The sequence below is a fragment of the Pseudomonas sp. S150 genome, assembly GCF_004526365.1.
GTDB lineage: Bacteria > Pseudomonadota > Gammaproteobacteria > Pseudomonadales > Pseudomonadaceae > Aquipseudomonas > Aquipseudomonas putida_A.
In genome coordinates this window covers 3,904,082-3,959,813 of the sequence record NZ_CP038207.1, presented here as the reverse complement: position 1 = coordinate 3,959,813, position 55,732 = coordinate 3,904,082, and the positions used below count along the sequence as shown (strand labels likewise).

At 59.8% G+C, this 55,732-nt stretch carries 53 protein-coding genes, 3 tRNA genes and 6 pseudogenes (2 of these 62 cut by a window edge); 23 read left to right on the top strand and 39 right to left on the bottom strand.

What is annotated here, in order from left to right:
* Positions 1 to 1,951: the 5' portion of a PAS domain-containing protein gene (locus E3Z29_RS18130; protein WP_134786512.1), read on the bottom strand. 599 nt of this gene lie to the left of the window's left edge; the window shows 1,951 of its 2,550 coding nt (coding positions 1-1,951); its start codon is at positions 1,949 to 1,951; the stop codon falls past the left edge of the window.
* Between the two features lie 133 nt (positions 1,952 to 2,084).
* On the opposite strand from E3Z29_RS18130, the gene E3Z29_RS18125 reads away from it, so the two are divergent.
* Positions 2,085 to 3,197 (top strand): PilT/PilU family type 4a pilus ATPase, encoded by a 1,113-nt coding sequence (locus E3Z29_RS18125; protein WP_134787593.1) that lies wholly within the window; start codon positions 2,085 to 2,087, stop codon positions 3,195 to 3,197.
* Between the two features lie 302 nt (positions 3,198 to 3,499).
* On the opposite strand, the gene E3Z29_RS18120 is transcribed toward E3Z29_RS18125, so the two are convergent.
* From E3Z29_RS18120 to E3Z29_RS18070, 10 genes and pseudogenes are all read right to left on the bottom strand, one after another.
* The gene (locus E3Z29_RS18120; protein WP_134786511.1) at positions 3,500 to 5,455 is read right to left on the bottom strand and encodes an acetoacetate--CoA ligase; all 1,956 of its coding nucleotides are present in this window, start codon (positions 5,453 to 5,455) and stop codon (positions 3,500 to 3,502) included.
* Positions 5,456 to 5,594: 139 nt separating this feature from the next.
* The gene (gene hbdH / locus E3Z29_RS18110; RefSeq protein ID WP_047294787.1) at positions 5,595 to 6,368 is read right to left on the bottom strand and encodes a 3-hydroxybutyrate dehydrogenase; all 774 of its coding nucleotides are present in this window, start codon (positions 6,366 to 6,368) and stop codon (positions 5,595 to 5,597) included.
* A gap of 7 nt (positions 6,369 to 6,375) precedes the next feature.
* Positions 6,376 to 7,769, bottom strand: a pseudogene (locus E3Z29_RS18105) (GntP family permease).
* Positions 7,770 to 8,046: 277 nt separating this feature from the next.
* Positions 8,047 to 9,462, bottom strand: coding sequence for a sigma-54-dependent Fis family transcriptional regulator (locus tag E3Z29_RS18100; RefSeq protein WP_098964177.1), 1,416 nt, complete (start codon positions 9,460 to 9,462; stop codon positions 8,047 to 8,049).
* Between the two features lie 169 nt (positions 9,463 to 9,631).
* Positions 9,632 to 11,206 (bottom strand): ABC transporter ATP-binding protein, encoded by a 1,575-nt coding sequence (locus E3Z29_RS18095; RefSeq protein ID WP_134786510.1) that lies wholly within the window; start codon positions 11,204 to 11,206, stop codon positions 9,632 to 9,634.
* 9 nt (positions 11,207 to 11,215) lie between these two features.
* Positions 11,216 to 12,238, bottom strand: coding sequence for an ABC transporter permease (locus tag E3Z29_RS18090; RefSeq protein WP_134786509.1), 1,023 nt, complete (start codon positions 12,236 to 12,238; stop codon positions 11,216 to 11,218).
* A complete protein-coding gene (locus E3Z29_RS18085; protein ID WP_027612667.1) occupies positions 12,238 to 13,299 on the bottom strand; it encodes a microcin C ABC transporter permease YejB in 1,062 nt (353 codons plus the stop codon). Before E3Z29_RS18085 ends, E3Z29_RS18090 begins: the two co-directional genes overlap by 1 nt.
* Positions 13,299 to 15,167, bottom strand: coding sequence for an extracellular solute-binding protein (locus tag E3Z29_RS18080; RefSeq protein WP_134786508.1), 1,869 nt, complete (start codon positions 15,165 to 15,167; stop codon positions 13,299 to 13,301). The genes E3Z29_RS18085 and E3Z29_RS18080 overlap by 1 nt, the downstream gene beginning before the upstream one ends.
* 135 nt (positions 15,168 to 15,302) lie before the next feature.
* Positions 15,303 to 15,584: a peptidylprolyl isomerase gene (locus E3Z29_RS18075; RefSeq protein ID WP_016774509.1), complete on the bottom strand. Its 282-nt coding sequence runs from the start codon at positions 15,582 to 15,584 to the stop codon at positions 15,303 to 15,305.
* A gap of 96 nt (positions 15,585 to 15,680) precedes the next feature.
* Positions 15,681 to 16,550 carry a triacylglycerol lipase gene (locus E3Z29_RS18070; protein ID WP_027612669.1) on the bottom strand — a complete coding sequence of 290 codons (870 nt, stop codon included), beginning with the start codon at positions 16,548 to 16,550 and terminating at the stop codon, positions 15,681 to 15,683.
* A gap of 337 nt (positions 16,551 to 16,887) precedes the next feature.
* On the opposite strand from E3Z29_RS18070, the gene E3Z29_RS18065 reads away from it, so the two are divergent.
* Positions 16,888 to 18,066, top strand: a complete 1,179-nt coding sequence (locus E3Z29_RS18065) for a hypothetical protein (protein ID WP_134786507.1) — start codon at positions 16,888 to 16,890, stop codon at positions 18,064 to 18,066.
* Positions 18,067 to 18,139: 73 nt separating this feature from the next.
* On the opposite strand, the gene E3Z29_RS18060 is transcribed toward E3Z29_RS18065, so the two are convergent.
* Positions 18,140 to 19,204 (bottom strand): 3-deoxy-7-phosphoheptulonate synthase, encoded by a 1,065-nt coding sequence (locus tag E3Z29_RS18060; RefSeq protein WP_134786506.1) that lies wholly within the window; start codon positions 19,202 to 19,204, stop codon positions 18,140 to 18,142.
* Positions 19,205 to 19,818: 614 nt separating this feature from the next.
* On the opposite strand from E3Z29_RS18060, the gene E3Z29_RS18055 reads away from it, so the two are divergent.
* The 8 genes from E3Z29_RS18055 (at position 19,819) to E3Z29_RS18020 (ending at position 24,745) form a co-directional block, all read left to right on the top strand.
* Positions 19,819 to 20,580, top strand: coding sequence for a carbon-nitrogen hydrolase family protein (locus tag E3Z29_RS18055; RefSeq protein ID WP_134786505.1), 762 nt, complete (start codon positions 19,819 to 19,821; stop codon positions 20,578 to 20,580).
* Positions 20,577 to 21,020, top strand: a complete 444-nt coding sequence (locus tag E3Z29_RS18050; RefSeq protein ID WP_177416194.1) for an N-acetyltransferase — start codon at positions 20,577 to 20,579, stop codon at positions 21,018 to 21,020. Before E3Z29_RS18055 ends, E3Z29_RS18050 begins: the two co-directional genes overlap by 4 nt.
* 127 nt (positions 21,021 to 21,147) lie before the next feature.
* Entirely contained in the window at positions 21,148 to 21,789 is a 642-nt protein-coding gene (gene uvrY / locus E3Z29_RS18045; protein WP_024012761.1) for a UvrY/SirA/GacA family response regulator transcription factor, read from the top strand.
* A 2-nt stretch (positions 21,790 to 21,791) separates the two neighbouring features.
* Complete coding sequence (gene uvrC / locus E3Z29_RS18040) at positions 21,792 to 23,615, top strand: excinuclease ABC subunit UvrC (protein WP_027612674.1); 1,824 nt, start codon at positions 21,792 to 21,794, stop codon at positions 23,613 to 23,615.
* A 32-nt stretch (positions 23,616 to 23,647) separates the two neighbouring features.
* Positions 23,648 to 24,208 (top strand): CDP-diacylglycerol--glycerol-3-phosphate 3-phosphatidyltransferase, encoded by a 561-nt coding sequence (pgsA, locus tag E3Z29_RS18035; protein ID WP_003225417.1) that lies wholly within the window; start codon positions 23,648 to 23,650, stop codon positions 24,206 to 24,208.
* Between the two features lie 60 nt (positions 24,209 to 24,268).
* A tRNA-Gly gene (locus tag E3Z29_RS18030) sits at positions 24,269 to 24,344 on the top strand.
* A gap of 46 nt (positions 24,345 to 24,390) precedes the next feature.
* Positions 24,391 to 24,464: transfer RNA gene (locus tag E3Z29_RS18025), tRNA-Cys, on the top strand.
* A 194-nt stretch (positions 24,465 to 24,658) separates the two neighbouring features.
* Positions 24,659 to 24,745, top strand: a tRNA-Leu gene (locus E3Z29_RS18020).
* 82 nt (positions 24,746 to 24,827) lie between these two features.
* Here the strand turns inward: E3Z29_RS18020 and E3Z29_RS18015 are convergent.
* Positions 24,828 to 25,304, bottom strand: a pseudogene (locus E3Z29_RS18015) (tyrosine-type recombinase/integrase); the annotation flags it as partial.
* A gap of 241 nt (positions 25,305 to 25,545) precedes the next feature.
* Between E3Z29_RS18015 and E3Z29_RS18010 the strand changes: the two are divergent.
* Positions 25,546 to 25,893 (top strand): hypothetical protein, encoded by a 348-nt coding sequence (locus E3Z29_RS18010; protein ID WP_098964167.1) that lies wholly within the window; start codon positions 25,546 to 25,548, stop codon positions 25,891 to 25,893.
* A gap of 246 nt (positions 25,894 to 26,139) precedes the next feature.
* Complete coding sequence (locus E3Z29_RS18005) at positions 26,140 to 26,553, top strand: hypothetical protein (protein WP_134786504.1); 414 nt, start codon at positions 26,140 to 26,142, stop codon at positions 26,551 to 26,553.
* 43 nt (positions 26,554 to 26,596) lie between these two features.
* Here the strand turns inward: E3Z29_RS18005 and E3Z29_RS18000 are convergent.
* A pseudogene (locus E3Z29_RS18000) lies at positions 26,597 to 26,782 on the bottom strand (IS4 family transposase); the annotation flags it as partial.
* A 28-nt stretch (positions 26,783 to 26,810) separates the two neighbouring features.
* Between E3Z29_RS18000 and E3Z29_RS17995 the strand changes: the two are divergent.
* Together E3Z29_RS17995 and E3Z29_RS17990 are read left to right on the top strand one after the other, a co-directional pair.
* Positions 26,811 to 27,149, top strand: a pseudogene (locus E3Z29_RS17995) (MFS transporter).
* Positions 27,146 to 27,493 (top strand): annotated as a pseudogene (locus E3Z29_RS17990) (hypothetical protein). Before E3Z29_RS17995 ends, E3Z29_RS17990 begins: the two co-directional pseudogenes overlap by 4 nt.
* A gap of 38 nt (positions 27,494 to 27,531) precedes the next feature.
* Here E3Z29_RS17990 and E3Z29_RS17985 read toward each other — a convergent pair.
* On the bottom strand, positions 27,532 to 27,846 hold the full coding sequence (locus tag E3Z29_RS17985; protein WP_225138924.1) for a YceK/YidQ family lipoprotein: 315 nt from the start codon (positions 27,844 to 27,846) through the stop codon (positions 27,532 to 27,534).
* A gap of 370 nt (positions 27,847 to 28,216) precedes the next feature.
* Entirely contained in the window at positions 28,217 to 28,567 is a 351-nt protein-coding gene (locus tag E3Z29_RS17975; RefSeq protein ID WP_098964163.1) for a hypothetical protein, read from the bottom strand.
* Positions 28,568 to 28,578: 11 nt separating this feature from the next.
* Between E3Z29_RS17975 and E3Z29_RS29955 the strand changes: the two are divergent.
* Positions 28,579 to 28,779 (top strand): annotated as a pseudogene (locus tag E3Z29_RS29955) (terminase); the annotation flags it as partial.
* A gap of 74 nt (positions 28,780 to 28,853) precedes the next feature.
* Here E3Z29_RS29955 and E3Z29_RS29450 read toward each other — a convergent pair.
* The 12 genes from E3Z29_RS29450 to E3Z29_RS17920 all read right to left on the bottom strand — a co-directional run bounded on the left by E3Z29_RS29450 (position 28,854) and on the right by E3Z29_RS17920 (position 40,174).
* Positions 28,854 to 29,015: a hypothetical protein gene (locus tag E3Z29_RS29450; RefSeq protein ID WP_166495875.1), complete on the bottom strand. Its 162-nt coding sequence runs from the start codon at positions 29,013 to 29,015 to the stop codon at positions 28,854 to 28,856.
* A gap of 198 nt (positions 29,016 to 29,213) precedes the next feature.
* On the bottom strand, positions 29,214 to 29,723 hold the full coding sequence (gene msrA / locus E3Z29_RS17970; protein WP_134786502.1) for a peptide-methionine (S)-S-oxide reductase MsrA: 510 nt from the start codon (positions 29,721 to 29,723) through the stop codon (positions 29,214 to 29,216).
* Between the two features lie 207 nt (positions 29,724 to 29,930).
* Positions 29,931 to 30,215, bottom strand: coding sequence for a hypothetical protein (locus E3Z29_RS17965; RefSeq protein WP_098964161.1), 285 nt, complete (start codon positions 30,213 to 30,215; stop codon positions 29,931 to 29,933).
* Between the two features lie 107 nt (positions 30,216 to 30,322).
* Positions 30,323 to 30,553, bottom strand: coding sequence for a hypothetical protein (locus E3Z29_RS17960; protein ID WP_007964939.1), 231 nt, complete (start codon positions 30,551 to 30,553; stop codon positions 30,323 to 30,325).
* 122 nt (positions 30,554 to 30,675) lie between these two features.
* A complete protein-coding gene (locus tag E3Z29_RS17955; RefSeq protein ID WP_007964938.1) occupies positions 30,676 to 30,906 on the bottom strand; it encodes a hypothetical protein in 231 nt (76 codons plus the stop codon).
* Positions 30,907 to 30,976: 70 nt separating this feature from the next.
* Complete coding sequence (locus E3Z29_RS17950; protein ID WP_134786501.1) at positions 30,977 to 32,602, bottom strand: ABC-F family ATP-binding cassette domain-containing protein; 1,626 nt, start codon at positions 32,600 to 32,602, stop codon at positions 30,977 to 30,979.
* Positions 32,603 to 32,747: 145 nt separating this feature from the next.
* On the bottom strand, positions 32,748 to 33,776 hold the full coding sequence (locus tag E3Z29_RS17945; protein WP_096796534.1) for a DNA topoisomerase IB: 1,029 nt from the start codon (positions 33,774 to 33,776) through the stop codon (positions 32,748 to 32,750).
* 69 nt (positions 33,777 to 33,845) lie between these two features.
* Positions 33,846 to 34,925 (bottom strand): molybdenum ABC transporter ATP-binding protein, encoded by a 1,080-nt coding sequence (gene modC, locus E3Z29_RS17940; RefSeq protein ID WP_098964158.1) that lies wholly within the window; start codon positions 34,923 to 34,925, stop codon positions 33,846 to 33,848.
* A gap of 3 nt (positions 34,926 to 34,928) precedes the next feature.
* Positions 34,929 to 35,609, bottom strand: coding sequence for a molybdate ABC transporter permease subunit (modB, locus tag E3Z29_RS17935; RefSeq protein WP_003225407.1), 681 nt, complete (start codon positions 35,607 to 35,609; stop codon positions 34,929 to 34,931).
* The gene (gene modA / locus E3Z29_RS17930) at positions 35,610 to 36,377 is read right to left on the bottom strand and encodes a molybdate ABC transporter substrate-binding protein (protein ID WP_134786500.1); all 768 of its coding nucleotides are present in this window, start codon (positions 36,375 to 36,377) and stop codon (positions 35,610 to 35,612) included.
* A 168-nt stretch (positions 36,378 to 36,545) separates the two neighbouring features.
* Positions 36,546 to 37,610, bottom strand: coding sequence for a nitronate monooxygenase family protein (locus tag E3Z29_RS17925; protein ID WP_134786499.1), 1,065 nt, complete (start codon positions 37,608 to 37,610; stop codon positions 36,546 to 36,548).
* A gap of 101 nt (positions 37,611 to 37,711) precedes the next feature.
* Positions 37,712 to 40,174 (bottom strand): autotransporter, encoded by a 2,463-nt coding sequence (locus tag E3Z29_RS17920; RefSeq protein ID WP_134786498.1) that lies wholly within the window; start codon positions 40,172 to 40,174, stop codon positions 37,712 to 37,714.
* Between the two features lie 188 nt (positions 40,175 to 40,362).
* Between E3Z29_RS17920 and E3Z29_RS17915 the strand changes: the two genes are divergently transcribed.
* Both E3Z29_RS17915 and E3Z29_RS17910 read left to right on the top strand, forming a co-directional pair.
* The gene (locus E3Z29_RS17915; RefSeq protein WP_134786497.1) at positions 40,363 to 41,346 is read left to right on the top strand and encodes an MDR family oxidoreductase; all 984 of its coding nucleotides are present in this window, start codon (positions 40,363 to 40,365) and stop codon (positions 41,344 to 41,346) included.
* 61 nt (positions 41,347 to 41,407) lie between these two features.
* On the top strand, positions 41,408 to 41,866 hold the full coding sequence (locus E3Z29_RS17910; protein ID WP_134786496.1) for a GyrI-like domain-containing protein: 459 nt from the start codon (positions 41,408 to 41,410) through the stop codon (positions 41,864 to 41,866).
* Here E3Z29_RS17910 and ada read toward each other — a convergent pair.
* From ada to E3Z29_RS17890, 5 genes are all read right to left on the bottom strand, one after another.
* On the bottom strand, positions 41,863 to 42,930 hold the full coding sequence (gene ada / locus E3Z29_RS17905; protein ID WP_134786495.1) for a bifunctional DNA-binding transcriptional regulator/O6-methylguanine-DNA methyltransferase Ada: 1,068 nt from the start codon (positions 42,928 to 42,930) through the stop codon (positions 41,863 to 41,865). The two genes, E3Z29_RS17910 and ada, sit on opposite strands and share 4 nt — an antisense overlap.
* Positions 42,931 to 43,016: 86 nt before the next feature.
* The gene (gene alkB / locus E3Z29_RS17900; RefSeq protein ID WP_134787591.1) at positions 43,017 to 43,682 is read right to left on the bottom strand and encodes a DNA oxidative demethylase AlkB; all 666 of its coding nucleotides are present in this window, start codon (positions 43,680 to 43,682) and stop codon (positions 43,017 to 43,019) included.
* Between the two features lie 5 nt (positions 43,683 to 43,687).
* A complete protein-coding gene (locus E3Z29_RS17895; RefSeq protein WP_134786494.1) occupies positions 43,688 to 44,398 on the bottom strand; it encodes a 2OG-Fe(II) oxygenase in 711 nt (236 codons plus the stop codon).
* Positions 44,399 to 44,493: 95 nt separating this feature from the next.
* A complete protein-coding gene (locus tag E3Z29_RS29445) occupies positions 44,494 to 44,664 on the bottom strand; it encodes a hypothetical protein (protein WP_096796544.1) in 171 nt (56 codons plus the stop codon).
* Positions 44,665 to 44,719: 55 nt separating this feature from the next.
* Positions 44,720 to 45,022 carry a DUF1883 domain-containing protein gene (locus E3Z29_RS17890; RefSeq protein ID WP_024164475.1) on the bottom strand — a complete coding sequence of 101 codons (303 nt, stop codon included), beginning with the start codon at positions 45,020 to 45,022 and terminating at the stop codon, positions 44,720 to 44,722.
* Between the two features lie 212 nt (positions 45,023 to 45,234).
* On the opposite strand from E3Z29_RS17890, the gene E3Z29_RS17885 reads away from it, so the two are divergent.
* Entirely contained in the window at positions 45,235 to 45,591 is a 357-nt protein-coding gene (locus E3Z29_RS17885; protein ID WP_027612690.1) for a hypothetical protein, read from the top strand.
* A gap of 72 nt (positions 45,592 to 45,663) precedes the next feature.
* A complete protein-coding gene (locus E3Z29_RS17880) occupies positions 45,664 to 45,894 on the top strand; it encodes a hypothetical protein (RefSeq protein WP_003225391.1) in 231 nt (76 codons plus the stop codon).
* 3 nt (positions 45,895 to 45,897) lie between these two features.
* Here the strand turns inward: E3Z29_RS17880 and E3Z29_RS17875 are convergent, their stop codons facing one another.
* Both E3Z29_RS17875 and E3Z29_RS17870 read right to left on the bottom strand, forming a co-directional pair.
* Positions 45,898 to 46,185, bottom strand: coding sequence for a hypothetical protein (locus tag E3Z29_RS17875; RefSeq protein ID WP_007964655.1), 288 nt, complete (start codon positions 46,183 to 46,185; stop codon positions 45,898 to 45,900).
* Between the two features lie 151 nt (positions 46,186 to 46,336).
* Entirely contained in the window at positions 46,337 to 46,522 is a 186-nt protein-coding gene (locus tag E3Z29_RS17870; protein WP_007964653.1) for a hypothetical protein, read from the bottom strand.
* 258 nt (positions 46,523 to 46,780) lie between these two features.
* Here E3Z29_RS17870 and galU point away from each other — a divergent pair, with 258 nt between their 5' ends.
* Positions 46,781 to 47,620: a UTP--glucose-1-phosphate uridylyltransferase GalU gene (galU, locus tag E3Z29_RS17865; RefSeq protein WP_007912230.1), complete on the top strand. Its 840-nt coding sequence runs from the start codon at positions 46,781 to 46,783 to the stop codon at positions 47,618 to 47,620.
* 341 nt (positions 47,621 to 47,961) lie between these two features.
* Here the strand turns inward: galU and E3Z29_RS17860 are convergent, their stop codons facing one another.
* Together E3Z29_RS17860 and E3Z29_RS17855 are read right to left on the bottom strand one after the other, a co-directional pair.
* The gene (locus E3Z29_RS17860; RefSeq protein WP_098964150.1) at positions 47,962 to 49,710 is read right to left on the bottom strand and encodes a phosphoethanolamine transferase CptA; all 1,749 of its coding nucleotides are present in this window, start codon (positions 49,708 to 49,710) and stop codon (positions 47,962 to 47,964) included.
* Positions 49,711 to 49,909: 199 nt separating this feature from the next.
* Positions 49,910 to 50,092 (bottom strand): DUF6026 family protein, encoded by a 183-nt coding sequence (locus E3Z29_RS17855; RefSeq protein WP_007964649.1) that lies wholly within the window; start codon positions 50,090 to 50,092, stop codon positions 49,910 to 49,912.
* Between the two features lie 274 nt (positions 50,093 to 50,366).
* Between E3Z29_RS17855 and gnd the strand changes: the two genes are divergently transcribed.
* Genes gnd through E3Z29_RS17840 form a run of 3 tightly spaced genes read left to right on the top strand, consistent with a single transcriptional unit; the run spans position 50,367 to position 53,673 of the window.
* On the top strand, positions 50,367 to 51,347 hold the full coding sequence (gene gnd / locus E3Z29_RS17850; protein ID WP_098964149.1) for a phosphogluconate dehydrogenase (NAD(+)-dependent, decarboxylating): 981 nt from the start codon (positions 50,367 to 50,369) through the stop codon (positions 51,345 to 51,347).
* Positions 51,344 to 52,867 (top strand): glucose-6-phosphate dehydrogenase, encoded by a 1,524-nt coding sequence (zwf, locus tag E3Z29_RS17845; protein ID WP_047598529.1) that lies wholly within the window; start codon positions 51,344 to 51,346, stop codon positions 52,865 to 52,867. Before gnd ends, zwf begins: the two co-directional genes overlap by 4 nt.
* On the top strand, positions 52,864 to 53,673 hold the full coding sequence (locus E3Z29_RS17840) for an HAD family hydrolase (RefSeq protein WP_096796547.1): 810 nt from the start codon (positions 52,864 to 52,866) through the stop codon (positions 53,671 to 53,673). The genes zwf and E3Z29_RS17840 overlap by 4 nt, the downstream gene beginning before the upstream one ends.
* Positions 53,674 to 53,990: 317 nt before the next feature.
* Here the strand turns inward: E3Z29_RS17840 and nhaB are convergent, their stop codons facing one another.
* The gene (gene nhaB / locus E3Z29_RS17835; RefSeq protein ID WP_134786493.1) at positions 53,991 to 55,493 is read right to left on the bottom strand and encodes a sodium/proton antiporter NhaB; all 1,503 of its coding nucleotides are present in this window, start codon (positions 55,491 to 55,493) and stop codon (positions 53,991 to 53,993) included.
* 67 nt (positions 55,494 to 55,560) lie between these two features.
* On the bottom strand, positions 55,561 to 55,732 hold the end of the coding sequence (locus tag E3Z29_RS17830; protein WP_134786492.1) for a hypothetical protein. It continues 1,118 nt past the right edge of the window; 172 of the gene's 1,290 nt are visible here — the last part of the coding sequence; its start codon lies beyond the right edge, outside the window; the stop codon is at positions 55,561 to 55,563.

The following is a 55,732-nucleotide window of genomic DNA, read 5'->3' as shown; positions in this document are numbered from 1 at the left end:
CCTTGGCCCGTACCGACGGGGTCATGCCGGTGCCGTTGTCGCTGACCGCCAGCATCAGGTAGTCGCCGGCCTTGACCGGTTCGAGGGTGGTGATGTCGTTGCCGTCGAGGTAGACGTTGGCGGTTTCGATCAGCAGTTCGCCGCCATCGGGCATGGCGTCGCGGGCGTTGATCACCAGGTTGAGCAGGGCATTTTCCAGTTGGCTGACGTCGGTGCTGATCGGCCAGACATCGTCGGCCAGGCGCAGCGTGAGTTCGATCGGGTCGCCCTTGGTGCGGCGGATCAAATCTTCCAGCGAATGAATCAGTTCGTTGACGTTGAGGGTCTTGCGGTCCAGCGACTGCCGGCGCGAGAACGCCAGCAGCCGATGGGTCAGCGCCGCCGCTCGGTTTGCCGACGACACCGCCGCTTCGGTGAAACGGCCGATTTCATCGGCGCGGCCGTCGGCGATGTAGCGCTGCATCAGGTCGAGGCTGCCGATGATTCCAGTGAGCATGTTGTTGAAGTCGTGGGCGATACCGCCGGTGAGCTGACCGACCGCTTCCATTTTTTGTGCATGGCGCAATGCATCTTCGGCGCGCTCGCGTTCGAACATCTCGTTTTGCAGGCGCTGATTGGCCTGGGCCAGTTGTTCGGTGCGGGCGCTGACCCGTTCCTCGAGGGTTTCATTGAGATTGCGCAGCGCTTCTTCGGTCTTCTTCCGTTCGCTTTCGTCGATCACAAAAATGTAGAAACCGTTGACCGCGCCATCGGCACCGTGGCGCGGCAGGTAGTTCATCAGCGCATGACGGCTGCTGCCATCACGGTGCGGGGTGTACAGGCTGAACGAGCAGGGCCGCCCGGCCAGCGCCTCGGCAATGTACGGCGCGCGCAGGAAGTAGGCTTCTTCGCCGATCACTTCGCGAATGGTGCGGCCATACAGCTCCTGCGGCGTGAGGCCGTACCAGTCCAGATACGCCGCATTGTTCAGGCGGAAGCGCTCTTCGTGGTCGACGTAACTGATGAGGATCGGCATTGCATTGATGATCAGCTGCAATTCCGTCTGGCTCTGGCGCAGCGCCTGCTCGGTGTGCTTGCGCTCGGTCAGGTCCAGCGCTGCGCCGAGGAAGCGCACGGGTCGCCCGTGGTGATCCTTGTAACAGCGGCCCCGGGCAAACACCCAACGCAGCTCGCCGTCGGCTTTGAGCAGGCGATATTCCTCGGCGTACTCGGTGCCGTGGGTGATGCAGTGCTTGATGCTGCGGGCGATCAGCGCGCGGTCTTCGGGGTGCACGCCTTGCAGGTAGTCGCTGATCGGCAACTGGCCGGCCTGTGCCGGGTCGATGCCGTGCAACTGGGCGAAATGCGCGTCGGCGATGAAGCGGTCTTCGCCGATGTCCCAATCCCAGGTGCCAACCGCATCGGTGGCGGCCAGCGCCAGTTGCAGGCGTTCTTCAGTGTCGCGCTGAGCCTTGAGACTTTCTTCGGAACGGCGTTGCAATTCGAGGGCGATGCGCCGGCGTTCGTTGGTTTCGATGGCCGTCACCAGGATTCCGGCCACTTGCGTGCTTTCATCGCGGATGGGGCTGTAGGTCAGGTCCAGCCAGAAGTCGGACTCTACGCCTTCACGTTGCAGGGTAAATCGCCGCTCGCTGTAGGTGCGCACCTGGCCTTGTAGGACGGCTCGATAAATCGGGTCGGTAAAGTCCTGAAGTTCTGGCCATATAAGGTGCGCGGGCTGTCCGAAAGCGTGCGGATGCTTGCTGCCGGCGAGCATCGCAAAGCCATTGTTGTAGATCTGCGTGAGCTGCGGCCCCCACAACAGCAGCATCGGCATCGGTGAGTGAATCACGATGTCCACCGCGGTGCGCAGGCTTTGCGGCCAGGTGCCAGAAGCGCCCAACGGCGTGCGGCTCCAGTCGGTACGGGCGATCAGGGCTTGGGCGTCATCGGGGGAGGGTGCTGCGTTCATCACATGTATCCTGAGCGTCGGTCAGTGCGTTGGCATCTACTATTCTTGCACTTGCGGTAGACGCTGTATGACCCGTTACGTCACGACAGCGGGTCATTTCTGTTCATTGAATGCTTCGCGGGTGCTTATTGCCATGGAAATCGATGCACTGTTGCTCCGTCTGTCGAGCCAGCACGGTTCTGACCTGTTCCTGTCCACGGGAGCGCCACCCAGTGCGCGCATCGATGGCGTGCTGACGCCGTTCAGCGAGCGGCCGTTCAAGCCCGGCGAGGTCGAGACTATCGCCAACTCCATGATGGACGCCGAGCAACGGCGCGAGTTCGATCGGGATCTGGAAATGAACCTGGCGATTTCACGTACAGGCATCGGCCGTTTTCGGGTGAACATCTTCAAGCAACGCAATGATGTGTCAATCGTAATCCGCAACGTCAAACTCGATATCCCGCGCTTCGAAGACCTGAAACTGCCGCCGGTATTGCTGGAAACGGTGATGCTCAAACAGGGGCTGATCCTGTTCGTTGGCGCCACCGACTCCGGCAAGTCCACTTCGCTGGCCGCGCTGATCGATCACCGCAACCGCCACAGCAGCGGGCACATCATCACCATCGAAGACCCGGTGGAGTATATCCATCGGCACCAGCGCTCGATCATCAATCAACGCGAAGTCGGCGTCGATACCCGCAGTTTCCATGCGGCGCTGAAAAACACCCTGCGTCAGGCCCCGGATGTGGTGCTGATCGGCGAAATCCGTGACCGCGAAACCATGGAGCATGCGCTGACATTCGCCGACACCGGGCACCTGGTGCTGTCGACGCTGCATGCGCACAACGCCAATCAGGCGCTGGACCGTATCGTCAATCTGTTCCCCGAAGAACGCCGCCCGCAGTTGCTGCATGCGCTGGGCAACAATCTCAAGGCGTTCGTCTCGCAACGGCTGGTGCGTACGCTGGACGGTCAGCGCCGGGCGGCGGTCGAGGTGATGCTCGGCACCCCGACCATCGCCGACCTGATCCGCCGCAACGAATTGGGCGAACTCAAGGGCATCATGGAAAAGTCTGGCGAGGTCGGGATGCAGACCTTCGACGCGGCGCTGTACGGGCTGGTGGTGGAGGGCGTGATCAGCGAAGACGAAGCGCTCAAGCATGCCGATTCGCAGAACAACCTGCGCCTGCGTTTGAAACTGCACACCGAGGCGGGCCCGGCGCCCGCACCCACAACATCAGGCGACTGGGGCCTGATGGATTAACACCCCACCCCTGTGGGAGCGGGCTTGCTCGCGAAAGCGGTGTATCAGTCACATTGTTATCGACTGACAGATTGCCTTCGCGAGCAAGCCCGCTCCCACAAGGGTATGGCGTGCTAATCCGAAAGCTCCGGGCTATTGCGGGGCCGCTGCCGGCGCCCCCAATATCAGGCGATTGGGGCTTGATGGATTAACACCTCACCCCTGTGGGAGCGGGCTTGCTCGCGAAAGCGGTGTATCAGTCACATTGTTATCGACTGACAGATTGCCTTCGCGAGCAAGCCCGCTCCCACAAGGGATTGGGATCAGTCCGACAATTCCGGGCGATTGCGGAACTGCTCCAAGGCCTCGGGATTGGCCAGCGCATCGGTATTTTTCACCGGCTCACCGTGCACCACATTGCGCACCGCGAGTTCCACCACCTTGCCGCTGATGGTGCGCGGAATATCGGTCACCGCGACGATCTTCGCCGGCACATGGCGCGGTGTGGTGTTGGCGCGGATCATCTGGCGGATCTGCTGTTTCAGGGCGTCATCCAGCGTCACGCCATCCTGCAGACGGACAAACAGCACTACGCGCACGTCGTCCTGCCATTGCTGCCCGATCGCCACGCTGTCCAGCACCTGCGGGACTTTCTCGACCTGACGATAGATTTCCGCCGTGCCAATGCGCACGCCGCCGGGGTTGAGCACGGCGTCGGAGCGGCCGTGGATCAGCATCCCGCCGTGGGGCAATTGCTCGGCGTAATCGCCCTGGGCCCAGACACCGGGGAACAGGCTGAAATAGGATTTGCGCAGTTTTGCGCCGTCAGGGTCATGCCACAGCCCGACGGGCATCGCCGGGAAGTGCCGGGTGCAGACCAGCTCGCCTTTTTCGCCGATCACGGCAACGCCGGCGTCGTTCCACACTTCAACCGCCATGCCCAGGCTCTTGCCCATGATTTCGCCGCGGCGCACCGCCGACAGCGGATTACTGTTGACGAAGCACGACACCACATCGGTGCCGCCGGACATCGACGCCAGGCACACATCGGGCTTGAAGTCGCGGTAGACGAAGTCATAACTCTGCGGCGACAGCGCGGAGCCGGTGCAGAGCAGGGTCTTCAGGCTACTCAGATTATGGCTGTGCGCAGGCTTTAAACCGCTGCTTTCCAGTGTCGCGAGAAACTTGGGGCTAGTGCCGAACACACTGATGCGCTCGTCGTCGATCAGGTCGAGCAAGCGCTCATGGCCCGGGTGAAACGGCGAGCCGTCATACAGCACCACCGCGCTGCCGACCGCGAGGGCCGAGACCAGCCAGTTCCACATCATCCAGCCGCAAGTGGTGTAGTAGAACAACCGGTCACCGGGGCCGAGATCGACGTGCAGTCCGTGTTCCTTGGCATGCTGCAGCAACACGCCGCCAGTACTGTGCACGATGCATTTCGGTACGCCGGTGGTGCCACTGGAATACAACACGTACAACGGGTGATTGAACAGCACCGGGACAAACCGCGGTTCGCCGCCGGGTTGGTAGAACTCGTCCCACAACGTCACGTTGGCGTGGGTTTGGTAATCCTCGGTACGGGTCTGCGCGCGAGCGTAGGGCACGATGATCAACTGCTGCAGCGATGGCAGTTGCGCGAGGATTTCGTTGATCTTGCTGGTCTGGTTGATGTCTTTGCCGGCGTAACGGTAGCCGGCGCAGGTGATCAACACTTTGGGTTCGATCTGGCCGAAACGGTCGATCACGCCGTGGGTGCCGAAGTCCGGCGACGAGCACGACCAGATCGCCCCGAGGCTGGTGGTCGCGAGCATCGCCACCAGAGTCTGCCAGGTGTTGGGTATGCACGCGGCCACGCGGTCGCCGAGGCCGACACCGGCGGCTTGCAGGCTGGCCTGAAAACCGGCGACGTGCTCGGCCAGTTCGGCCCAGGTCAGCTGTTCGCGCTGACCGTTTTCCGCCACGGCAATCACCGCGACTGCATCGTCACGACGGCGCAGCAGGTGCTCGGCAAAGTTCAGGGTCGCACCGGGAAACCATTCGGCACTGGGCATCTGCGCGCCTTCACGCAGGACGGCGTCGGGCTGGGTGTGAAAGCGGATGTCGAAGAAATCGACGATCGCCTGCCAGAACGCTTCGCGCTGTTCCACGCTCCAGCGGTGCAGGTCGGTGTAGCTGCTCAGCGCCAGGCCATGGCGCTGATTGATGTCGCGGCGGAACTGATCCATGCGCGATTGGGCGATACGCTCGGCGTCGGGTTGCCAGAGGAGGTCGGACATTGGTTTGCCTCTTGTTGTGTTGTTCATGACACATCACTTGTAGGAGTGAGCCTGCTCGCGATAGCGGAATTACACTCAACATTGATGTTGGCTGATACACCGCTATCGCGAGCAGGCTCGCTCCCACAGGGGCGCAGCATTACTGCGCCAACCACCCCCCATCAATATTCCACGCCGCCCCGCGCACCTGGCTGCCAGCCTCGCTGCATAGAAACAACACCAATTCCCCAAGATGCTGCGGCGTGACGAACTCCAGCGACGGCTGCTTCTCCGCCAGCAAATCATGCTGCGCCTGCTGCGGATCGACGCCTTTGGCGGCACGATCATCGATCTGTTTCTGCACCAGCGGCGTCAATACCCAGCCCGGACAGATCGCGTTGCAGGTGACGTTACTGGTAGCCGTTTCGAGGCCGACCACTTTGGTCAAACCAATCACGCCGTGCTTGGCCGCAACATACGCGGCTTTGCCGGTCGAGCCGACCTGGCCGTGCACCGAGGCAATGTTGACGATCCGCCCCCAGCCCTTGGCGCGCATCCCCGGCAAGCTGAGGCGGGTGCTGTGGAACACCGATGACAAGTTGATCGCGATGATCGAGTCCCAGCGCTCCACCGGAAACTCCTCCACGGCCGCCACGTGCTGAATCCCGGCGTTGTTGACCAGAATGTCGACGCCGCCGAATTCGCGTTCGGCGTAAGCGATCATGTCGGCAATCTGCGCCGGATCGCTGACGTCCGCCGGATGATGACCGACCTTGCCGCCAAACTGGCCGACTTCGGCGATCACGCTCGACGCATCACCGAAACCGTTGAGAATCAGATTGGCGCCGGCCTTGGCCAGGCTCAGCGCGATGCCCAGACCGATGCCGCTGGTGGAGCCGGTGACCAGTGCGGTCTTGCCCGAAAGAGTCGTCATGAATACCTCACACAATGCCAGTGGCGTAGAAAGTGCCGATCACTACGAAGACCGCCAGGGTCTTGATCAGCGTAATACAGAAAATGTCTTTATAGGCCTCGCGGTGGGTCAGGCCAGTGACCGCCAGCAGGGTGATCACCGCGCCGTTGTGCGGCAGGGTGTCCATGCCGCCGCTGGCCATCGCGGCCACGCGGTGCAGCACTTCCAGCGGAATGTTCGCCGCGTGCGCCGCCGCGATGAATTGCTCGGACATCGCCGCCAGAGCAATGCTCATGCCGCCCGACGCCGAACCGGTGATACCCGCCAGCAGGGTCACGGTGATCGCTTCGTTGACCAGCGGATTGGGGATTTGCTTGAGCCAGTCGGCCAGTACCAGAAAGCCCGGCAACGAAGCGATTACCGCACCGAAACCGTATTCCGAGGCGGTGTTCATCGCCGCCAGCAGTGCACCGCTGACCGCGCTTTTGCTGCCTTCGGCGAGTTTGCTGCGGATCGCCTTGAAGCCGAACACCAACACCATCAGGATGCCGATCAGCAATGCCGCCTGCACCGCCCAGATTGCGGTGAGCTTGGCGATTTCCGTGGTCACCGGCGTGGCCATCCCCGGCAACGCGAGGCTGTGGGTCTTGCCGTACCACTGCGGAATCCACTGGGTGAACAGCAGGTTCATGATGCCCACCGCCAGCAGCGGCGACAGGGCGATCCATGGGTTCGGCAGTTTCAGGTCTTCGGCGGTTTCCGGCTCGTTACGCAGCTCGGTGCCGTAACCTTCGCCAGCACGCTGGGCCTTGTTGCGTTGGCGCTGCAGGAACAGCATGCCGGCGCAGAACACGAAAATCGTGCCGATCACCCCCCAGCCACGGCGCGGCCCACGCGGTGGTATTGAAGAAGGTGCTGGGGATGATGTTTTGAATCTGTGGCGTGCCGGGCAGGGCGTCCATGGTGAAGGAGAACGCGCCGAGGGCGATGGTCGCCGGGATCAGGCGCTTGGGGATATTGCTCTGGCGGAACATTTCCGCGGCAAATGGATACACCGCAAACACCACCACGAACAACGACACGCCGCCGTAAGTGAGCAGGGCGCAGACCAGCACGATCACCAGCATCGCCTGACGCGTGCCGAGCAAGCGAATCGCTGCGGCCACGATCGAACGGGAGAACCCCGACAATTCGATCAACTTGCCGAACACGGCACCGAGCAGGAAACACCGGGAAATACAGTTTGATGAAACCGACCATTTTCTCCATGAACACCCCGGTGAAGGCAGGGGCGACGGCGGAAGGGTCAGTGAGCAGGACAGCGCCGAGGGCGGCAATCGGGGCGAAGAGGATGACGCTGTAGCCACGGTAGGCGGCGAGCATCAGCAGCGCAAGGGCTGCCAAGGCAATGATCACACTCATGGAGTGTCTCCAAAGATTGTTATTTTTGTGGGTGAAGCGGGTGCAGGAGAGGCTTTAGCGAGATCTGTGCCAGATATTCAAATCATTGAAATGTAAGGGTTTTATAGGTTTCAGCGTGTTGAGAGTTGAAGGGTTGTCTCCTTCTGGAGATTTTTGTTGAGAGGGCTGACGCCTTCGCGAGCAAGCCCGCTCCCACATTTGGAATGCGTATTCCCTGTGGGAGCGGGCTTGCTCGCGAAGCTTTTGTTGTTGTCTTTTTGTGGAGACTTAAGTCTCTTTATTGAGACTCGGCGATGCCCAAGGCCAGCATCTTCTTGTACAGCGTCGAGCGTCCCAGTCCCAGTCGAGCCGCCGCCTCCGGTACTTTGCCCGCACATTGCGCGAGGGCAGACTGGATCAGCTGCCGGTCAAACCGCTGCCGCGCCTCGGCAAAAGTCTCTTCCGCCAACGGTTCCAGCGTCGACACCGACGGGCGTTCAACCGGGGTAAAGGTGCCGATCGCAGCGCGAATATCTTCTTCGGTGAGGATCAGGTCATCGCTGAGCAGCGCCGCGCGCTCCAGCACGTTGCGCAACTCACGGATGTTGCCCGGCCACGCATGTTGTCCGAGCAATTCCAGCGCTGCGCGACTCAGCTCATGCTGACTGCGCAGCTCTTCAAGGATCGCCTCGCTGAGCGCTGGCAGATCGTCGAGGCGTTCGCGCAGCGGCGGAACCTGGATCGGCAGCACGTTGAGGCGGTAATAAAGGTCGGCGCGGAATTCACCGCGCTTGATCGCGGCTTGCAGATCGGTCGAAGTCGCCGCGATCACTCGCACATCGCTCTGAATCACGTCGTTGGAGCCAACCGGCTCGAACTCTTTTTCCTGCAGCACCCGCAGCAGTTTGCTCTGCAGCGGCAACGGCATGTCACCGATCTCATCGAGAAACAGCGTGCCGCCCTGCGCGATCTGCAACTTGCCGGTTCGACCCTTGCGGTCAGCGCCGGTAAACGCGCCAGGCGCGGTGCCGAAGAATTCCGCTTCGAGCAACGCCTCCGGGATTGCAGCGCTGTTGATGCTGACGAAGGCTTTATGTGCCCGTGGCGAAGCGCTGTGAATCGCCTGAGCCAGCAACTCCTTGCCGGTGCCGGTTTCGCCGAGCAGCAATACCGGGGATTCGGCGCTGGCGCTGCGGCGGGCGCGGCGTTTGACTTCGAGGCTGGCGCTGCTGGTGCCAATGAAATGGGCGAAGTTGTATTTGGTCTGCCGCGCCCGCAGCAGCGAGCGGGTCGAGGCGAGTTCTTCCTGCATGCTCAGGTAGCGCTTGAGCATCGGCGACAGGCTGCGCAATTCATCGAACAGGGCAAAACCGATGGCGCCGATCACCGCCCCGGCATCGTCGTGGATCGGCAGGCGCATCACCACCAGCGGCTCTTTCGGCGTGTCCTGCATGTCCAGCAGGATCGGCCGGCCGGTGCGCACCACTTCACGCAACAAGCTGCCGGGGATCACGCTTTCGCAGGGTTGGCCGATGGCTTTTTTCGCCGACTCCAGCCCAAAACGCCGGGCATAGCGTTCGTTCATCCAGACGATGTTCGCATCACGATCGACAATCACCGTGCCTTCGCTGGACTGCTCGATGATCTCGAACAGCGAGCGGATCGCCAGCGTGCGCACGCGTTGGTAGTCCTTGAGACTTTCGGTGGTGTTCATGGGTTGGCGGATCCGGAATTTGGGTTGTCTGTTCGAGCCTCCTCGCTGGCAAGCCAGCTCCCACAGGTTTCTCTGGGGTACCCCATATTTGGGTACAACCCGAATCCCTGTGGGAGCGAGCTTGCTCGCGAAGGCCGCGACTCGGTATCAAGGCAAGCGCCGATTATGCCTACCCCGGATGCGCCGCCGCCAACAGCTCCTTGGTGTAAGGATGCTGCGGCGAGTCGAACACCTCGTGGCTGGCACCGCGCTCGACCACTTTGCCGTCCTTGATCACGATCATGTCATGCGCCAGCGCCCGCACCACCGCCAGGTCGTGGCTGATGAACAGGTAGGTCAGGCCGTGTTTTTCCTGAAGATCGCGGAGCAGGGCGACCACTTGTTTCTGCACGGTACGATCGAGGGCTGACGTCGGTTCGTCGAGCAGGATCAGTGCCGGTTTCAGCACCAGCGCCCGGGCGATTGCGATACGCTGGCGCTGACCACCGGAAAATTCGTGCGGGTAGCGATGACGGCTTTCCGGGTCCAGGCCGACTTCCTTGAGTACACGGATCACCTGTGCATCGCACTCATCGGCGCTGGACTGACAATGCACCTCCAGCCCTTCACTGATGATCTGCGCCACCGACATACGTGGACTGAGGCTGCCGAACGGATCCTGAAACACCACCTGCATCTGCCGACGCCATGGTCGCAATTGCTTCTGATCGAGACCGTCGAGGGCGGTGCCCTGAAAACGGATACTGCCCTCGGAATCGAGCAACCGCAGAATCGCCTGGCCCAGGGTCGACTTGCCCGAACCGGACTCACCGACAATGCCCAGGGTTTTGCCGCGCTGGATATTCAGGCTGATGCCGTCCACCGCGCGCAAATATTGTTTGCGCTGGAACAGCCCGCCACCGACGACGAACTCGACCCGCAGATCGTCCACCTCCAGCACGTTCTCGCGTTCATCGCGGGGCAGGGCTTCGCCTTCCGGCTCGGCGTTGAGCAGCACGCAGCTGTAAGGGTGTTTCGGTTCGGTAAACAGGGTTTCGCACGGGGCTTGCTCGACGATTTCGCCAGCCTTCATCACGCACACCCGTTGCGCAATGCTGCGCACCAGATTGAGGTCGTGACTGATCAGCAGCAGCGACATGCCCAGGCGTTGTTGCAGGGATTTGAGCAGCAGCAGGATCTTGCGTTGCACTGTCACATCAAGCGCCGTGGTCGGCTCGTCAGCGATCAGCAGTTCCGGCTCGCAAGCCAGCGCCATGGCGATCATTACTCGTTGCCGCTGGCCGCCGGACAGTTGATGCGGATAGGCCTTGAGGCGCTCTTTGGGTTTCTGAATACCCACCAGTTCCAGCAGTTCAAGAATCCGCTGCTGCGCCGCTTTACCGCCCAGGCCACGATGCACCAGCAGCGTTTCACCGATTTGCTTTTCGATGGTGTGCAGCGGATTGAGCGAGGTCATCGGCTCCTGAAAGATCATCGCGATCCGGTTGCCGCGCAGTTCACGCAGGACCTTCGGATCGGCGCCGAGCAGCTCCTGACCGCGATAGCGAATGCTGCCGCTGGTTTGCGCATCGCCTTCGGGGAGCAACTGCAGAATCGAATGCGCAGTCACCGATTTGCCCGAGCCCGACTCGCCGACCAGCGCCAGGCACTCGCCGGGCCGGATGTCCAGGCACAGGTCGCGCACCGCCGGCTGGCCATGGAAGGCGACGTTCAGGTCACGGATTTCGATCAGGTTATCAGTCATGGTCACACTTCAGGATCGAGGGTCGAACGCGTCACGTAACGCTTCGCCGATGAACACCAGTAAAGAAAGAATCAGCGCCAGGGTGAAGAATGCCGTCAGCCCGAGCCACGGCGCTTGCAGATTCTGTTTGCCCTGGCCAATCAGCTCGCCCAGCGAGGCACTGCCGGCGGGCATGCCGAAACCGAGGAAGTCGAGAGCGGTAAGGGTGGAAATTGCGCCGGTGAGAATGAACGGCAAGTAACTCAGCGTCGCGTTCATCGCATTGGGCAGGATGTGCCGGAAAATCACCTTGCGGTCGCTCAGGCCCAACGCGCGCGCCGCTTTGACGTATTCCAGATTACGCCCGCGCAGGAACTCGGCGCGCACCACATCCACCAGTGCCAGCCATGAAAACAGCGCCATGATCCCCAGCAGCCACCAGAAATTCGGCTCGACAAAGCCGGACAAAATGATCAGCAGGTACAGCACCGGCAATCCGCTCCAGACCTCCAGCAAACGCTGCCCGAGCAGATCGACCCAACCGCCGTAATAGCCTTGCAGGGCGCCGGCAGCTATGCCGATCAGCGCGCTGACGGCGGTCAGCATCAGGGCAAACAGGATCGATACCCGGGCACCGAAAATCACCCGCGCCAACACATCACGCGCCTGATCGTCGGTGCCGAGCCAGTTGACCTTTGAGGGCGGGCTCGGCGCAGGTTGATTGAGGTCGTAGTTGGGCGTGTCGTCGCTGAACGGGATTGGCGGGAACAGCAGCCAGCCACCGTCCTTGCGGATCAGGTTCTGCACATAGTCACTGCGATAATCGGCCTGGAACGGCAATTGCCCGCCAAACTCCTGTTCGGTGTAGCGCTTGAGGACCGGGAAGTAGAGCTGGTTCTGATAGCTGACCACCAGTGGTTTGTCATTGGCGATCAGTTCACCGCCTAGCGTCACCACGAACAGTCCAATAAACAGCCACAACGACCACCAGCCACGGCGGTTTTTCTTGAATCGCGCGAAACGGCGACGGCCCAGAGGCGAGAGCTTGAACATCAGGCGTTCCTCGCGGCGAAGTCGATACGTGGGTCGACCAGGGTGTAGCACAAGTCGCCGATCAGTTTTATCAGGAGGCCGAACAGGGTGAAGATGAACAGCGAGCCGAACACCACCGGATAGTCGCGAGAAACCGCCGCTTCGTAACTCATGCGGCCGAGGCCGTCGAGGGAGAAGATCACTTCGATCAACAGCGAACCGGCAAAGAACACACTGATGAACGCCTGCGGAATCCCCGAGACCACCAGCAGCATCGCATTGCGGAACACATGGCCGTAAAGCACGCGGCGCTCGCTCAAGCCTTTGGCGCGGGCGGTGACTACGTACTGGCGGGTGATTTCATTGAGGAACGAGTTCTTGGTGAGGATCGTCAGCGTGGCGAAGCCGCCAATCACCAGCGCCGTCACCGGCAACACCAGGTGCCAGAAGTAATCGGCAATCTTGCCCAGGGTCGACAGCGATTCGAAGTTGTCCGAGACCAGACCGCGCACTGGAAACCAGTTCAATGACGTGCCACCGGCAAACACCACGATCAGAAACATTGCGAACAGAAACGCCGGCATCGCGTAGCCGATGATGATCGCGGTGCTGCTCCAGATGTCGAAATGGCTGCCGTGATGCACCGCTTTGCGGATGCCCAGCGGGATCGACACCAGATAGGTGATCAGCGTCGCCCACAAGCCGAGGGAAATGGTCACCGGCATTTTTTCCAGAATCAGATCGGTGACCGTCGCACCGCGGAAAAAGCTTTTGCCGAAGTCCAGCTGCGCGTAGTTCTTGAGCATCAGCCACAGCCGCTCATGCGCCGGTTTGTCAAAACCGTACTGCTTTTCGATGTCCTTGATCAGTTGTGGGTCGAGGCCACGGCTGGCACGCGAAGTGTTGCTCATGGTTTCGCTGGAACTGCCGCCGACACTCGCACCGCCGATGCCTTGCAGATGGGCGATGGCCTGTTCGACCGGGCCGCCGGGTGCGGCCTGAATGATCACGAAATTGACCAGCAGGATGATCACCAGCGTCGGAATGATCAGCAGCAGGCGCCGCAGAATGTATGCCCACATCAGTGCGGTCCTCCGGGTCTGCCACGGCCGATTTTTTCGGCGGTCATCTGTTGGTTGGTCAACGGCGTGCTGCTGATTTCCCACCAGCTCTCGATGGCTTCGTCATTGCTGGCCTGGATCGCCGGCATGCCGAAGCGGTTCCACCAGACGGTGGAGGTGCCCGGCGGGTAATAGTTGGGAATCCAGTAGTAGTTCCATTGCAGCACCCGGTCCAGAGCGTGGGCGTAGTGCAACATGTCGCTTTGGGTCGACGCGCGGATCAGGCCGTTGATCAGGGTGTCGACCGCCGGATTCTTCAGCACCATGTAATTGTTGGCGCCGGGGTCGTTGGCCGATATCGAACCGAAGTAGTTGAGCAACTCGCCCCCCGGAGACGTGCTGACCGGGTAGCCGGTGACGATCATGTCGTAATCACGGCTCATCAGGCGATTGACGTATTGCGAGGAGTCGATGCGACGGATATTCAGCTCAATGCCGATCTGCTTCAGCGTGCGCTTGTAAGGCAGAAGCAGGCGATCCATACCGTTCTGGCTGACCAGAAAGGTGAAACTCAAAGGTTCGCCTTCGGCGTTGACCAGTTGGTCGCCCTCGGGTTTCCAGCCAGCCTGTTCGAGCAGTTCCAGGGCTTGCAGTTGCTTGTCGCGGATCAGCCCGCTGCCATCGGTTTTCGGCGCCTCGAAGACCTGGGTGAACACTTCGTCGGGAACCTGCCCGCGCAACGGCTCGAGGATTTTCAGCTCGGCGGTATCCGGCAACTCGCGGGCTGCCAGTGCGGTATTGGAGAAATAGCTCTGCTGGCGGATGTACATGTTGCGCATCATCTGCCGGTTGCTCCACTCGAAATCCCAGAGCATCGCCAGCGCCTGGCGCACCCGACGATCCTGGAACATCGGTTTCTGCAGGTTGAACACGAAGCCCTGCGCAGATTGCGGGGCCTCGGTGGCCAGGTGGGCTTTCTGCAAACGTCCGTCACTCAGCGCAGGGCTGTCGTAACCGATCGAATAGCCGGTGGCGGAAAACTCGCGGTTGTAGTCATAGGCACCGCCGCGCAATACCTGGCGGGCGACATCGGTGTCGCCGAAATATTCGATGCTGAAGTGATCGAAGTTATACAGGCCGCGACTGACCGGCAGGTCCTTGCCCCACCAGTCGGGGTTGCGTTCAAAGGTGATGCTGCGCCCGGAGTCGACCTTGCCGACCCGATACGGGCCGCTGCCCAGTGGTGGTTCATAGCCACCGCCACCGGCGAAGTCGCGGGTTTTCCACCAGTGCTCGGGAAACACCGGCAGGGTGGCAATGTCCAGCGGCAGGGTGCGGTTCTCGTTGCTCTTGAAATCGAAGCGCACGGTCAGCGGCGCTTCCACTTCCACGCCTTTGACGTCGGCGAACTGCGTGCGATAGCGCAGGCTGCCCTGGGTCATCAACAGGTCATAGGTGTAGCGCACGTCCTCGGCAGTGATCGGCTTGCCGTCGGCAAAACGCGCCTTGGGATCGATGAAGAAGCGCAGCGACAGACCATCCTCCGAGCGCTCCATCTTTTGCGCCACCAGGCCATAGACCGTGTAGGGCTCGTCCATCGAGCGCTGGGCCAGCGGCGAATAGAGCATGCCGTCGATCTGGGTGACGCCGATGCCTTTATCTATATAAGGCAGGATGTGATCGAAATGCCCGATCTCTATCGCCGAGCGGCGCATGGTGCCGCCCTTGGGCGCCTGCGGATTGGTGTAGTCGAAGTGGCTGAAACCGGCCGGGTATTTGGCAGGTTCGCCATAGACGGTCAACGCATGTTGCGGGGTGGCGTTCACACCGGCGGCGCCCAATAGCAGGGCCACGGCAGTGAACAGTAAAGTCGGGAAAGCCAGTCGCATTGTCAGCCTTAAAGCCGGGTGATCGATAAGCGCAATTTGTACGCGAGCGGCGCGTCAGTCGCCAGCCGTATCCTGTAACCAAAACACAACGGCCCACCAAAAGGCGGGCCGTTGGGACAGCAGTCAGGCGACGGATCAGTCCTGGCGGCTGGTGACTTCGAGCAGGTGATAACCGAACTGGGTCTTCACCGGGCCTTGCACGACGTTGATTGGCGCGCTGAAGACTACGGTGTCGAATTCCTTGACCATCTGGCCAGGACCGAATGAACCCAGATCGCCGCCCTGACGGCTGGACGGGCAGCTGGAGTTGGCCTTGGCGACCTCGGCGAAATCAGCACCGGCTTCGATCTGGGCCTTGAGTTCGTTGCACTTGTCTTCGCTGGAAACCAGGATGTGGCGGGCAGTGGCTTTAGCCATGGGGAAATTCTCCAATCTATTTCAGTAAAGTGTGGAGCCTACCGGATTCAGTAAGCGATTTCTCTGCAAAGTTCCACTCGGTACATTGACGTACATCTACAGTTGCGCGGCTTTCAGGCGCATCGCGTGTTCGACATAGAGGTCGACGGGATCCGCGCCGGGTATTCGCAACCCGCCCGGATGGCGCAAGCTGCCAAGGTGATTGAGGGGATAGTCGGAGCGGATGACCCGGCCCAGGTGAGAACTGTAACGGCCCACGAAACCATCGTTCTGTCCGGCCTCCGTGACGAAATGGCTGGATAATGCGTGGCAGACGGAATGCACTGGATCCAGAGCCTGCAACAAATTGTCCTGCAGCGTGCCGCTCCAGGAGTAGTAGTGGACGTCATTGACCCGTTCCGCCCCCTGGCCGCCCCAGGTAGAAGGCAGGCCTTGAGGGTATTTTTTGTTGAATTGCCCGACGTCCGCAGTCGTCAGGGCATTGAGTGCGGCTACGGCGGCCTGCGGTAGACCCGGTTGACCGCTGAGCAGCGAGAGGAATCGCGCAAACTGTGTCGCAGCGTGCTCCGCCACCTGCTCCGGCAGGCCTCCCGGAACCAGCGCCAGGCGTAAGGCGTCAGCCAGTTCCGAGCCGTGATTGGGGCCGCTGACCGATGTCACCGAGGCGACTTTCTCCGGCGCGAGCGCAGCGGCATAACGGCATGCCAGCGCGCCCTGGCTATGTCCGATCAGGTTGACTTTACCGGCGCCGGTGCCTCGCAGAACGCGCTCGATCTGGAACATCAATTGCTGGCCGCGAACTTCGTTGTCATGGGTTGCGGACAGCTGCGGCACAAACACTTGCCCGCCTGCCTCCCTCAGCGCTTGCTTGACATCATGAAAAAGCTCGAAATGGCCGATACGGTCAAACCCGAACAGGCCATGGACCAAAAGGATGGGGTAGCGGGTTGTCGCATTCCGTTGCATGTTCCTGCCTCTTTTGCAGATGCTTGTCAGTGGTTGGTGCGTGCCACTGTAAAACAGGCCTGCGGGTCGGCGATGTCTGAAAAATCCTCTGTACTGAAAGGAAATTGGACTAAAAGCGGTACGAATTTTCGCTTCTGCTTGAGAGGGTAGTCGGAACATTTGGCAATCTTTTGCCCGGTATCGCTGGATTCTGCTTCGTAAGCCTACGTCATGCGGTGTATTTACCCTGCCGACGGAAGGCGTTGTGCTGACTTCCGCCGATCGCTGGATGGTGTTCAATGGATTTCGTTCGACGCGGCCTTCACGGCGGCGTTTTATCCAAGGAATGGAGCTACGAATGTCTATATACGAAGCCACCGGCGATTCTTCTGTGGCACCAGCGTCAAATATGTCCCCTGTAGCGGATGAATCCGGTGGACACCGTCTTCTGAGTTTGAAGGTGGACGGCGACCACTTCGAATTCTGCTATCGACACGCCTCTGCGGCGGCAGACTCTCCAGACTCGTGGCTGCCTGCACCGATGCTTGAGGTTATGGAGGGTGGAATGCTTGATCCTTCACTGGACCATGCATTCGTCAGGGTGGCGCCTTACCCGAACATGTTGTGCGGCGACAAACTTGTGCTGAGCTGGCAAGGACTGGATGACGAAGGATTGCCCTATATTCACGAAGCCACTCGTGCGGTCAGTGAAAACCAGGTGGGTCAGGAACTCGTCTTTGTCATAAAGGGTTTGCACATCGCAGCGCTGGAGCGCGGCTCGCTGGAGGTTTACTGGACGCTGTACAGCGTTGCGCTGCAGAAGCCCGTGTCATCCAGGCGTTTGCAGCTGAATGTGGGTGATCCGGAACCCGATTTGCTGGCTCCGATCCTTGAAGAAACGGTAGGCGGGACGCTCGATCCGGCCCGTGTTCCGCAGGGCACTGGCGTTATCGTGCGACCTTACGCCCGCATGGCTGTCGGGGACCGGGTCATCCTGTCGTGGCAAGGTGTCGAAGGACTGCCGGTGATCAGTGATGTGTTGCTCGTGGAGCCGTTTGCTGTCGGCGAAGCGCTGTCTTTCTGGATACCCGCAGATCGCATCGCCCCTCATCGTATGCAGGAGGTGAGCGTCAGCTACCGGGTGGAATCAAGGTCGGCGCAGGTGAGGAACTCTGCAACCTCGCGAATTCTGATCGCGCCATTGATGCGAGGCGAGCTCGCAGCTCCGCAGGTACTGGAAGCGCAAGATGGCGAACTGGAGGCAGTAGATGCCGAGGATGGCATTACCGTGGTGATCGGCAATGCCCAGGCCGAGGAGGGGGAGCTGGTTTACTTGAAATGCGATGGTGAGTATTTCAGTCACCGCGATGATCGGGACATCACCCGGGAAACTGCAGGCCAGCCCTTGGTATTCATCGTGCCTTATCGTTTCTGGCGAGAGCATCGGGAAACTGTGGTGCAGGTGTCGTATTCAGTGGAGCGGCTGGATGATGTCAGCCAGGCTTCCGAGATAACACGCATCCGGGTGCGGGCATAACCCGGTGGTGAAGTCTGAGCGATGACTCAGCCTTTGCGGGATTTTGATAAGCCCGCAAAGGCTGCTCGGATCATCAGGCTCGAAGTCGCTTGGCGGCATTCGACAGCAACTGCTCCGTCGCGCTGAACCCCAGGCAACCATCGGTGATCGATACGCCATAACGCAGTGCAGGGCTCAAAGGCTGGCAGCCCTCGAACAGATGGGACTCAATCATCATGCCGATCAAGGCGCGATCACCTTGCAGGCGTTGTTCGAGCACCTCGTTGAACACGTCGGGCTGGCGCAATGGGTCCTTGCCGCTGTTGGCGTGGCTGCAGTCGACCATGATCCGGCTCGGAATTTTCAGTCGGCTCAGGTCGGCATGTACCCGGGCGACGCTTTCGCGATCGTAGTTAGGACCGTGATGACCGCCGCGCAGCACTATATGAGTGTCGGGGTTGCCCGGGGTCTGGATGATCGCCGGGTGTCCTTGGCTGTCGACGCCGAAGTGTCGGTGCGGATGTGCTGCTGAGCGCATGGCGTCGACGGCTACACCTACGCCACCGTCGGTGCCGTTCTTGAAACCTACGGGCATGTTCAGGCCGCTGGCCATTTCCCGGTGAATCTGCGATTCGGTGGTGCGTGCACCGATAGCAACCCAACTGAGCAGGTCGTCGAAGTAGCCGGTCGCCATTGGTTGCAGCAACTCGGTAGCGATGGGCAGCCCCAGGCGGATCATCTCAAGCATCAATTCACGCGACAGGGTCAGGCCGCCAGCCATGTCGTCGCTGCCATCCAGGTGCGGGTCGTAAGCCAGACCTTTCCAGCCGACGGTGGTGCGGGGTTTTTCGATGTAGGCGCGCATCACCAGCAGCATCTCGTCTCTGACTTCATGGGCCAGGCGGGAAAGTTTTTCGGCGTATTCGAGTGCGGAGCGCGGGTCATGAATCGAGCAAGGGCCGACGACGACCAGCAGGCGATGGTCTTCGCCATTGAGGATCGCGCGGACCGCCTGGCGGTGGGCTGCGACTTGCTGGGCGAGGGCATTGCTCAGGGGCAATTGCTGTTTGAGCTGCAATGCGCTGGGCAGACGCAGGGTCAGTGCTTCGTTGGCAGAATCAGGGGTGGTCAGTGGCAGAGCAGAAACAGACGAGTTCATATTCGGGATTCCTGGGCTGGCGGCGGGTGTTTCCCGCTCACTCGGCCCTACTGGGGTGTTCGACAATTGGCCGGATTGGCTGCGTGTGTGTGCTTGCCACCTGTGGGTGACCGATCGGAGGCGGCAGGCTGTCCCGAGCGGAGGTTGCTAAATCGCCAGGCGGTAAAAGTGTCGTAACGGTAATAAGTGGCGTAGTTCATGTCGTGATTCCTCAAAGTTCTGGTGTGTTGCTGAAAAATTTGGGGCCTGAAAAAACAAAACCCCCGGTCGGGAGGCCGACCGGGGGTTGAGAATTCTCTGGTAGGCGACCCGTTTTTATGGGCGCCGGTGGGTATCAGGCGCGCCAGTGGCTAAACCAATACCCAAAATAAAAGCTGACAGGAGCGCAAGCGTCATTCGCCCGGGCAGCCGCAACCGAGCGCAGGGCGCTGGCGGAACGAAGCTGTGAGAGGGCGTTGAACATGGTTGTCTCCGATGAATGCGCCGAGCTTACTAGAGGCCCGTACGGCTGAGCAATCAGAAATTGCTATCGCCATTGCGGAGGTTACCTATCGCTTGAGTGCTGCAGGCGTTGTGACACACTGGTTGCTTTGCACAAACACCAAGGATGATTCATGTCGATGTTCACGGTCGCTGCAGCCCAGTCGCTCTCCATTGCCGGTGATCTGGCGGCGAACATCGCCCGTCATTTGCGCTTCATGGCCGTGGCGGCGGAGCAGGGCGTCGAGCTGCTGGTGTTCCCGGAGCTGTCGCTGACAGGCTACGAAGGCCAGATGGCCGCAGACCTGGCAATCGATCCGCAGGATGCTGTGCTGCAACCCTTGCGCGATTGCGCTCGCGAGCTAGGCCTCACCGCTGTCGTCGGTATGCCGATTCGCGATAGGGACAGTTCGAAGGTATTGATCGGCGCGCTGACATTAGGAGGGGATGGTTCTCTTGAGGTTTACAGCAAACAACATCTGCACAGTGGCGAAGAGCTTTTCTATGCCCCAGGTGCTGGTGGTTCGTCCTTGAGCATAGGCGGCGATACCATAGCGCTGGCGGTCTGCGCTGATTTTTCCCATGCCAGTCACGCGGCCGCGGCCGCCGATCTTGGTGCCGACCTGTACGCAGCAGGCGTGCTGATCGGGGAAAAAGGCTACGGCGTGGATAGCGCGCTGCTGCAGGGCTATGCCCAAAACCACTCAATGGCGGTGCTGATGGCCAATCACGCCGGGCTCACGGGTGGATGGCAATCGGCGGGTCGCAGCGCGTTCTGGTCTGAAAGCGGGACGCTGGTGGTGGCGGCGCGAGGGCCGGGTGAAGTGTTGGTTATTGCCCGGCGTGATGCCGGCGCATGGCAGGGGCGGGTAGTACCCGTGGCGGTAGACCTGTGACCTGGGCATTGCGTCGTGCCGAATCGGCAGATCGGGCGTTCGCCCGAAAGCTGACGTGCCAGAACATGCTGCGCTATTACATTGACCACGAGCTGCTGTGGCAGGACGAAGCGTTCGACGTTGCCTGGGATGGGCGGGACAACTGGCTGGTCCTTCTTGGTGAAGTTCCTGTGGGATTTTTCAGTCTCAGTCATGATCGCCGGGCCTTGTACATCCGCGAGCTGCAAATAGCCGAGGTCTCTCGCAGGCAAGGTGCAGGATCCTGGGCGATTGATCAGGTTGTCGCTTTGGCTCGCGGCGAAAAACTGCCAGCACTGCGTTTGACAGTATTCAAAAATAATCCGGCGCAAAGTCTGTATAAGAGAAAAGGCTTCAAGGTGTGCGGTGAGGACGAGTGTTTCCTGAGGATGGAGCTCGATTTCGGTACACTTGTGCTCTGAAACCCACGGCCGGCAAGCCTTCGATGATGAATTGAAACTTTTTAAATGATGCTTGCCGCTAGGTCTGTCTGGCACTTTTTGCTAAGGTGTCCGGCATCCCAATAAGACCATATCGCGAGGTGTCTGCTTGATTAGGGTGCTAGTGGTCGACGACCATGATCTCGTTCGTACAGGCATTACACGTATGCTGGCCGATATCGATGGCTTGCAGGTGGTTGGACAGGCCGAGTCCGGGGAAGAATCCCTGATCAAGGCCCGTGAGTTGAAACCCGATGTGGTCCTGATGGACGTAAAGATGCCCGGTATTGGTGGCCTCGAGGCCACGCGCAAGCTGTTGCGCAGCCACCCGGACATCAAGGTCGTCGCGGTGACCGTGTGCGAGGAAGATCCATTTCCTACGCGCCTGTTACAGGCTGGTGCCGCCGGCTACCTGACCAAGGGCGCTGGTTTGCCGGAAATGGTTCAGGCGATCCGTCTGGTGTTTGCCGGGCAGCGTTACATCAGTCCGCAGATTGCCCAGCAACTGGCGATCAAGTCGTTCCAGCCAACCAATGATTCACCTTTTGATGCCTTGTCCGAACGGGAAATCCAGATCGCGTTGATGATTGTCGGCTGCCAGAAGGTGCAGATCATTTCCGACAAGCTCTGCTTGTCGCCGAAAACGGTGAACACATATCGCTACCGGATTTTCGAAAAGCTGTCGATCAGCAGTGACGTCGAGCTGACGTTGCTGGCTGTGCGCCACGGCATGGTGGATGCCAGCGCCTGATCATGACTGAAGTATTCGATTCCGGCGCCTTCCTGGCGACTGTCAGTGGGCGCCCCGGCGTCTATCGCATGTTCGACAGCGATGCGCGCCTGCTGTATGTCGGCAAGGCCAAGAACCTCAAGAAGCGCCTTGCCAGCTATTTTCGCAAGACCGGGCTGGCGCCAAAAACCGCTGCGCTGGTCGGGCGTATCGCGCAGGTCGAAACGACCATTACCGCCAACGAAACCGAGGCGTTGCTGCTTGAGCAGACCCTGATCAAAGAGTGGCGGCCGCCGTACAACATTCTGCTGCGCGACGATAAGTCCTATCCCTATGTCTTTCTGTCTGACGGCCAATTCCCACGTCTGAGCATCCACCGTGGCGCGAAGAAGGCCAAGGGCAAGTATTTCGGCCCGTACCCGAGCGCCGGGGCCATTCGCGAAAGCCTCAGCCTCTTGCAAAAGACCTTTTTCGTCCGTCAGTGCGAAGACAGCTATTACAAAAATCGCACGCGCCCGTGTCTTCAATATCAGATCAAGCGTTGCAAGGCGCCTTGTGTCGGTCTGGTCGAACCTGAGGTCTACGCCGAGGATGTACGCCATTCGGTGATGTTTCTCGAGGGGCGCAGTCATGCCCTGACCAATGAGCTGTCCACGGCAATGGAAGAGGCGGCAATCAATCTCGAATTCGAGCGCGCCGCCGAGTTGCGTGACCAGATTGCCTTGCTGCGCCGTGTTCAGGATCAGCAAAGCATGGAAGGTGGAACGGGCGACATCGATGTTATCGCAGCTTTCGTCAACCCGGGCGGCGCTTGCGTTCACTTGATCAGTGTGCGCGGCGGTCGGGTGTTGGGCAGCAAGAACTTCTTTCCGCAGGTGGGTATCGAGGAGGAGGTCGCTGAAGTCATGGCGGCGTTCCTCGGTCAGTACTACATCAGCAGTCCGGAGCGCGACCTGCCAGGCGAACTGATCGTCAACGTGGTTCCCGAAGATGCCACGGCTCTGATCGACGCCATCCACGAGCTGCGCGGTCGGGAGCTGAGCATCAGCCACCGGGTACGCGGCACGCGGGCTCGATGGCAGCAGTTGGCGGTCACCAATGCTGAGCAAGCGCTGGGCGCACGCCTGGCCAATCGTCAACACACGGCTGCGCGCTTCGATGCGCTGGCAGAAGTGCTGAACCTGGATGAGCCGCCGCAGCGTCTTGAGTGCTATGACATCAGTCACTCCAGTGGTGAGGCCACCGTCGCATCCTGTGTCGTGTTCGGCCCCGAAGGCGCGATCAAATCCGACTATCGTCGCTATAACATTGAAGGCGTCACGGCGGGTGATGATTATGCAGCCATGCACCAGGCGTTGACCCGGCGCTTCAGCAAACTGAAGGATGGCGAGGGCAAGCTGCCGGACATTCTGTTGGTGGACGGCGGCAAAGGTCAGTTGTCGATGGCCCGCGACGTACTCAACGAGCTGGCGGTGCCGGATCTCATTCTTCTGGGTGTGGCCAAGGGTGCAACACGCAAGGCAGGCTTCGAAACTTTGTATCTCAATGATGCCGCGCATGAGTTCACGCTGCGTGGCGATTCCCCGGCGTTGCACCTGATCCAGCAGATTCGTGACGAGGCGCACCGCTTCGCAATCACCGGCCACCGTGCGCGGCGCGGCAAGACCCGCCGCACCTCGACGCTGGAAGGCGTTGCAGGTGTCGGGCCGACCCGACGTCGGGACTTGTTGAAACATTTTGGTGGATTGCAGGAGCTGTCTCGTGCAAGCATCGAAGAGATCGCCAAAGCACCGGGGATCAGTAAAAAGCTCGCAGAGTCGATTTATGCAAACCTGCATAGCGAGTAGAATGCCAACTCACCTCGTAGCCAGTTGTGCCGATGAATATCCCTAATCTGATTACCGTTCTCCGCGTCCTGCTCATCCCGATCTTCATTTTGCTGTTTTACCTGCCTTACCAGTGGAGCTATATGGCCTCCGCTTCGGTATTCGCCTTTGCGGCGGCAACTGATTGGCTGGATGGCTATCTGGCCCGCCGCCTTGAACAAAGCACGCCGTTCGGCGCGTTTCTCGATCCGGTTGCCGACAAGCTGATGGTGGCAGTCGCTTTGGTACTGCTGGTTCAGGAACACGGCAATTTGTGGCTGACACTTCCCGCAGCCGTCATCATCGGCCGCGAGATTGTCGTATCGGCCTTGCGTGAATGGATGGCCGAACTCGGTGCCCGCGCTCATGTAGCAGTGTCCAATCTCGGCAAGTGGAAAACCGCGGCGCAGATGCTGGCGCTGGTGATCCTGCTGGCCAATCCCCGCGATTTCAGCTTCTGGGTGCTGCTGGGTTACGCCTTGCTGATGATCTCGGCGGGCCTGACGTTGTGGTCGATGGTTCAATACCTGCGGGCCGCCTGGCCGCATCTGAAAACCGACGTTGAAAAGAAATAAAACTTTTTTGAATCAAAGGGTTGACGGGGCATCTGAAATCTATAGAATGCGCCACACCAAGCGGGAATAGCTCAGTTGGTAGAGCACGACCTTGCCAAGGTCGGGGTCGCGAGTTCGAGTCTCGTTTCCCGCTCCAAGTTTGTACGCGGTTGTTGTTGTGCTACTAAACAGCGATCGTTTGAGGCCGAGTAGCAAAATGGTTATGCAGCGGATTGCAAATCCGCCTACGCCGGTTCGATTCCGACCTCGGCCTCCACTATAAACAAGCTCCGTAGATCCATGATTTACGGAGCTTTTTTATTTTCAGTGCACTGCAAGATTTAGTCTTGAAATCAGCCACTGTGAACTTGCTTCACCGGGACGTGATGTATATATTTCCCGCTCTGCTTCAAAGGCTCAACAAAGTCAGATTCTCTTGCCGACTGATTTGAGCACTACAACAGCGCTACCGCCCGAATGGCGAAACTGGTAGACGCATGGGACTTAAAATCCCCCGCTCGTAAGGGCGTGCCGGTTCGATTCCGGCTTCGGGCACCATCTTAAATCAAGGGTTTGCGGGCGAAAGCTGAGGCAAACCCTTGTTTGTTTCCGGGTCGCAATTCTGACATTGGTTCGCAATTCACTTTGTGGGCATGACCTTTTTACCCTTTCGATTGCGAATGTACTGCTCTGTCATCCCTACGGTGGTATGCCCAAGTTGATCCTTGGCCCGCATGATGTCGCCGCTCGATTCAGCCTTATCAGTACCAGCCTTGGCGCGTAAATCACGCATTTGAAACTCGGCCTTTTCAACACCAACTGCCTCCCTGGCCACATCAAATCTCCTGCGCAACATTGCCTCCGTCATCGGAGTGCCGTTTTCTGCCACGATCAGCCGCGTCGAGCGGACTTTGTGTCCGGACTTCCTGGCTATGATTCGATCAATCAAAACTTTCAGCTCACCGGTTACCTCAATCCGTCGTTTGGCCTTCGTTTTCCCCTGGAGCACCCAGATTTGGCCGTCGCGCACGTTTCGTTCATCCATAAGCCGCGTGTCTGTTACTCGCTGGCCAGTCAAATAGGCCAAGTCCATGGCATCGCGCAGTCCGGCGTCAGCCTTGTCGTGCACCTCTTCCCAAGACACAGGTCATCTCCTTGGCGATGAGCAATGTGTCTATTAAAAAGTGTCCACCATGTCTCCGAACACCTGTCCACCATGTCTCCGGTACATACATAGTGCAGGCGAGAGGGAGTGCATTCGAGTGGTGTCGGCAGCGGGGAGGGGTTAAAGAAATGAAGGGGCTAAGCCGATAGGCTTGCGTCTGTATTGATGCCAAACATGAACGCTGGAGTATGAAATGCCGTTGGAAAGATCGCGAATTGGCGTGTTCGCCGCACTTATTGGCTGCACTCTTGCATCGACCGCACATGCTGCCAGCGAACATGAGATGGCCGTCGGTGGTGCAGCTCTCTACCAAGTCTGCGGAGAGAAGCATCCAGAAAAGGAGCTTTCTTTAGAGCAATTCATATCGCTACATCCACACATGTCGACTCAATTAGCAAACGACATTCGGGAATTCTCCTCGCAGCCAAAACACAAAGCGGAGCTTGAGCAAATGGTTGTACGCATGCGGACCGAGGCCACCCAAGAATTACTTGAAGTGATATGTGATAGCTATTACCGAGATGCAAAGGGGCGGGAGTAGGCCACAGTTTTCTTTCGCATCGGGGTGTGATCTGACCGGGGCTCAACCGGTATTGAGCGGATGGGGCAGCCCTGAAGACTACCTGTTGGCACATCCGCCGCCCGAGGCTTGGCCTCAGATCACACCCCGATGCGCTCTCATAGAGAGGATCGGGTAGTTAACGACTGGCTGTCGTGGCGCTGGTTGTTTAGCCCGTAGCGCTGAAGGCTGGTAGCATCGAACTCCTTTTCGGAGCGCGCAATTGCTATGCATCAGGTTGTTGAAAGGGCGTTGAACGTGATCGCAACAGAGAGCAGCGAGCCCGAATACACTGAAGCGTTCAGCGCTGCGCGGGCAGTCGTCCTTGAGTTTGGGGAGGAAAATCTGGCTGACCGGCTTTTTGCCGATATTCCCGATTCAATCTCTTTCATGCAAGTGGCCCGGCTCTTCGATTTTCTCGCCTGGCAGACGGAGGACAACGGGTCAGCGATGACTCGCGCTATTGAGCGTTGGCTGGTAGAAGGCACCAATTTGCGCAAGGTTCAGATCGCTCTCAATCTCGACGTCTACCCGTTTCTGGATGAGCGCGAGATGGATCGAGTGCTGTCTGATGTGGCTGTATCACTCCCGGAGATGGCTGATAGATGCCAGCAGATAAGCAGCTCTCGGAAAAGTTGGTAGCACCTGGTCTACATCCCAAAGCCCGCTCTTAGAACCATCCCTTTCAAGGTCTTCTCGTTTTGGCGGCCTTGATTACCCTGTCCGTTGAAACATGAGCATGCACCGCTGTGCTTTGGACCCACGTCTTAGGCTTTGGCACCTTGGAGCCTCGGGGGCTTTTCACAACTTGTTTTGGCTGGATGTTTCTGGCTAGTTCCAACAAGCGCTGAACCAGTTTTTCCGCAGGGATAGCCATTCGCATTTAAGGAGTCGAGTGCATGGAGTTATTGCAGCGCCTGCTCGACAAGATCGACAGGTTTGAATTGCTGATCGCAGGACTGGTCGGCGCTGTCGTCGCAAGCTGGGTGGCACAAAGACGATCTGGCCGACTGGCGCGCCTGGCTGATCTTCCTGATCACCGGCATCGCTTGCTCGCTGTACCTGACGAGCAAGGTCAGCACCTATCTGGGTGTGACTGAGCCGAAGAATGTCGCGGCATTGGCTTCCTGCTGGGCACCTTCGGGCGGATCGCTCTTGCGGCCATCAACCGAGCCATCAGAGCCGCTGACCTCCGGGTGCTCATTCGCCAGCGGTTCGGGGGAGGCAATCCACCATGAGTTTTGAACTGATCAACTCTATCGCCTGCGGCTTTATTGCCTTGTGGGCGACTTGGTGTGTTCTGAGCGGTCGAGTGCGGGACGGAATCCTCGGCAAGCTGATCTAGTCAGCGATCGCCATCAGCGGGTTTGTGGTGATGAGCCGCAACCAGAACATCTTCATCATCGGCCCGACCACCGCCGGGATCACGCTTCACGTCTCGCTGGCCCTTGCCGGTATGCGTCACATCTTCATGGTCATCTGGTGGCGCCGGGTGAAGGCCTGGCTGTGCCGAACGCTGAACTGTGAGCACTGCATGCGTTGTGAAAAGACGCCGGGCGGGATCGAGCGGCGCGGCAAGTAGATCGCGCCACCATCTCATCGAAGTGGTCAGTACAGTTGCTACTCTAAACGAGCCTTCTTGATATCGCCGTGCTTGTTTTGCAGATAGATGGAATAGGGCAGCACGACAGTGTCTGTAACCGCTGAGAGCCCCATGTCGAGAACAATAAGTGCGGGCGCAGGATATCCATCGAAACCAGTGCTTCGCCGTGGTTCCGCGTCTAGCGTGCAGTAATTAAAGACTGTACCGCTGTAGATTCGCGGAACCGAGTCACAATGGGAATGCCAACGAGCCAGTTTATTGCTAGCCACGGCATCGTCCCGGAAGGTCGTGTTGATTGTTCCGCACCCGGTCACTGAAGCGGCCGCGAGCATCAAAACAATGTATCTGAAGGTCATTGGTCGATTCCGTTCGAAAGAAATGAATGGTAGCTGTTTATCTGGAGTGAAGAATTCCAATTTTCCAGGTCGCGACACGTTTCGCGAATCAGCAAATTGTGTCGCGACACGGGAGCAGCGCATGACCGCATAAATTCATGACATTGGGGATCAGCGATCACACCTGACCGTAACGGCTGAAGACGGTGTCCACGTGCTGCCCTGTGACCTTGTGCGTTCAGTGATCGCCGGCGAAAAACCATCCGCAATCCTGACAGAGCCAGTCATGCGCCGGATCATTGAAGAGTGGTTCGGAATGGTGATGGTGCGGTAGGCGTGCCGCAGGGATACTGCGGCTTTGACTTGGTTACTTGTATGCGAAGGTAATCTTAGCGCTGACTAGAGCCTGTCCGTTGATTGTTACCTTGCAGAATTTCACGGGGGTGGATTTTGCCCCGTCGGCCTCATCTGGCTCGCATTCAAGAAGGCCCGTCTTGTCACCGAATGGCAGTTGTTCGCCCTTTGTGGCTTTACTGAGGTCTATTCGGAACGGTTGACGGTAGTTCACGCCTGCGAGAACTTGTGGCTCGCCATCGCTCAGAAAGCCCGAGCGCGGAGTGGCGCACAGAGTACCTACAATCCGCTTGCCATCAATAATGTTGGCATCTGTGTAGCAAACAATTTTTCCAGCCTCGGTGACGAGATTAGAGGGACCCAAGTTGGTCCAGGTCTCTTCTGGAATCGCGACGCATCCGAAGAGAGTTGCGGCAGCAGTCCGGGTCGATCTACCACGCTTAGGACCGCAAGCTGAACCAGTGCTTCGACACTGTGCTGCCCGGTGAGCCGCTGTTTATCGGCATGGACTTCAACGTCGGCAAGATGGCGGCGATGTTTTTAACCTTGACGAAAAATCAGGCCCAGCCCCGCGCTGGGCTTTTTTGTACCTGCTGTTCGGCCAGAAAACAAAAAGCCCAGGCATACCCGGGCCAGTTGAGGGAACACATTCAGCGCGAATCAACCTCTTTTGCAGCCTGGGCGTTTGATCGTTCCTTGCGCCTGCGCAGCCAGCTGAAGAATGCATGTACCGGGTGTAAAAACGCAGCCAGTACGCACAGTAGCATGATGGTGAAAATGGCAATCAGCGGGAGGCTTTCGTGCGAGAACATGGTGGGGTACTCCTGTAGGCACTATGTTGGAACCCGCAGGCTAGACGCTTTGAGCCATGCTTGCGATGAACGTATGTTCATCCTTGGGCGCTTGAACTGTGCTACGGAGGGCTCACCAAAATGATCAATTGCAGAGGTGCGCGAGCGCCGGCCTTCAGTAAAGGCCAGCGCTGTGCGTGGAGTGATTACGCAGGTGTGTTATAAGCTGCGCTTGGGCAACTTCCAGTTCGGACGGATGAAGTGGCAGGTGTAGCCATTCGGTATCCGCTCCAGGTAGTCCTGGTGCTCAGGTTCCGCTTCCCAGAACGGCCCCGCCGGTTCGATTTCGGTGACTACTCGGCCCGGCCAGAGACCGGAAGCGTCAACGTCGGCGGCGGTATCCTCGGCGATGTCGCGTTGCTCTTCGCTGAGATAATAGATCGCCGAACGATAGCTGGGGCCGAGATCGTTGCCTTGGCGGTTGGGCGTACTCGGATCGTGGATCTGGAAGAAGAACTCGAGGATCTGCCGGTAGCTGATCACCGCCGGGTCGAAGATGATTTCGATGGCTTCAGCGTGGTTGCCGTGGTTGCGGTAGGTGGCGTTCGGTACATCGCCGCCGCTGTAACCGACGCGGGTTTCCAGCACACCGGGATAACGCCGCAGCAGGTCCTGCATGCCCCAGAAGCAGCCCCCGGCGAGAATCGCGGTTTCGGTTTGTCCGGTCATGATTTTTTGCCTCTCGGTGACTGTGGATACGGTTCTGGTTATGAGGGCGCATTGGCTATTTGCAAGCTTGCCTCAGGGCTACGGGCTGCTCGAACCGGTGTTTTCAACAAAAAGCCCTGACGATAAGGTCAGGGCATTGATGGGTTCGAGCGGTGAGTTCGGGACAATTCACGTCGAGTGATGGACTTTAAACACGACATCAATCGGTTATACGAACGCTTGCCCGAAAAAGCCCCTTGGCAGGCGCTGCGGCCCGGCCAGCGCGGTCAGGCGTTCGATCCACTCCGAACGCCAGTTTGACGCACCGTGATCAGCCTTGGTGTGGCGCGCTGCGCGGCGTGCGGCATTGCGCTGGGTCTTGCGTGCTTCTTTGTAGGCGTCGGTGTTGCGGCAGCTGCGGCATTTGACGCGATTGAGTTCCAGGCTTGAGGCAAGGTTGTCGCCCTTGTGACCACAAGCCAGATGTCCTTCTGTTTTGAAATGGATAACCATGAACCGTCTCCTGGGTGACGTGTACAGGTTTTGACCGCCCACACCTCGGGGCGTTCGGTACATCGGCCAGACGGTACGCCGGTTAGCTGTCGTTTATCGCGGTGCAGTCATCTGAAACGTGGCAGTGGCCGCTCGACCGGTTGTAGCGACGACAGGGTGCTGCGGATCAGCGGTGTGTCTTTTTCGATGTCGTTCAGTCGGTCGCGGATGCGCAAGGCAGTCGGATGGCCGCCTTGATGATCGACCCAGTCGGCGATTTCCTTGCAGGCCGCCGCCAGGCGAGCCTGACGGGAGTCGAGCAGGGTGAGGAGGGTGGTGATGGACTCTTTTTCGGACATGGAACACCTCCGTTCAGACAAACCGTTGAGAGGCAGCAAAAAGCCCGCGGGCTGCGAGCTCTCTGCCGTTGGGGCGCTGGTCCGTCAGCTGCTTTGAGTATAGACCCCGCCTGTCAATTGCATCAGCCGGCCGATTGTCGCGCCGGCAGCGGCGAGCTGGCCGCATTGAGCCGTCGGCATTCGCGTCGGGCATCTTCCTCAAGATCGTAGCCGTCGCCGATGAAGCCGCCGGTGCGGGTGTCGTTGATCCGAAACCAGCTGCTGGCCTCAGCGGGTTCATGTTGGCTTTCCCCGGCGCGGCGGCCGTGAATGATGATCTTGTTGCAGCGCTTCACGACAAAGATGTCTTCCATGGCGTCACCACAGCAAATAGGTGTCAGATCAACTATAGAAGCCTTGGCCAATCGTGCAAAAAATAGCCAGTCAGTTCGTCGGTTGCAGCCGCCACTCTGTGGCATGCCAATCCAGGTGGTGCGTCGGTTTCAACGCCTGTAGAAACTCAGTGTCGTGGGAAACCGCAAAAATTGCGCCGGGAAACGTCTGCAATGCCTGCTCGAAAGCCTGAACCGATGGTAGATCCAGATGATTGCTCGGCTCATCGAGCAGCAACAATTGCGCAGGTGTCTTGCCCCACAAGGCCACCGCCAGCGCGGCTTTCAAACGTTCTCCACCGCTCAGTGAAGCGCTCGCTCGAGTGACCCGCTGCGCGTCCAGTTGCAGATGCGCCAGATGGCTGCGCAATTCGCTCTCACTCAACGGACTCTGCAGCGCGAGCAGTTGCTCGATGACGCTGAGACGGTCATCCAGCAGCTTCAGATGCTGGTCCAGATAAGCCGCAGGAACATGGGTGATGCATTCGCCGCTGGCGGGATGCATTTGACCTGCGAGCACTCTGAGCAACGTCGATTTGCCGCAGCCATTCGGACCATTGACGGCGACGCGCACAGGACCGCTCAGCGTGAGATTGAACGGTTGCGCCGGCAACCATGGCACGCAGGCATCAATCAGCGTACAGACTTTGCGCGCAGCAGGCACTGCGCTGCCGGGCAGGTTCATCAGCACCGCATCATCCGCGAGCACTTTGGCATAGGCATCGCGCACCCGTGCATCAAGCTCCGATTTGCGCTGCTGATGACCATGACGCACCTGGCCCATGATCTGCCTCGCCGCACCTTTGAGGCCGGCGCGTTCGAAGCCCGAGACGTTGGCGGTTTTGGCTTTGCGCAGTGAGCGGGCGGCATGCCGCTGGATGGTGTCGTGCTCGTTTTGCAAGCGCTGCTGCTCGCGCCGGCGCTCGGTTCGGCTTTGATCCAGCGTGGCTTGCGCCGCCGCCTGATGGATCTGTCGTTGCTGCTGGTAAACGGAAAAATTGCCGCCGTACACCGTGACACCCAGCGGCGTCAGCTCGACGATACGCTGCATGCGCTCAAGCAATTGCCGGTCGTGACTGACGACGATCAATCCACCGCGCCAGCGTTCCAGTTCGCTCATCAACCAGTCGCGGCCGGGGCCGTCGAGATGATTGGTCGGCTCATCCAGCACCAACAGGCGCGCCGGACTCAGAAGCGCCCCGATCAACGCCAGCCGCGCTTGCTGGCCGCCGCTCAGCGGTTGGGTCAGATCCGTGGGAGCAATGTCCGGCAGACCGGCGTTATCCAGTGATTGGCGCAGACGTTCGGGCAGATCCCAGCGCTCGCCGAGGATGTCGAAATCCTCTGCTGCCGCCTCGCCAGACTGCAGCCGTTGCAATGCGCAAAGAGCGGCCGCGGTGCCGGTGGCGTCGGCCACGGTCTGCCGCGCATCGGCGGTGAATGTTTGCGCCACATAAGCCAATGGAACCGAGCAGGTGACGCTACCGGCAGTTGGTTGCAAGTGCCCGGCGATCAGCTTGGCCAGCACGCTTTTACCGACGCCGTTGCGCCCGACGATGGCGGTGTGGGTGTGATCGAATTGCAGATTCAGGTCGTTGAAAATCGTCTCGCCATTAGCGAACTGAAAACTGGTTTGATTCAGGGAGACGAGGGCAGGCGTACGCGAGACGTGAGTCATCGGCACCTCCGAAAAATGTCGTGAAGACTGACAGGCGCTATTCAGCGCTTATCGCGATTACATTTTCAGAAGGCTTGATTGTTCACTGTCTGCGGTCATCCGGACGGGGGAAAGGTGGCTAGCCTAGATCACCCATCCGCCGCGATCAAGACGCGTCCATCATTTGCTCGAGAAACATCGCCAGCGCCACTTCCTCGGAGCGCAAGCCCTTGCGCACCCTAGGGCGTGGCAGTTCGGCCAGCGCGCCGAGCAGGAAACGCTCGACCACGGCCGGATGGATGTAGCACTTGCGGCACACCGCCGGGGTGTTGCCCAGCTGTTTGGACACGCTCTTGACCATCTCCACCACATGCCGTTTCGCCTCGGCTTCCGACTCCCATTGCAGTTCGCGCAATACCGCCAGAGCCAGTGCGCTGCCGGCCCAGGTGCGGTAATCCTTGGCGGTGAAGTCAGCGCCGGTGAGGGTTTGCAGGTAGCTGTTGACGTCGTGGGAACTGACGGTGTGCCGCTCGCCGTTTTCGTCCAGATACTGGAACAGATTCTGTCCGGGGATTTCCAGGCAGCGCTTGATGATGCGCGCCAGGCGACGATCCTTGACGGTGATCTGGTGTTCGATGCCGCTCTTGCCGCGAAACTGGAACAGAATCGCGCTGCCGTTGACCTCGACATGCCGGCTGCGCAGGGTGGTCAAGCCATAGGAGCGGTTGTCCCGCGCGTATTGGGTATTGCCGACACGAATCAATGTGGCGTCGAGCAGCGTGATGACCGTGGCCATGACTTTGTCGCGGCTGAAGCCGGGGGCGTCCAGCAGGGTTTCAAGCTGTTTGCGCAACTTCGGCAATGCCATGCCGAACTCACGCAAGCGCGAGTACTTGTCGGCATCACGCACCTCGCGCCAGCGCGGGTGATAGCGATACTGCTTGCGGCCCCGGGCATCGCGTCCGGTGGCCTGCAAATGGCCACGCGGATCGGCGCAGATCCACACGTCGGTGTAGGCCGGCGGCACTGCCAGCGAATTGATCCGTTTGATCTCATCAGGGTCGGTGATGCGCTGCCCGGCCGGATCGAAATAGGCGAACTTGCCGCGCAGCTTTTTACGGGTGAGGCCGGGTTGGGTATCGTCGACGTAATGCAGGTCGGGCGGTAAGACGTCGGCTAGTGCGGTGTCGGGCATGGCGGTGTCCTTGGCGAATCGCTCTGTTACAGCGATTGACCGCGCGCCGTGGCCGTCGTGCCAACCAATTCAGGCCAGCACGGCGACGGCCTTGATCTGCGCCCATAAATGCTGGCCCGGGTGGATGCCGAGCTGATCCCGGGAAAACCGCGTGATCCGCGCCAACAGCGGTGTGCCGCCGGCATCCAGACGAATCAGCACATGCGCGGCATTGTCCGCCGCCAGCTCGCTGACCACGGTCACCGGCAAGCGATTGAGGATGCTGCTGGCCTCGCTGTTGTGCAGGGCCAGACTGATATCGCGGGCGTGCACCTTGCAGCGCAGGGCCTGACCGACCGCCATCGGCGCGTGAGTCACACGGATGTTCATGGCAGTCGCCGGCAATTGCAGACTCAGCAACTGGTACTCGGCATCATAGGCGCTGACCTGGCCTTCGATGATCACTCCGGCGTCATCGCCCAACGCCATTGGCAGGTCAAGGCGCGCGAGGGTTTCGCCAATCGGGCCGCTGGCCAGGGCCTTGCCGTCGCTGAGCAGCACCAGATGATCGGCCAGGCGGGCGACCTCATCCTGCGCATGGCTGACGTAAAGCACCGGGATGTCCAGCTCGTCGTGCAGACGTTGCAGGTACGGCAGGATTTCGTTTTTGCGCTGGCTGTCGAGAGCGGCCAATGGCTCATCCATCAGCAACAGTTTCGGGCTGGTCAACAGCGCGCGGGCGATGCCGACACGTTGGCGTTCGCCGCCGGACAGATGCTGCGGATGACGCTCCAGCAAATGACCGATGCCCAGCAGTTCGGTGGCTTGCGCCATGTCGACCCGGCGCTGGGCCTTGGCAATGCGTTTAAGGCCAAATTGCAGGTTGGCCAGCACTGACAGGTGCGGAAACAAACTGGCTTCCTGGAACACGTAACCGATTGCACGTTTGTGCGGCGGGACAAAAATCCGCCGTTCGCTGTCCTGCCAGACTTCGTCGTTGATCTGGATGAAACCCTGCTCGGCTCGCTCAAGCCCGGCGATACAGCGCAGGCAAGTGGTTTTGCCCGACCCGGAATGACCATACAGCGCAGTCACGCCACGCCCCGGCAAGTGCAGATCGACATCCAGGCTGAAACCCGGATAAGTGATTTTCAGACGTGCATCAATCATCGATCAGCTCCAGCCCGCGCGGGTCTTGCGGCTGGAGTAGAGCGCCAGCAACACCAGAAACGAAAACACCAGCATCGCCCCGGCCAGCCAATGGGCCTGGGCATATTCCATCGCCTCGACATGGTCGTAGATCTGCACCGAGACCACGCGCGTCTTGTCGGGAATGTTGCCGCCGATCATCAGCACCACGCCGAATTCACCAACGGTATGCGCGAAACCGAGGATCGCCGCCGTCACAAAACCGGGGCGGGCCAACGGCAGAATCACGCTGAAAAAAGTGTCCCAGGGATTGGCGCGCAAGGTTGCGGCCACTTCCAGTGGGCGGGTGCCGATGGCAGAGAACGCGTTCTGCAACGGTTGCACCACAAACGGCATGGAATAGATCACCGAACCGATCACCAGCCCGGTAAAACTGAAGGTCAGAGTGCCCAGACCCAGCCATTGCGTGAAGTGGCCGAGAAAGCCATTGGGCCCCATCGCCAGCAGCAGATAAAAGCCGATCACGGTCGGCGGCAGTACGAGGGGCAGGGCGACGATAGCGCCGATGGGGCCACGCAGCCAGGAACGGCTGCGCGACAACCACAGGGCAATCGGCGTGCCGACGACCAGTAGGATAGCGGTGGTCAGGGACGCCAGTTTCAGGGTCAGCCAGATCGCCGCGAAGTCGGCACTCGTCAGCGACATTTAGAGCTGGTAACCGTAGGACTTGATCACCGCAGCGGCTTTCGGGCCCTTGAGGTATTCAACCAGCGCTTTGGCAGCGGCGCTGTCCTTGCCTTTGTTGAGAATCACCGCGTCCTGTTTGATCGGTTCGTGCATGCTCGCTGGAACGATCCACGCCGAACCGCTGGTGACCTTGCCGTCCTTGTAGATCTGCGACAGTGCGACAAAACCCAGTTCGGCGTTGCCGGTGGACACGAACTGGTAGGCCTGGGTGATGTTCTGGCCTTCGACGATCTTCGCCTTGGTCGCCTCAGTCAGATTGAGTTTTTCCAGCACTTGAGTAGCGGCCAGACCGTATGGCGCGGCTTTCGGATTGGCGATGGACAGGTGCTGGTATTCATTCTTCTTCAGGACTTCACCTTTGGCGTCGACATAACCTTCTTTCGCCGACCACAGCGCCAGGGTGCCGATGGCGTAGGTGAAGCGCGAACCCTTGACGGTGTCGCCTTCTTTTTCCAGTTTTTCCGGCGTGGTGTCGTCCGCCGAGAGGAACACTTCGAACGGCGCGCCGTTTTTGATCTGGGTATAGAACTGACCGGTGGCACCGTAGGCGGCGACCAGTTTGTGCCCGGTGTCTTTTTCGAAATCGGCAGCAATTGCCTGGATCGGCGCGGTGAAGTTGGCGGCAACGGCCACCTGCACTTCATCAGCCTGAGCGGTACCGAAGGCGAATACCGAAAGCAGGGTGGCCAGGCAGGTTGGGGCAAAACGTGGGGCACGAATGGTCATGTAACAGCTCCGTTATGGGCGAGTGCAGAGGGCAGTTATTGTTGGAGGTGGACTGCACCGATGCGAAGGGTGGAACGCTATATAGCGAAATATATAGCGAAATGCCGCTAAACAGGAAGTGCTGGTGAACACAGGGTGAGGTGGTGCCATGTCTCACCCTGCGCCGGATCAGCGGCGGAGCAGTTTTGCCAGAGCGCCATCCGCCAGTTGCCGGGTCAGATCAGCGCTGTTCAGCTCTTCGCCCAATGGGAACGCCTGACCGGCCCAGAGGTTGCTGAACTGCGCTTCACTTTTGGCACGCAACGGTATCAGCGCCCCGCCGGCCAGCGGGAAGGCCGGAGCTTTCGGTGACATCGGGCCGATTTCGCGCATCACCCGATTGAGAATGCCGCGAGCCGGGCGGCCGGTGAACAGGTTGGTAATCGCAGTTTCACTTTCCTTGGCGCTGCGCAGCGCCTGGTGATGCGAGGCGCTGACTTTCGCTTCCGGTGTGAACAGATACGCGGTGCCGACCTGCACCGCTGACGCACCGAGTACCAATGCTGCGGCGACACCGCGTGCATCGGCAATGGCGCCGGCAGCGATCACCGGCACCTTGACCGCATCGACGATCTGCGGCACCAGCGCAAAAGTGCCGACCTGACTGCTCAAATCATCGCTGAGAAACATCCCGCGATGCCCGCCAGCCTCGTAACCCATGGCGATGATCGCGTCGCAACCGTTTTGCTCAAGCCACATCGCTTCATCGACAGTGGTGGCGGACGAGAGGATTTTCGCGCCAGTGGCCTTGACCCGATCCAGCAGGGATTTTTCCGGCAGACCAAAGTGAAAGCTCACCACCTCAGGACGAAACTCTTCGAGCACGGCGCACGCTGCCGCATCGAATGGCGCGCGGTTGGAAACCGGTGTCGGTGCGTCGAAATCCACGCCCAATTCGCGGTAGTAAGGCTCCAGCAGGTTTTTCCAGTCTTGCGCGCGCTGTTCATCGGCGGCCGGTGGCTGGTGGCAGAAGAAATTGACGTTGAACGGTTTGCGGGTGTGCTCGCGAATGGTCCTCAGCTCTTCGCGCAACTGCTCGATGCTCAGCATTGCGGCAGGCATCGAACCCAAGCCGCCGGCGTTGCACACGGCGATCACCATTGCCGAAGTCGTGGCGCCGGCCATCGGGGCCTGAATGATCGGCAGCTCGATGCCGAGCAGGTCAAGAATGCGAGTGTCAGGCCATTGGCTCATGAAAGCGGTTCTCCGAACGATGAAACGGGGCAGGGACGGCAGAGCCGGTTTTTTAACAGCAAAACCGGACTCGGGGCCAGTCTGAATTTTCAATGCAGCCATCAGCGGCGATGAAAACCGCCGCCCCCGCCGCCCCCAAATGAGCGGTTCATGACTTGCGAGGAGTTGTGAAAGTTGTTGGTGCGCTGGTTGCCGAAGTTGCGCGCAGCAGACTCGCGATTGAGGTTCTGCAGTTGCGCATTGTTGTTGACCGGCGCCGTGCGGGCCGGGCTGCCCTTGACCATCGATTGCCAGCCGTTGTCGGTTTTCTTGTAGACGTTGCCGTCGCGCCCGGCATAGACGTTGTCGCCAACCCGTGCGGCGCCGCCGTTGCGGCCTTTCACGCCGGCATACTGCGTGGTCTTGTCGGTGTTGGGGTTGTACACCGCGCCACGATTGGCGGTGACCTGGGTGCCGGTGCGAGCATTACCTGCGGTGACCCGGCCACCGGCGATGGCGCCACCATTCGGCCCGACCACTTCACCGCTGCGTCCAGCCGCGTAGTTGCCGGTGTAGGCGTTGTGCACCGCGCCGCGTTGGCCTGCCGCCGCAATGCCGGTGCGCGAGTTATAGGACGAGCCAACCTGACCGGCCCAGCGATTGCCGGTCCAGGCGTTGTAGCCGGCGCCATAGCGGCTGACGGTCGCGCGATCCCCCCACTGACGATAAATGTTGCCGGTGGTGCCTGCCCAGCCACCGGGCCCCCAGGCCACAGCACCGCCACGATAGCCATAAGCGGCGCCGCCCCAGGCCAGTGGCGCGGGGTACAGGCGCGGGCCCCAGGCGTAACCCCAGCCATAATTGCCCCACCATGGATAAGCGCCCCAGCCCCAACCCATCGCCACGGTGTTGCCGCCCCAGCTCCAGCCGAAGCCGAAACCGAAGGTCCAGCCTGTCCACGGCGTATAGCGCATGGCGACGCCGAAACCGTAGGTAACCGGTGGCCCATACCAGACGCTGCCGACCCACGGCGTGTAAGGATAACCGGTGCCGTAGACCACCACGCCGGTGGCCGGATCCAGATTCGACCCTTGATAACCCGGGGTATAGCCGACCACCACGGTGTCGCCGCTGGACTCATAGACTTTGACGTAGGTGAGGTAATGCATCGGCGAACTCGGCGGGATCGAATAGATCACCGCCGGCACCGAACTGGCGACGCTCCATGGTCCGTTCACCGACGTGGCGCTGAACCAGATACCGTTTTCCACCGCATACCAGTTGTCGTTGTCGACACGAATAATCGGCGTCGCGCTGTTGACCACGTATTGCAGTGATGTGGGGTTGATCGCCTTGAGTTGCGGTTCGCCATCGAACTGAGGTGCGGTCATTTTCACTGCGCTTTTCTTGATCGCCGAGGTTTGCGGGATGGTCGCCGCGATCGCGGCTTCCTTGGCCTGCGGTGTGCCGGCGACCGAAGCCTTGACGTTCTCTTTCGGGCTGTCATCCGGGATGTTGGCGAAATCTGCCGGCAGTTTGTCCGCCGGGGTAAACGTCCATGGGCCGCGCATGTCGGCAGCGCGAAACCAGCGCCCGGAGATCAGCACGTAACTGTTCTGGTCGCCGATTTCCTTGAAGATGTGCCCGGTGGTGTTGCTCACGTAGAGCAGGCTGGTGCCCTGAATCGGTAGCCACTGCGCTGCGCCGTCGGTGACGATCAGCTCAGTGGGCGTGGTGGCGATGAAGATTTTCGGCTGCGGCGGTCTGGCCAGATTTGGCACCTTGTCTTTCGGATCACTCTGCCCGGTCAGCAAATCGACCTGACGGTTCTGGATCGCCGCCTGTTTGGCCTTCTCCAGATCGGCCGGCGGCGTGGTCAGACGGGTGTATGCGCCGCTGAGGCTGTCAGCGACCATCCAGCCATCGAACACATGCAGGTAGTGCTTGCCCTCGGCGTCCTTGAGCAATAGCGGGCGAGTGTTGATCACCCGCTGCAGCGCGGTGCCGTCGACCGCCCGGTACACGGCGTCGCCATCGATGTAGACGAGCAGTGCGGGAACGTCGGAACTGATGATCGTCGGCGGGGTGTTTTCCAGCGGCGCGCTGTCGGCTTTCTGCTCGGCCGACAGTACGCCGACGGCGGCTTCAAGTTGATCGAGGGAGATGGTTTTCTTGCGACTTTCGGCATCTTTCTGCAGCGCGCCGAGCCAGACGTCGGCCTGACTGGCGTCGGCAGGGAAGTCGGCCTTGATGATCTTGTACTGATCCAGTGCGACCCAGCGCGTGGCCTTGTCGACCAGCGTGTGCGCGCTGAACTGGACGATGCCGAAGGTGGGTTTGCCGTCGGCGCCGGTGGCTTCGACGGCAGCCCGGGCATTGAGGGTGTAGCCATCCCAGCTGTCGAGTTGCGGCTGGTAAACAGTCAGTTTGGCCTTGCCGCTGCTGATCACTTGCGGCCACGTCGGCGCGCTCGGGGCAGCGTCGGCAGCGACAGGTTTGCTGGCGGTAGCCGGGGCAGCCCAAGGGTTGCCAACCGTCAGCAGGCACAGCATCAGTATCGCAAGCAACGAGCGCGGGTAAGACATTGTCAGCTCCATCGACAGGGCCGCTTTCAGCAGGATGGCAGCGAAAGCACGACCGTCGAAAAAGCATAGCCGCCCACTTCACAATTACCGGGCGGATTCGCGAATTGGCGCAAAGTCGGGTGGGGCAATGTGTTGCTTTGTGTTATTTCAGGGCACGAGGATTTGAATCCATTGATTGAGAGGCAGCCATGTTCAACGGCATTTTGATCGACAAAGACGACAGCGGTTACCGCGCCAGCCTGCAGCAGATCAGCGAAGCGCAGTTGCCTGAAGGCGACGTGACGGTGAAGGTCGCGTACAGCACGCTGAACTTCAAGGACGGACTGGCGATTACCGGCAGCAGCCCGGTGGTGCGCAAGTTCCCGATGGTGCCGGGAATCGACTTGGCGGGCACGGTCGAGGTCAGTTCGCATCCCGATTACCAGGTCGGTGATCAGGTGCTGCTCAACGGCTGGGGCGTGGGCGAGAGTCACTGGGGCGGGCTGGCGCAAAAGGCGCGGCTCAATGGCGACTGGCTGATTCCGTTGCCCAAAGCCTTTACCGCGGCGCAAGCCATGGCCATCGGTACCGCCGGCTACACGGCGATGCTGTGCATTCTGGCGCTGGAGCGTAACGGCGTGACCCCGGATCAGGGCGAAGTGCTGGTGACTGGTGCCAATGGCGGAGTGGGCAGTTTCGCCATCGCCTTGCTCAGCAAACTCGGTTATCGCGTGGTGGCGTCCACCGGCCGGGTGTCCGAGCATGAGTACCTGAAGCAACTGGGTGCCAGCGAGATCATCGATCGCGCAACTTTGTCTGAGCCGGGCAAGCCCTTGGCTAAGGAACGCTGGGCCGCAGTGATCGATTCGGTCGGCAGTCACACCTTGGCCAACGCCTGTGCCAGCACCCGCGCCGAAGGCACGGTGGCGGCCTGCGGCTTGGCTCAAGGCATGGATTTTCCGGCGTCGGTTGCACCGTTCATTCTGCGCGGTGTGACCCTGGCCGGAATCAACAGCGTAACCCAGCCCAAGGCACGGCGGATCGAGGCCTGGGCGCGCCTGGCCAAGGATCTGGACTTCGCCCTGTTGCCTTTGATCAGCCATGAAATCGCCCTCAGCGAAGCCATCGACGCGGCGCCAAAACTGCTCGCCGGACAGCTTCGCGGCAGGGTTGTGGTCGACGTCAATCGCTGACAGAGTAGGCGTCATTGCGGCCCTGTGTGGCCGCACTTCTATACAGGGAGCCGCAATTTCGATGGATTTGAAACGACAGCAAATCGACGCCTTCACCGTTGCTGGCCTGCAGGTTCGCACCACCAACGCCGCAGAGCACCAAGCCGAAACCGCGAAAATCGGCCCGATGTGGGGCCGGTTTTTCGGCGAGGAGTTGGCCGAATCCATTCCCGGCAAGTCAGCCAATTCGCCGATTTATGGCGTGTATTCGGCTTACGAGTCGGATGCTTCGGGTGCGTTTGACGTTACCGCTGGCGTTGCCGTGAATGCTTCAGTCAAAGACTTTGAGTCCGTGCGGATCGAAGCGGGCGAGTATCTGGTGTTCGAAGCGCAGGGGCCGTTGCCTGATGCGGTCATCTCGACCTGGGGAAAGATCTGGGACTTCTTTGCAGCCAATCCGCAGATTCAGCGCCGTTACGCTACCGACTTCGAGGCCTATACCGGCCCCGAGTCCGTGTCGGTCTACATCGGCGTGCGCTAAGACTGGGTTTCGCGTTCCAGCAACTGGCGCTTACGCTCTACGCCCCAGCGATACCCCGACAGATTGCCATCGCTACGCACCACGCGATGGCAGGGGATTGCCACGGCCAGACGGTTGGCGCCGCAGGCTTGCGCCACGGCGCGCATGGAGGTTGGCGCGCCAATGCGTTGGGCGATTTCGGCGTAACTGGCGGTGCGACCCACTGGAATCTCCCGCAACGCCTGCCACACCCGTTCCTGAAACGCTGTGCCACGCACATCCAGTGGCAAGTCGAGGCCCAGCGCTGGCGCTTCGATGAAACCCACCACTTTGGCGATCAATTGCTCGAATCCGGCGTCGGCGCCAATCAGGTTTGCGTTGCGGAACTGATCCTGCAGATCGCACACCAGTTGGTGCGGATCGTCGCCCAACAGAATCGCGCACACGCCGCGCTCACTCTGCGCCACCAGAATCGCCCCGAGCGAACATTGGCCAACGGCAAAATGAATGTCGTTGTTGCGTCCAGCCGCGCGGTAGTCGCCGGGTTTCATCCCCAGCACCTTGTCGGCTGACTCATAAAAGCGGCTGTTGGAATTGAAACCCGCGTCGTACAGCGCATCGGTCACCGTGCCGCCATCCGCGAGCCGTTCACGCACCCGGCGCGAACGATGCGCCGCCGCGTAACCCTTTGGTGTCAGGCCGGTTGCGGCCTTGAACACCCGATGAAAATGGAAAGGACTGAGGCCGGCGGTTTCGGCGAGTTCATTGAGTGCGGGCACTGTTTCACTCGACTCGATCTGCCGACAGGCCATCGCCACGGTCGCGGCGTGCTGGCTGGCGACTTCAGTCTGATCCTTGCTGGTGCGCTTGCTTGGGCGGTAACCCGCCGCCTCGGCAGCTTGAGCACTTTCGAAGAACTCGACGTTCTGCGGCTTGGGCAAACGTGAAAGGCTGCTGGGGCGGCAGTAGATGCCGGTGGTTTTCACCGCATAGACAAACTGTCCGTCGGCCCGCGGGTCACGTGCAACGACGGCGGCCCAGCGTGGATCGGTTTCAACGTTGATGAGGGGTGAAAGCTTTTTCATGGCGAGTAGTCCGTTGACCTGTTTGATTCAGGTTAATCAGCGGCGATGTTGGTAACACTCCGGGCCTTGCGGTCAAACTTTTCAGTTCACCCGGCGACACGCAAGGTCAGGTTGATCCGGCGTTCGCCCAACTGTTGATGCCGCCCGGGTTTGATCGGCAGTACGCCGTGAAAGCGCAAGCGATCAACCCCGCCCCAGATCACCATGTCGCCATGCAGCAGAGGAATGCGCTGGCTTTTGTCGCTACGGGCAAAACCACCGAACAGGAACATCGCCGGCAACCCCAATGACAGCGAAACGATCGGCGCCGCGTAGGCATTTTCGTCTTTGTCCTGATGCAAAGACATTTTCGCGCCGGGGACATATTGGTTGATCAGGCAGGAGTCTGGATGAAAGTCGGCAAATCCAGCGCGCTGTGCTGCTTTGCGCGCCAGTTCTGACAACACTTCTGGCATCGCCGGCCAGGGCTGGCCACTCAGCGGGTCGACGGTGCTGTAGCGATAACCGCTACGGTCGGTGATCCAGCCCAGGGTTCCGCAACTGCTGGTGCCCACCGACATGCTGAAACCGCCCGGGGTCATCATGTGGCGCAACGGTGCTACGGCGAGAATGGCTTCCAACGCTGGCAATAGTTGATCGATCACCGGCAAAGCGAAGCCGCGCAACACCCACGATTGTTCGCCGATCTGCTCGGCGCGGGGTTGTTGCTCGGGTTCGTGGTCGGCGAACAGGTCGAAGGTGGTCGGGTGCATGGCGTTCATGATGCGTCGTGGAAGATGATGCCCAGAGTATGCCGATTTCCGCTGTGCAGGCGACTGACGCCGTGACGCATGGTCACTCGATAATCGCCGCGTGTGCCGCTGACCGGGCGCTGGTTGACCGCGAAAATAACCGCGTCACCCTTGTGCAGATCCACGACGTGAGGGCGCGACTGCATGCGTGGACGCTGCTCGGTCAGAACGAACTCACCACCGGTAAAATCCTCTCCGGGCAGCGACAGAAGAATCGCCACTTGCAGTGGGAAAACCAGTTCTCCGTACAGATCCTGATGCAGGCAGTTGTAGTCCTGCGGACCGTATTGCAACAGCAAGGGTGTCGGCCGCAGCTGGCCGGCAGCCTGACAGCGCTGCACAAACTCGGAATGGGTTGCGGGAAAGCGTACAGGCACATTCATGCGTTCGTACCAGCGGTTGGCCAGTGGCACCAGGCGCGGGTAAAACGCAGTGCGCAGACGTTCGATGGCTGTCGGCAGGGGATAGCTGAAGTACTTGTATTCCCCGCGACCGAAACCGTGGCGGGCCATGATGACCTGCGAACGAAACGGTTCGGTCTGCGAATACAGGGCGCTCAAGCGTTCACAGGTTTGCGCCGACAGCAACGAGCGGACGATGGCATAGCCATATTGATCCAGATGCTGTTCGAGGCTTGCCCAATCGAGCGCATCCAGCCGAGACGGGGACATTGACATGCTGACTCCTGAACCCTTTGGTCGAGGCTGTCAGTCTGGGCAAATACCGGCGGCAGAACACTCCGCCGCTTGCGGTCGAATCCCGTAATGTGGTGTTACAGGGCTTTGCTCACGGCGATGTCGCTGATCACGTCTTCGGTGGTGCCATGGATGGCATCCAGTGCGGCCTTGGCCTCTTCGACGGTGCCGTTTTCCAGTTGCGCGAACTCGAAACGGCGTTCACCGTTGAGCTTGTATTTGATGACGTATTTGGTCGTTTGGGCCACGGTCGTGCTTACCTTTGCGTTAGGGGCGACTCAGCTCAGCTCAGCTCAGCTCAGCTCAGCTCAGTTTGGAGCTGGAGCGGCGGATGATCTTGATCGAGTGGGTCAGGGTCGGCTTGCGCGTGACGCTGATGGCGCGACGATTGACGGTGTCGATGGTGATGTTCCAGAAACCGGTGCTCGGCGCGGTGATGCGCGCAGGAAACGTGTCGAAAGCGCCGCCGTGGTAGGTGTGGCGGCCGCCGTTCTTGAACGCGCGGAAGTTGGCGTCGTTCATCAAGCGGATGTTGCAGGTTTGCGAGCATTGGATGACGACGATGTCGTCTTCGTTGAGGTGCTCGCGCTGGTGAATGAATTTCATGGGCGCCTCCAGAAGGGCTTTTTCTACTAAATCAAAACGATAGCATGTGCGATTGGCGCAGTTTATCAGCCCGAACGGGTTATTATCCCGCCGTCGAGCGCTGCTTTGACAATTAAAAACAGTTATTCGCGATTCCATGCGGGTTTAATGGAGTAAGCCTCGGAGAAAAATGGCATTACTGCTGTCCGAGGGTCTTTATGGGAGGTATTTGTATGAAGTGGGGTGTGGTGTGTCTGCCGTTGATGTTGGTCGTGGGTGGTTGCGCGAGTGTTTCCGAAATCAACGAAACCTTGCCCACCATGAGCGTGATTTCCGGCAAGAAACCCCATGAGTATGCTCAGTGCCTGGCCGACAAGCTTGCCAACAGCCGCGGCGCGCTGCAGATGCAGCCGCACAAGGATGGCGTGCGAGTGATTGTTCCCGGGAAATTTTCCACCGGCGCGGCTGCGGTGTTTGATATCGAAGACCGTTCCGGCGGCAGCAGCATCAAGCTGCATGAGCGGATGTCCAATGTGCCGGTTCGTCCCCGTGACGTGCAAAACGCCGCCAATGCCTGTATTTCCGGCTGATAGAATAGCGGCCATCAGCACCGATGCCGTCACAGTCTTGCTGTGACGGCATTTTCATTTCTGGAGTCGCGCATGAAGCGAGAGCAAGTACGGGAACGGCATGCAGAGGGCCTTATCTCTGCCACGCATGTGATTCAAAATCCGGCGAACCCGGGCGAGTGGATCGTGTTTTTCAAGAAGAGCGCCGGTCGCAGCTATTTTCTGGTGGACGATAACGACGAAGTCGAATCCTTTGCCCGGCTCGACGACCTGATCGAGATCGTGCGCGGGCTCGGGATCAAGTTCGCCGAGATCCACATGTAGGGTCTATTTGCAGACCACCACCACACTGCGGTTCTTGTAGTTGCCGACATCGACTCCCAGGGTCTTGTCGCTTTCCTTGGGTGCCGGTGTGCCGTCGGTACCGACGATGCGATAGCCGGTGCCGGCGCAGGAGGCGTCAGCCTTTTCGTAGCAGGTGGCCCAGGAGTTGGCTTCCCCGGAGCAGTCGATGCTCAAGCCCTGTTCGCCGTTGTTCAGGTAGGTGGTTTCCGAGGTGGCACAGCCACCGAGGGCCAATACCGCGATCAGCGGCAGCATTCTGTTCATGTTCATAAGTGTGTCGTCTTCAGCGAGGGAGGGGCTAAACGCTCTGACAGCGCCAGCATGAAAAGGTTATAGCGATTGGCCACTTGTTTTCATCATGCTGCGAGCGGCCACAAAAAAGCCCTGCACAAGGGCAGGGCTCGGCGCGTGTCGCAACAGATCAGTCCTGATCTTTGCCACGGCGTTTGGACGACGCAGGGGTGTCGGTGAATACCGACGCTACATCAGTCGCCAGCTGCTCGCTGTCGAAAGGACCGGCGATGTGTTCGCCATTGGTCGTGGTCAGGTTCCACTTGCCGTCTTTCTTGTCGATCACATACCCGTTGATGATTTTTACCGCGGCCATCTATCTGTCTCGTTCGCTGGTTCAAAGGCGCCATGATACCGACAAATACTCACATTGGGGGATGATGAGCGTATGGTGATGCAGCGCATTTGCGTGTTTGAGCTACTCTGTTTTCGCGGGTCGAAGTCGCCAACGGAACTATCGGCGAGAATATTTCTCTATGTTGGCATCGGTTAGCCAGTGCGGGGCATTGTAAGGTGCACGCCGCCTGATTAGACTGCGCCGAAACTCGTACACACAGCCCTTTCAAGGACTTATATGATCAAGAAATGCTTGTTCCCAGCAGCCGGTTACGGTACTCGCTTCCTGCCAGCGACTAAAGCCATGCCCAAAGAAATGCTGCCGGTGGTAAACAAGCCACTGATCCAGTACGGCGTTGAAGAAGCTCTGGACGCTGGCCTGACTGAAATCTCGATCGTGACCGGTCGTGGCAAGCGCGCTCTGGAAGACCACTTCGACATCAGCTATGAGCTGGAAAACCAGATCAAAGGCACCGACAAGGAGAAATACCTGGTCGGCATCCGCAAGCTGCTCGACGAGTGCTCGTTCTCCTACACCCGTCAGACCGAAATGAAAGGTCTGGGCCACGCGATCCTCACCGGTCGCCCGCTGATCGGTGACGAACCGTTCGCCGTGGTACTGGCGGACGACCTGTGCGTCAACCTCGAAGGCGACGGCGTACTGACCCAGATGGTCAAGCTGTACAAGCAGTTCCGCTGCTCGATCATCGCCATTCAGGAAGTCGATCCGCAGGAAACCAGCAAGTATGGCGTGATCGCCGGCGAGATGATCCGCGACGACATCTACCGCGTACACAGCATGGTCGAGAAGCCAAAGCCGGAAGACGCGCCGTCGAACCTGGCGATCATTGGTCGTTACATCCTGACCCCGGACATCTTCGACCTGATCGAACAGACCGAGCCAGGCAAGGGTGGTGAAATCCAGATCACCGACGCCCTGATGAAGCAGGCCCAGAACGGCTGCGTCATGGCCTACAAGTTCAAGGGCAAGCGTTTTGACTGCGGTGGCGCCGAAGGCTACATCGAAGCCACCAACTTCTGCTTCGAGAACTTCTACAAGACCGGCAAGGCTTACTGATAGCGCCGGACCTGCATCGCGAAGGGTGTGAAAGCACCCAAGTGAACGCACCCACAAACGCCCCGACTTGTTCGGGGCGTTTGTTTTTGTGCTGGAACAATCCTTGATCCTGGTGGTGCAATTTATTGGCGCCCTGTGAGCGCGCTGGCTGCTCTTTAAGGGAGGAGGGTACGTGCGAGCATGCTGGCTGCTCCGATTTTCCTCAGGCGGTACAGTAGAGCCCCATAAAGCGGGCTACCTGACCGCCCAAAACGAAAAAAGCTCCGTATCTTGCGATACGGAGCTTTTTCTTTACTCGTTACACCGGTTGCGATCTCTCGAAACCGATGCCTTCCGAGCGGTTACTGCTGCACGACATTCGCTGCGGCAGGGTCGACCTTTTTCGGCTTCATCAGGCTGAAGTCGATCAAGGCGCGCTGCTCGCGTTCGTACGGGTTGCCGATCATCAGCGGACGCGGTTTGAAGCTGTCGCTGACCAGACTCTTGCTGCGATCCAGTTCATCGAAACTCAAACCGGCCATGTCCGCCCAGGTGTGGATCAGGTGCGAGCTGCTGTACGGCCGGCCCAGGTCGGCGGCGAAGTTCCAGTCGTGGTTCTCGCGCCATTTCGGCGACGCCCAGGCCATGAACGGAATGGTGTACATCGGCGCGGTCGGTTTGTTCTCGTTACGGCCGAGGGTGTTGTGGCCGGCGGAGTCGAACACGTCTTCACCGTGGTCGGAGAGGTACAGCAGGAAACCATTCGGATCGGACTTGGCGTAGTCCTTGATCAGGCTGGACACCACGAAATCGTTGTACAGCACGGCGTTGTCGTAGCTGTTGTAGGTCGGCACCTGATCGTCACGTACGCCGGCCGGCACGCCGGTACGGTCCTGGAACTTGTCGAAGGTCGGCGGATAGCGGTACTGGTAGCTCATGTGAGTGCCGAGCAAGTGCACGACGATCAGCTTGCGCTGCGCCGGGTCGGTCAGCGCCTTGTTGAACGGCTCGATCACGTCACCGTCGTACTGCGCGGCGTTCTGGTTGCGGTTGTTGTTCAGGTACACCTGCTCGTCGGCCTGCTCGGAGAAGGTCGTGAGCATGGTGTTGCGCTTGGTCATGGTCTGCTGGTTGGTGATCCAGAAGGTCTTGTAACCGGCCTGTTTCATCATGCTGACCAGCGACGGCGTGGACAGGTACAGATCAGGGTTTTCTTCATCGGCGAAGGTCAGGACCTGCTGCAGCGCTTCAATGGTGTAAGGGCGCGGGGTGATGACGTTGTCGAATACCGCGAGCTGATCCTTGAGCTTGTCCAGTTCCGGGGTGGTCTTGCGTCCATAGCCGTACAGGCTCATGCGCTGACGGTTGGTCGACTCGCCGATCACCAGCACCAGTGTCGATGGTTTATCGGCATCGGTCACCTTGAGGTTATGCAGCGGCGGCACTTTGCTGGTGCTGTGCAGCATGTCCTGCATGCCGGCCAGGGTGTCGAGGTAACGGTGGTAAGCCACCGCCATCTGCCAAGGCACGGCTGGCTCGATACGGTCTTCGAACTTCTCGAAACCGCCGGCGAAACTGCCGGTACGTTGGGTCTGTTTGATCAGCGGGTAGCCGACTACGGCGAAAACGATCGCGATCGCAGCCACGAACGCGCGGCCTCGGGGCATGTACACCGGGCGCAGGCGGGTCCACAGGAAATAGGCGAAAGCGGTATGGGCGAGGAACGCCGGGATCATCCACCAGGCAAAGTACTGGGTCATGTATTCGCCGGCTTCAGAGATGTTCGACTCGAACATGATGAAGATGACGCTTTGCGAGAATTCCTGCTGATAGATGAAGAAATAACCCAGGCTGGCCATCGAGCAGGCCCACAGGACTACGCCGATCAGCGCGGCAAGCAGTTTGGTGCGTTTGGGAAACGCCAGCATCGGGGCGAGCCACAGCGCGCTCATCACGAAGGCCTGACGGAAACCGCTGAAACCGGAGGTACCGGTCAGCTGAATCAACAGTTGGGTGATGCCCGAGAAATACCAGAAGAAAGCGAACAGCCAGAGAACCCCGGCCCAGTCGAAACCTGTCGCAGTCGTTTTGCTGCGTTTGAACAATGCCATTCAGCACTCCAGCTCATCGTCACTAACCACCGTCGGAGCGCTACATCAAACCGACGAACGGAAGCCGCGCGCAAACGCACGGCCAGAATGGGCCGGAGTATCACCAAGGCAGTGTGAAAACTTCGTTAGTTGCTGATCAGGGGCAGGGGAGCATCATGTCGGGAACGACAGGCGCCGTTCCCGAAGCTGGCGGGGCAGGTCAGGCGTGCGGATGGCGCTGGACCACCGGCAGAGGTTTGGGCTGAGCGCCCTGGGTCAGCGAGCGCAGCTGCGCCAGCTCCTGCTTCAACTGGTCGCGCTCGTCTTTCAACTGGCGCAATTCATCGCGACGGATCGTGACGTACAGGGTTTGTGGCGGCATTGCTGTGTGTACTGTGCCCATTGCTCACCTCGCAAATGGCGTGTCTCAACTGCAAATCGTCCCCGCGTCGGGGCTACTGACTTGCTATCGGCGCCAATTTTGATTTCTTTTGCCCGTGAATGGAACTTTTTTATTTTTCATGGTCGGTGTGTCTTCGGCAGGATTCGGGGCGTTATCACTCTGGATCGGGCACAATGCCCGGAAACTTCATCGCAACGCTCTGGACTAACCTCCATCAGTCGCGTTGGGCTATAACCAATGACACACATTTATTTGTAGTAAGGAGCATCAGCACATGCAACTCGGGATTATTGGACTGGGCCGCATGGGCGGCAATATTGCGCGACGTCTGATGCTCAACGGTCACACCACCGTTGTTTACGACCGCAATACCGCTTTCATCGATAACCTGGTCGCCGAGGGCTCCACCGGCGTTGCCGACCTGCCCGCTCTGGTGGCAGGCCTGGCCAAGCCACGTGCCGTATGGGTCATGTTGCCGGCCGGCGCGCCGACCGAAGACACCATCAACACTCTGAGCGACTTGCTGGAAGCCGGTGACACCATCATCGATGGCGGCAACACCAACTATAAGGATGACATTCGTCGGGCGAAAACCCTGGCCGAGAAGGGCCTGCACTACATCGACGTCGGTACCTCCGGCGGCGTCTGGGGCCTGGAGCGCGGCTACTGCATGATGATCGGCGGCGACGCCGAGACCGTGAACCGTCTGGACCCACTGTTCGCAGCGCTGGCGCCGGGCATGGGCAACATTCCGCGCACCAGGGATCGCAAATCCGAGGATCACCGCGCCGAGCACGGCTACATCCACGCCGGTCCTGCCGGTGCCGGGCACTTCGTGAAGATGATTCACAACGGCATCGAGTACGGCATGATGGCCGCGTTCGCCGAAGGCTTCGACATCCTCAAGACCAAGTCCAGCGAGCGTCTGCCGGAAGATCAGCGTTTCGACCTGAACGTGGCCGACATCGCCGAAGTCTGGCGCCGTGGCAGCGTGGTCTCGTCCTGGCTGCTCGACCTGACCGCCGACGCACTGGCCAGCGACCCGAAACTCGACGGTTTCTCCGGTTCGGTGGCTGACAGCGGCGAAGGTCAATGGACCATCGAAGCGGCCATGGAGCAAGCGGTGCCGGTTCCGGTGCTGTCCAACTCGCTGTTCTCGCGCTACCGCTCGCGCGGTCAGGGCACTTTTGGCGACAAGATTCTCTCGGCCCAGCGCTTCGGCTTCGGCGGCCACGTGGAGACACCGAAGAAATGACCCATACGATCCGCAGGAAATCCAAGGCAGAACCCGCACCACCGACCACGCTGTTTCTGTTCGGTGCCCACGGCGACCTGGTCAAGCGCTTGCTGATGCCGGCGCTGTACAACCTCAGTCGCGACGGCTTGCTTGACGAGAATCTGCGGATCGTCGGCGTTGATCACAACGCCATTACCGATGAAGCCTTCGCGCAAAAACTCGAAGACTTCATCCGTACCGAAGTGGCGGCGAAAGTCGGCAAGGGCGATCAGATGCTTGATCCGGCCTTGTGGGCCAAGCTCGCCAAAGGCATCAGCTACGTCCAGGGCGACTTCCTGGACGACAGCACTTATTCCGCGCTGGCGGCAAAAATTGCCGACAGCGGCACTGGCAATGCGGTGTTCTACCTGGCCACCGCGCCACGTTTCTTCAGTGAAGTGGTACGCCGTCTCGGCGCCGCCAAGTTGTTGGAGGAAACCCCGGAAGCATTCAGAAGGGTGGTCATCGAGAAGCCGTTCGGCTCCGATCTGCAAACTGCCGAAGCGTTGAACGCCTGCCTGCTCAAGGTCATGTCCGAGAAACAGATCTATCGGATCGACCATTACCTGGGCAAGGAAACCGTGCAGAACATTCTGGTCAGCCGGTTCTCCAACAGCCTGTTCGAAGCATTCTGGAACAACCATTACATCGACCACGTGCAAATCACCGCGGCGGAAACCGTCGGCGTCGAAACCCGTGGCAGTTTTTACGAGCACACCGGTGCGCTGCGTGACATGGTGCCCAATCACCTGTTCCAGCTGCTGGCAATGGTCGCCATGGAACCGCCGGCCGCGTTCGGCGCTGACGCCGTGCGCGGCGAGAAGGCCAAAGTGGTCGGCGCGATCCGCCCGTGGAGCGTTGAAGAAGCGCGAGCCAATTCGGTACGCGGTCAGTACCGCGCCGGTGAAGTCGATGGCAAAGCGTTGAATGGCTATCGGCAGGAAGCCAACGTAGCGCCTGACAGCAACACCGAAACCTACGTCGCGCTGAAAGTCATGATCGACAACTGGCGCTGGGTCGGCGTGCCGTTCTACCTGCGCACCGGCAAGCGCATGAGCGTGCGCGACACCGAGATCGTCATCTGCTTCAAACCAGCGCCGTACGCGCAGTTCCGGGATACCGAGGTCGACGAGTTGCAGCCGACCTATCTGCGTATTCAGATCCAGCCTAACGAAGGCATGTGGTTCGACCTGCTGGCCAAACGGCCGGGGCCGGCGTTGAACATGGCCAACATCGAGCTGGGTTTTGCCTACAAGGATTTCTTCGAGATGCAGCCGTCCACCGGCTACGAAACGCTGATCTACGACTGCCTGACCGGCGACCAGACGCTGTTCCAGCGCGCCGACAACATCGAGAACGGCTGGCGCGCGGTGCAGCCCTTCCTCGATGCCTGGCAACAGGATGCGAGTGTGCAGACTTACGCTGCCGGGGAAGACGGCCCGCAAGCCGCCAATGATCTGCTGACTCGCGACGGTCGCGTCTGGCATGGTCTGGGATGAGTGAGTCGATCCGTTTTTTACTGAGTGACATGGACGGCACGCTGTTGCTGCCCGATCACAGCCTGAGCCAACGCACCATCGACGCCGTTCGTTCGCTGCGCGAGGCCGGCGTGTTGTTCAGTCTGGCGACCGGACGCCCGCCCAAGGCCATGTTGCAGCAGATCGAAGCCTTGGGTGTCGATCTGCCGACCGCCGCCTTTAATGGCGGCACCATCGTCAATCCGGATGGCAGTCTGTTGGTGGCGCATTACCTGCCGGTGCCGACCGCGCTGATTGCTCTGGCGTTGTTCGCTGACCAGCCGGATGTGGAGATCTGGGTGTTCAGCGGTGGTGACTGGTTGCTCAAGGATCCGCACGGGCCGATGGTGCCGCGCGAACAGCACGGCCTCGGTTATCCGCCGGTGGTGGTCGAGAGTTTCGAACCGTACCTGGAGCGCATCGACAAGATCGTCGCCACCAGTAACAACACCGATCTGCTGATCGAGCTTGAGGCGCGCCTGTTAGCCAAAGTCAGCGGCATGGCTCAGGTTTCGCGTTCGCAACCGGTGTACCTGGACGTGACGGCGCTGGAGGCCAACAAGGGCACCGCACTGGCAACCATTGCCGCGCACCTCGATATCCCGCTGGCGCAGACCGCCGCGATTGGCGATGGCGGCAACGACCCGGCGATGTTCCATTGCGCGGGATTGTCGATTGCCATGGGGCAGGCGGAAGAGGCGGTGAAGCGCCAGGCTGACGTGGTCACCGCACCAAACACCGACGACGGCGTGGCGCAGGCGATTGAGAAGTACATCCTCGGTCGCTGATTCACCCGGAAACAAACTGTGGGAGCGGGCTTGCTCGCGAATGCGGAGTATCAGTCAACACATCAAGTGCCTGACACTCCGCATTCGCGAGCAAGCCCGCTCCCACAGTTTTAATCGCGTGTAGTCAGAGCCATTGGCTGAGCGCCTGCCAATGTGGGAGTGAGCCTGCTCATACCGGTTGATCGAGAGTTGCCAGCGCCATTGGCTCACCGCCCTGACAATGTGGGAGCGAGCTTGCTCGCGAATGCGGTGCATCAGTCAACACATCAAGTGCCTGATACTCCGTCAGCCCGCTCCCACAGTTTTATCGCGTGTTGTCAGAGCCAGTAACTTACCGCATACCAGCCCAGCAACCCCATCACTACGGTGTACGGCAACGCCATCCACACCATCCGCCCGTACGACAGGCGCACCAGCGGCGCAATCGCCGAGGTCAGCAGGAACAGGAACGCCGCTTGGCCATTAGGTGTCGCCACGCTTGGCAGGTTGGTACCGGTGTTGATCGCGATCGCCAGGGTCTCGAAATGCTCGCGGCTCATGTGCCCGGATAGGAAAGCCTGTTTCACTTCGGTGATGTAGATCGTGGCGACGAACACGTTATCGCTGATCGCCGAGAGCAGGCCGTTGGCGATGAACAGCATGCCCGGCTGTTGTTCCGCCGGCAGCGCCAGCACCCACTGGATCAACGGGGCGAACAGTTGCTGATCGTGAATCACCGCGACCACGGCAAAGAACACCACCAGCAATGCGGTGAACGGCATGGCGTCCTTGAACGCGCTGCCCAGACGATGCTCGTCGGTGATGCCGGTGAACGCGGTGATCAGCACGATCACCATCAGGCCGATCAGCCCGACCTCCGCGACGTGAAACGCCAGGCAGCCAATCAGGATCAATGCGGCAGCGCCTTGCACCAGCAGGGCGGCACGCTGACGCGGGGTGCGTTCGGCGTTGTCTTCGGCGGCGTAATTGGCCAGCACGGCGCGGACGTTGTCCGGCAGCAGGGTGCCGTAGCCAAACCAGCGCAGTTTTTCCAGCAGCACGCAGGTCACCAGACCCGCCGCCAGCACCGGCAACGAAACCGGCGCGACTTTCTGGAAGAACTCTGCGAAGTGCCAGCCCATTTCATGACCGATCAGCAGGTTCTGCGGCTCACCCACCAGGGTGCAGACCCCGCCGAGTGCGGTGCCGACCGCGCCGTGCATCAGCAGGCTGCGCAGGAATGCGCGGAATTGCTCCAGGTCTTCATGGTGCAGGGCCGGCAGATGGCGGTCGTCGCTGAATTCGCTGTCCTGACGCGGATCATTGCCCGAGGCCACGCGGTGGTAGACCGAATAGAAGCCGACCGCCGCGCTGATGATCACCGCGGTTACGGTCAAGGCATCGAGAAACGCCGACAAAAAAGCTGAGAGAAAGCAGAACATCAGCGCCAGCAGCGCCTTGGAGCGCACGCCCAGCAGCAACCGTGAAAACAGAAACAGCAGCAGATCCTTCATGAAGTAGATGCCCGCGACCATGAACATCAGCAGCAGGATCACCGGGAAGTTGTGCACCAGTTCATCGTTCAGGGCCTGTGGTGAGGTCATCTTCAGCAGCAGGGCTTCGATCAGCAACAAGCCACCGGGCATCAATGGATAGCACTTGAGGGCCATGGCCAGGGTGAAAATGAATTCGATCACCAGCAGCCAGCCGGCGGCGACCGGGCCGACAGTGAACAGCACCACGGCGTTGAGGATCAGGAACCCGACGATGCACGCCTTGTACCAGCGGGGCGAATGCCCGAGGAAGTTATGCGCGAACGCCTGAGCCAGTGAACCGGACATCGGTTGCTCCTTGTATTAAGAAGCGCGCAAGTTGCCGCAAGTGCCTGGCAAGTTCAAGTCCGGGAAGTTATTGATTCAGATAACGCGCGACCATGGCGCGGTAGTTGCCGTCGAGCGAGTAGCCGCCGACAAGAATTTTCCGGTCTGGCTGGATCGCGAGAGAATTGGCGGTATCCAGGCTGCGGCCCAGGCGCGTGCGCAACCAGCCGTGGCCGTTGCCGAAGCTTCGGTCGAGATGG

Coding starts and splice junctions, on each gene's coding strand:
- E3Z29_RS18125 (WP_134787593.1), top strand. CDS start 2,085: ATGGAAATCGATGCACTGTTGCTCCGTCTGTCGAGCCAGCACGGTTCT.
- E3Z29_RS18120 (WP_134786511.1), bottom strand. CDS start 5,455: ATGTCCGACCTCCTCTGGCAACCCGACGCCGAGCGTATCGCCCAATCG.
- hbdH (WP_047294787.1), bottom strand. CDS start 6,368: ATGACGACTCTTTCGGGCAAGACCGCACTGGTCACCGGCTCCACCAGC.
- E3Z29_RS18100 (WP_098964177.1), bottom strand. CDS start 9,462: ATGAACACCACCGAAAGTCTCAAGGACTACCAACGCGTGCGCACGCTG.
- E3Z29_RS18095 (WP_134786510.1), bottom strand. CDS start 11,206: ATGACTGATAACCTGATCGAAATCCGTGACCTGAACGTCGCCTTCCAT.
- E3Z29_RS18090 (WP_134786509.1), bottom strand. CDS start 12,238: ATGTTCAAGCTCTCGCCTCTGGGCCGTCGCCGTTTCGCGCGATTCAAG.
- E3Z29_RS18085 (WP_027612667.1), bottom strand. CDS start 13,299: ATGTGGGCATACATTCTGCGGCGCCTGCTGCTGATCATTCCGACGCTG.
- E3Z29_RS18080 (WP_134786508.1), bottom strand. CDS start 15,167: ATGCGACTGGCTTTCCCGACTTTACTGTTCACTGCCGTGGCCCTGCTA.
- E3Z29_RS18075 (WP_016774509.1), bottom strand. CDS start 15,584: ATGGCTAAAGCCACTGCCCGCCACATCCTGGTTTCCAGCGAAGACAAG.
- E3Z29_RS18070 (WP_027612669.1), bottom strand. CDS start 16,550: ATGCAACGGAATGCGACAACCCGCTACCCCATCCTTTTGGTCCATGGC.
- E3Z29_RS18065 (WP_134786507.1), top strand. CDS start 16,888: ATGTCTATATACGAAGCCACCGGCGATTCTTCTGTGGCACCAGCGTCA.
- E3Z29_RS18060 (WP_134786506.1), bottom strand. CDS start 19,204: ATGAACTCGTCTGTTTCTGCTCTGCCACTGACCACCCCTGATTCTGCC.
- E3Z29_RS18055 (WP_134786505.1), top strand. CDS start 19,819: ATGTCGATGTTCACGGTCGCTGCAGCCCAGTCGCTCTCCATTGCCGGT.
- uvrC (WP_027612674.1), top strand. CDS start 21,792: ATGACTGAAGTATTCGATTCCGGCGCCTTCCTGGCGACTGTCAGTGGG.
- pgsA (WP_003225417.1), top strand. CDS start 23,648: ATGAATATCCCTAATCTGATTACCGTTCTCCGCGTCCTGCTCATCCCG.
- E3Z29_RS18010 (WP_098964167.1), top strand. CDS start 25,546: ATGCCGTTGGAAAGATCGCGAATTGGCGTGTTCGCCGCACTTATTGGC.
- E3Z29_RS18005 (WP_134786504.1), top strand. CDS start 26,140: ATGCATCAGGTTGTTGAAAGGGCGTTGAACGTGATCGCAACAGAGAGC.
- E3Z29_RS17985 (WP_225138924.1), bottom strand. CDS start 27,846: ATGCTCGCGGCCGCTTCAGTGACCGGGTGCGGAACAATCAACACGACC.
- E3Z29_RS29450 (WP_166495875.1), bottom strand. CDS start 29,015: ATGTTCTCGCACGAAAGCCTCCCGCTGATTGCCATTTTCACCATCATG.
- msrA (WP_134786502.1), bottom strand. CDS start 29,723: ATGACCGGACAAACCGAAACCGCGATTCTCGCCGGGGGCTGCTTCTGG.
- E3Z29_RS17965 (WP_098964161.1), bottom strand. CDS start 30,215: ATGGTTATCCATTTCAAAACAGAAGGACATCTGGCTTGTGGTCACAAG.
- E3Z29_RS17960 (WP_007964939.1), bottom strand. CDS start 30,553: ATGTCCGAAAAAGAGTCCATCACCACCCTCCTCACCCTGCTCGACTCC.
- E3Z29_RS17955 (WP_007964938.1), bottom strand. CDS start 30,906: ATGGAAGACATCTTTGTCGTGAAGCGCTGCAACAAGATCATCATTCAC.
- E3Z29_RS17950 (WP_134786501.1), bottom strand. CDS start 32,602: ATGACTCACGTCTCGCGTACGCCTGCCCTCGTCTCCCTGAATCAAACC.
- E3Z29_RS17945 (WP_096796534.1), bottom strand. CDS start 33,776: ATGCCCGACACCGCACTAGCCGACGTCTTACCGCCCGACCTGCATTAC.
- modC (WP_098964158.1), bottom strand. CDS start 34,925: ATGATTGATGCACGTCTGAAAATCACTTATCCGGGTTTCAGCCTGGAT.
- modB (WP_003225407.1), bottom strand. CDS start 35,609: ATGTCGCTGACGAGTGCCGACTTCGCGGCGATCTGGCTGACCCTGAAA.
- modA (WP_134786500.1), bottom strand. CDS start 36,377: ATGACCATTCGTGCCCCACGTTTTGCCCCAACCTGCCTGGCCACCCTG.
- E3Z29_RS17925 (WP_134786499.1), bottom strand. CDS start 37,610: ATGAGCCAATGGCCTGACACTCGCATTCTTGACCTGCTCGGCATCGAG.
- E3Z29_RS17920 (WP_134786498.1), bottom strand. CDS start 40,174: ATGTCTTACCCGCGCTCGTTGCTTGCGATACTGATGCTGTGCCTGCTG.
- E3Z29_RS17915 (WP_134786497.1), top strand. CDS start 40,363: ATGTTCAACGGCATTTTGATCGACAAAGACGACAGCGGTTACCGCGCC.
- E3Z29_RS17910 (WP_134786496.1), top strand. CDS start 41,408: ATGGATTTGAAACGACAGCAAATCGACGCCTTCACCGTTGCTGGCCTG.
- ada (WP_134786495.1), bottom strand. CDS start 42,930: ATGAAAAAGCTTTCACCCCTCATCAACGTTGAAACCGATCCACGCTGG.
- alkB (WP_134787591.1), bottom strand. CDS start 43,682: ATGCACCCGACCACCTTCGACCTGTTCGCCGACCACGAACCCGAGCAA.
- E3Z29_RS17895 (WP_134786494.1), bottom strand. CDS start 44,398: ATGTCAATGTCCCCGTCTCGGCTGGATGCGCTCGATTGGGCAAGCCTC.
- E3Z29_RS17890 (WP_024164475.1), bottom strand. CDS start 45,022: ATGAAATTCATTCACCAGCGCGAGCACCTCAACGAAGACGACATCGTC.
- E3Z29_RS17885 (WP_027612690.1), top strand. CDS start 45,235: ATGAAGTGGGGTGTGGTGTGTCTGCCGTTGATGTTGGTCGTGGGTGGT.
- E3Z29_RS17880 (WP_003225391.1), top strand. CDS start 45,664: ATGAAGCGAGAGCAAGTACGGGAACGGCATGCAGAGGGCCTTATCTCT.
- E3Z29_RS17875 (WP_007964655.1), bottom strand. CDS start 46,185: ATGAACATGAACAGAATGCTGCCGCTGATCGCGGTATTGGCCCTCGGT.
- E3Z29_RS17870 (WP_007964653.1), bottom strand. CDS start 46,522: ATGGCCGCGGTAAAAATCATCAACGGGTATGTGATCGACAAGAAAGAC.
- galU (WP_007912230.1), top strand. CDS start 46,781: ATGATCAAGAAATGCTTGTTCCCAGCAGCCGGTTACGGTACTCGCTTC.
- E3Z29_RS17860 (WP_098964150.1), bottom strand. CDS start 49,710: ATGGCATTGTTCAAACGCAGCAAAACGACTGCGACAGGTTTCGACTGG.
- E3Z29_RS17855 (WP_007964649.1), bottom strand. CDS start 50,092: ATGGGCACAGTACACACAGCAATGCCGCCACAAACCCTGTACGTCACG.
- gnd (WP_098964149.1), top strand. CDS start 50,367: ATGCAACTCGGGATTATTGGACTGGGCCGCATGGGCGGCAATATTGCG.
- zwf (WP_047598529.1), top strand. CDS start 51,344: ATGACCCATACGATCCGCAGGAAATCCAAGGCAGAACCCGCACCACCG.
- E3Z29_RS17840 (WP_096796547.1), top strand. CDS start 52,864: ATGAGTGAGTCGATCCGTTTTTTACTGAGTGACATGGACGGCACGCTG.
- nhaB (WP_134786493.1), bottom strand. CDS start 55,493: ATGTCCGGTTCACTGGCTCAGGCGTTCGCGCATAACTTCCTCGGGCAT.